The 57,671-nt window shown below is 40.9% G+C and carries 50 protein-coding genes, 8 tRNA genes, 3 rRNA genes, 1 pseudogene and 1 other annotated feature (2 of these 63 only partly in view); of the genes and pseudogenes, 16 read left to right on the top strand and 46 right to left on the bottom strand.

The window, feature by feature from the left end; genetic code table 11:
• On the top strand, nt 1-392 hold the 3' portion of the coding sequence (locus CCK98_RS01870; RefSeq protein ID WP_088085047.1) for a DedA family protein. The gene continues 202 nt to the left of window position 1, outside the view; only the last 392 of its 594 coding nucleotides appear in the window; its start codon lies off the left edge, out of view; it ends in the stop codon at nt 390-392.
• Here the strand turns inward: CCK98_RS01870 and CCK98_RS01865 are convergent.
• The 4 genes from CCK98_RS01865 to argS all read right to left on the bottom strand — a co-directional run bounded on the left by CCK98_RS01865 (nt 389) and on the right by argS (nt 5,067).
• Nucleotides 389-718 carry a hypothetical protein gene (locus CCK98_RS01865; RefSeq protein ID WP_088085046.1) on the bottom strand — a complete coding sequence of 110 codons (330 nt, stop codon included), beginning with the start codon at nt 716-718 and terminating at the stop codon, nt 389-391. The two genes, CCK98_RS01870 and CCK98_RS01865, sit on opposite strands and share 4 nt — an antisense overlap.
• Nucleotides 719-733: 15 nt before the next feature.
• Nucleotides 734-2,560: an APC family permease gene (locus tag CCK98_RS01860; RefSeq protein ID WP_088085045.1), complete on the bottom strand. Its 1,827-nt coding sequence runs from the start codon at nt 2,558-2,560 to the stop codon at nt 734-736.
• Nucleotides 2,561-2,835: 275 nt separating this feature from the next.
• Nucleotides 2,836-3,300 (bottom strand): DinB family protein, encoded by a 465-nt coding sequence (locus CCK98_RS01855; protein WP_088085044.1) that lies wholly within the window; start codon nt 3,298-3,300, stop codon nt 2,836-2,838.
• A gap of 72 nt (nt 3,301-3,372) precedes the next feature.
• The gene (gene argS, locus CCK98_RS01850; protein ID WP_088085043.1) at nt 3,373-5,067 is read right to left on the bottom strand and encodes an arginine--tRNA ligase; all 1,695 of its coding nucleotides are present in this window, start codon (nt 5,065-5,067) and stop codon (nt 3,373-3,375) included.
• A gap of 51 nt (nt 5,068-5,118) precedes the next feature.
• Nucleotides 5,119-5,330: a binding site (T-box leader), on the bottom strand.
• A 104-nt stretch (nt 5,331-5,434) separates the two neighbouring features.
• On the opposite strand from argS, the gene CCK98_RS01845 reads away from it, so the two are divergent.
• Nucleotides 5,435-5,692 carry an alpha/beta-type small acid-soluble spore protein gene (locus tag CCK98_RS01845; RefSeq protein ID WP_088085042.1) on the top strand — a complete coding sequence of 86 codons (258 nt, stop codon included), beginning with the start codon at nt 5,435-5,437 and terminating at the stop codon, nt 5,690-5,692.
• A gap of 253 nt (nt 5,693-5,945) precedes the next feature.
• The gene (locus tag CCK98_RS01840) at nt 5,946-6,221 is read left to right on the top strand and encodes a hypothetical protein (RefSeq protein ID WP_088085041.1); all 276 of its coding nucleotides are present in this window, start codon (nt 5,946-5,948) and stop codon (nt 6,219-6,221) included.
• A gap of 73 nt (nt 6,222-6,294) precedes the next feature.
• Here CCK98_RS01840 and CCK98_RS01835 read toward each other — a convergent pair whose 3' ends face one another.
• The 4 genes from CCK98_RS01835 to CCK98_RS01820 form a co-directional block, all read right to left on the bottom strand.
• Entirely contained in the window at nt 6,295-6,867 is a 573-nt protein-coding gene (locus CCK98_RS01835; protein WP_088085040.1) for a TetR/AcrR family transcriptional regulator, read from the bottom strand.
• 128 nt (nt 6,868-6,995) lie between these two features.
• Nucleotides 6,996-7,778: an ABC transporter permease gene (locus CCK98_RS01830; protein WP_088085039.1), complete on the bottom strand. Its 783-nt coding sequence runs from the start codon at nt 7,776-7,778 to the stop codon at nt 6,996-6,998.
• A gap of 6 nt (nt 7,779-7,784) precedes the next feature.
• Nucleotides 7,785-8,588: an ABC transporter permease gene (locus tag CCK98_RS01825; protein WP_088085038.1), complete on the bottom strand. Its 804-nt coding sequence runs from the start codon at nt 8,586-8,588 to the stop codon at nt 7,785-7,787.
• Nucleotides 8,585-9,562 carry an ATP-binding cassette domain-containing protein gene (locus CCK98_RS01820; protein WP_088085037.1) on the bottom strand — a complete coding sequence of 326 codons (978 nt, stop codon included), beginning with the start codon at nt 9,560-9,562 and terminating at the stop codon, nt 8,585-8,587. The genes CCK98_RS01825 and CCK98_RS01820 overlap by 4 nt, the downstream gene beginning before the upstream one ends.
• Nucleotides 9,563-9,934: 372 nt before the next feature.
• Here CCK98_RS01820 and CCK98_RS01815 point away from each other — a divergent pair, with 372 nt between their 5' ends.
• Nucleotides 9,935-10,441: a CcdC protein domain-containing protein gene (locus CCK98_RS01815; protein WP_373408476.1), complete on the top strand. Its 507-nt coding sequence runs from the start codon at nt 9,935-9,937 to the stop codon at nt 10,439-10,441.
• Nucleotides 10,442-10,645: 204 nt separating this feature from the next.
• Nucleotides 10,646-11,896, top strand: a complete 1,251-nt coding sequence (locus CCK98_RS01810; RefSeq protein ID WP_088085036.1) for an ATP-binding protein — start codon at nt 10,646-10,648, stop codon at nt 11,894-11,896.
• 106 nt (nt 11,897-12,002) lie between these two features.
• Here the strand turns inward: CCK98_RS01810 and CCK98_RS01805 are convergent, their stop codons facing one another.
• From CCK98_RS01805 to rocF, 11 genes are all read right to left on the bottom strand, one after another.
• Complete coding sequence (locus CCK98_RS01805; protein ID WP_088085035.1) at nt 12,003-13,160, bottom strand: mannitol-1-phosphate 5-dehydrogenase; 1,158 nt, start codon at nt 13,158-13,160, stop codon at nt 12,003-12,005.
• A gap of 1 nt (nt 13,161) precedes the next feature.
• Entirely contained in the window at nt 13,162-13,599 is a 438-nt protein-coding gene (locus CCK98_RS01800; protein WP_088085034.1) for a PTS sugar transporter subunit IIA, read from the bottom strand.
• A gap of 2 nt (nt 13,600-13,601) precedes the next feature.
• Nucleotides 13,602-15,725, bottom strand: a complete 2,124-nt coding sequence (locus CCK98_RS01795; RefSeq protein WP_088085033.1) for a BglG family transcription antiterminator — start codon at nt 15,723-15,725, stop codon at nt 13,602-13,604.
• 239 nt (nt 15,726-15,964) lie between these two features.
• The gene (locus CCK98_RS01790) at nt 15,965-17,380 is read right to left on the bottom strand and encodes a PTS mannitol transporter subunit IICB (protein ID WP_088085032.1); all 1,416 of its coding nucleotides are present in this window, start codon (nt 17,378-17,380) and stop codon (nt 15,965-15,967) included.
• A gap of 209 nt (nt 17,381-17,589) precedes the next feature.
• Nucleotides 17,590-19,392 (bottom strand): glutamine--fructose-6-phosphate transaminase (isomerizing), encoded by a 1,803-nt coding sequence (glmS, locus tag CCK98_RS01785; protein WP_088085031.1) that lies wholly within the window; start codon nt 19,390-19,392, stop codon nt 17,590-17,592.
• Between the two features lie 465 nt (nt 19,393-19,857).
• Nucleotides 19,858-21,210, bottom strand: a complete 1,353-nt coding sequence (glmM, locus tag CCK98_RS01780) for a phosphoglucosamine mutase (RefSeq protein ID WP_088085030.1) — start codon at nt 21,208-21,210, stop codon at nt 19,858-19,860.
• A gap of 38 nt (nt 21,211-21,248) precedes the next feature.
• Entirely contained in the window at nt 21,249-22,478 is a 1,230-nt protein-coding gene (locus CCK98_RS01775; protein ID WP_088085029.1) for a YbbR-like domain-containing protein, read from the bottom strand.
• On the bottom strand, nt 22,471-23,298 hold the full coding sequence (gene cdaA / locus CCK98_RS01770) for a diadenylate cyclase CdaA (RefSeq protein WP_088085028.1): 828 nt from the start codon (nt 23,296-23,298) through the stop codon (nt 22,471-22,473). The genes CCK98_RS01775 and cdaA overlap by 8 nt, the downstream gene beginning before the upstream one ends.
• 130 nt (nt 23,299-23,428) lie before the next feature.
• Nucleotides 23,429-24,055, bottom strand: a complete 627-nt coding sequence (locus CCK98_RS01765) for a zf-HC2 domain-containing protein (protein ID WP_373408475.1) — start codon at nt 24,053-24,055, stop codon at nt 23,429-23,431.
• An 18-nt stretch (nt 24,056-24,073) separates the two neighbouring features.
• Nucleotides 24,074-24,637: an RNA polymerase sigma factor SigW gene (gene sigW / locus CCK98_RS01760; RefSeq protein ID WP_088085027.1), complete on the bottom strand. Its 564-nt coding sequence runs from the start codon at nt 24,635-24,637 to the stop codon at nt 24,074-24,076.
• A 264-nt stretch (nt 24,638-24,901) separates the two neighbouring features.
• Nucleotides 24,902-25,798: an arginase gene (rocF, locus tag CCK98_RS01755; protein ID WP_088085026.1), complete on the bottom strand. Its 897-nt coding sequence runs from the start codon at nt 25,796-25,798 to the stop codon at nt 24,902-24,904.
• A gap of 445 nt (nt 25,799-26,243) precedes the next feature.
• On the opposite strand from rocF, the pseudogene CCK98_RS01750 reads away from it, so the two are divergent.
• Together CCK98_RS01750 and CCK98_RS01745 are read left to right on the top strand one after the other, a co-directional pair.
• Nucleotides 26,244-27,120: pseudogene (locus CCK98_RS01750) on the top strand (IS1595 family transposase).
• 86 nt (nt 27,121-27,206) lie between these two features.
• On the top strand, nt 27,207-27,644 hold the full coding sequence (locus tag CCK98_RS01745) for a VOC family protein (protein ID WP_088085025.1): 438 nt from the start codon (nt 27,207-27,209) through the stop codon (nt 27,642-27,644).
• A 268-nt stretch (nt 27,645-27,912) separates the two neighbouring features.
• On the opposite strand, the gene CCK98_RS01740 is transcribed toward CCK98_RS01745, so the two are convergent.
• The 12 genes from CCK98_RS01740 to CCK98_RS01685 all read right to left on the bottom strand — a co-directional run bounded on the left by CCK98_RS01740 (nt 27,913) and on the right by CCK98_RS01685 (nt 34,323).
• Nucleotides 27,913-27,985, bottom strand: a tRNA-Lys gene (locus CCK98_RS01740).
• Between the two features lie 2 nt (nt 27,986-27,987).
• A tRNA-Gln gene (locus tag CCK98_RS01735) sits at nt 27,988-28,062 on the bottom strand.
• A gap of 49 nt (nt 28,063-28,111) precedes the next feature.
• Nucleotides 28,112-28,196 (bottom strand) — tRNA-Tyr (locus CCK98_RS01730).
• A 22-nt stretch (nt 28,197-28,218) separates the two neighbouring features.
• Nucleotides 28,219-28,291 (bottom strand) — tRNA-Thr (locus CCK98_RS01725).
• 176 nt (nt 28,292-28,467) lie between these two features.
• Nucleotides 28,468-28,543: transfer RNA gene (locus CCK98_RS01720), tRNA-Val, on the bottom strand.
• Nucleotides 28,544-28,584: 41 nt separating this feature from the next.
• Nucleotides 28,585-28,659 (bottom strand) — tRNA-Glu (locus tag CCK98_RS01715).
• Between the two features lie 21 nt (nt 28,660-28,680).
• Nucleotides 28,681-28,753, bottom strand: a tRNA-Thr gene (locus CCK98_RS01710).
• 27 nt (nt 28,754-28,780) lie between these two features.
• Nucleotides 28,781-28,855, bottom strand: a tRNA-Asn gene (locus CCK98_RS01705).
• 14 nt (nt 28,856-28,869) lie between these two features.
• Nucleotides 28,870-28,986, bottom strand: a 5S ribosomal RNA gene (gene rrf / locus CCK98_RS01700).
• A gap of 126 nt (nt 28,987-29,112) precedes the next feature.
• Nucleotides 29,113-32,047: ribosomal RNA gene (locus CCK98_RS01695) — 23S ribosomal RNA — on the bottom strand.
• A gap of 231 nt (nt 32,048-32,278) precedes the next feature.
• A 16S ribosomal RNA gene (locus CCK98_RS01690) occupies nt 32,279-33,828 on the bottom strand.
• The 16S, 23S and 5S rRNA genes sit together here with 8 tRNA genes alongside, the layout of an rRNA operon.
• A 264-nt stretch (nt 33,829-34,092) precedes the next feature.
• Nucleotides 34,093-34,323 (bottom strand): hypothetical protein, encoded by a 231-nt coding sequence (locus CCK98_RS01685; RefSeq protein WP_026565703.1) that lies wholly within the window; start codon nt 34,321-34,323, stop codon nt 34,093-34,095.
• Nucleotides 34,324-34,461: 138 nt separating this feature from the next.
• Between CCK98_RS01685 and pdaB the strand changes: the two genes are divergently transcribed.
• The gene (pdaB, locus tag CCK98_RS01680) at nt 34,462-35,214 is read left to right on the top strand and encodes a polysaccharide deacetylase family sporulation protein PdaB (RefSeq protein WP_088085024.1); all 753 of its coding nucleotides are present in this window, start codon (nt 34,462-34,464) and stop codon (nt 35,212-35,214) included.
• 27 nt (nt 35,215-35,241) lie between these two features.
• Here the strand turns inward: pdaB and CCK98_RS01675 are convergent, their stop codons facing one another.
• On the bottom strand, nt 35,242-35,934 hold the full coding sequence (locus CCK98_RS01675; RefSeq protein WP_088085023.1) for a KinB-signaling pathway activation protein: 693 nt from the start codon (nt 35,932-35,934) through the stop codon (nt 35,242-35,244).
• A 151-nt stretch (nt 35,935-36,085) separates the two neighbouring features.
• Between CCK98_RS01675 and gerD the strand changes: the two genes are divergently transcribed.
• Complete coding sequence (gene gerD, locus CCK98_RS01670) at nt 36,086-36,700, top strand: spore germination lipoprotein GerD (RefSeq protein ID WP_179195685.1); 615 nt, start codon at nt 36,086-36,088, stop codon at nt 36,698-36,700.
• Between the two features lie 74 nt (nt 36,701-36,774).
• On the opposite strand, the gene CCK98_RS01665 is transcribed toward gerD, so the two are convergent.
• From CCK98_RS01665 to CCK98_RS01655, 3 genes are all read right to left on the bottom strand, one after another.
• A complete protein-coding gene (locus CCK98_RS01665; protein WP_088085022.1) occupies nt 36,775-37,830 on the bottom strand; it encodes an Mrp/NBP35 family ATP-binding protein in 1,056 nt (351 codons plus the stop codon).
• 139 nt (nt 37,831-37,969) lie between these two features.
• Nucleotides 37,970-38,695: an N-acetylmuramoyl-L-alanine amidase CwlD gene (gene cwlD / locus CCK98_RS01660; protein WP_306298912.1), complete on the bottom strand. Its 726-nt coding sequence runs from the start codon at nt 38,693-38,695 to the stop codon at nt 37,970-37,972.
• An 84-nt stretch (nt 38,696-38,779) separates the two neighbouring features.
• A complete protein-coding gene (locus CCK98_RS01655; protein WP_088085020.1) occupies nt 38,780-39,223 on the bottom strand; it encodes a YbaK family protein in 444 nt (147 codons plus the stop codon).
• Nucleotides 39,224-39,421: 198 nt separating this feature from the next.
• Between CCK98_RS01655 and CCK98_RS01650 the strand changes: the two genes are divergently transcribed.
• The 6 genes from CCK98_RS01650 to CCK98_RS01625 all read left to right on the top strand — a co-directional run bounded on the left by CCK98_RS01650 (nt 39,422) and on the right by CCK98_RS01625 (nt 44,700).
• Entirely contained in the window at nt 39,422-40,192 is a 771-nt protein-coding gene (locus CCK98_RS01650; RefSeq protein WP_256942223.1) for a nuclease-related domain-containing protein, read from the top strand.
• A gap of 523 nt (nt 40,193-40,715) precedes the next feature.
• The gene (locus CCK98_RS01645) at nt 40,716-41,432 is read left to right on the top strand and encodes an SDR family NAD(P)-dependent oxidoreductase (protein ID WP_088085019.1); all 717 of its coding nucleotides are present in this window, start codon (nt 40,716-40,718) and stop codon (nt 41,430-41,432) included.
• A complete protein-coding gene (locus CCK98_RS01640; RefSeq protein WP_088085018.1) occupies nt 41,432-42,460 on the top strand; it encodes an S-adenosylmethionine:tRNA ribosyltransferase-isomerase in 1,029 nt (342 codons plus the stop codon). Before CCK98_RS01645 ends, CCK98_RS01640 begins: the two co-directional genes overlap by 1 nt.
• Before the next feature lie 16 nt (nt 42,461-42,476).
• Nucleotides 42,477-42,824 (top strand): VOC family protein, encoded by a 348-nt coding sequence (locus tag CCK98_RS01635; protein ID WP_088085017.1) that lies wholly within the window; start codon nt 42,477-42,479, stop codon nt 42,822-42,824.
• A gap of 108 nt (nt 42,825-42,932) precedes the next feature.
• On the top strand, nt 42,933-44,045 hold the full coding sequence (locus tag CCK98_RS01630) for a GAF domain-containing sensor histidine kinase (RefSeq protein WP_088085016.1): 1,113 nt from the start codon (nt 42,933-42,935) through the stop codon (nt 44,043-44,045).
• A gap of 13 nt (nt 44,046-44,058) precedes the next feature.
• Nucleotides 44,059-44,700 carry a response regulator transcription factor gene (locus CCK98_RS01625; protein ID WP_088085015.1) on the top strand — a complete coding sequence of 214 codons (642 nt, stop codon included), beginning with the start codon at nt 44,059-44,061 and terminating at the stop codon, nt 44,698-44,700.
• Nucleotides 44,701-45,364: 664 nt separating this feature from the next.
• Here the strand turns inward: CCK98_RS01625 and CCK98_RS36005 are convergent.
• The 6 genes from CCK98_RS36005 to CCK98_RS01595 form a co-directional block, all read right to left on the bottom strand.
• On the bottom strand, nt 45,365-45,559 hold the full coding sequence (locus CCK98_RS36005; RefSeq protein WP_256942222.1) for a hypothetical protein: 195 nt from the start codon (nt 45,557-45,559) through the stop codon (nt 45,365-45,367).
• Between the two features lie 420 nt (nt 45,560-45,979).
• Nucleotides 45,980-46,912, bottom strand: coding sequence for a response regulator (locus tag CCK98_RS01615; RefSeq protein WP_088085014.1), 933 nt, complete (start codon nt 46,910-46,912; stop codon nt 45,980-45,982).
• Between the two features lie 4 nt (nt 46,913-46,916).
• Nucleotides 46,917-48,224, bottom strand: coding sequence for a sensor histidine kinase (locus CCK98_RS01610; protein WP_088090247.1), 1,308 nt, complete (start codon nt 48,222-48,224; stop codon nt 46,917-46,919).
• Nucleotides 48,225-48,352: 128 nt separating this feature from the next.
• Nucleotides 48,353-50,047 (bottom strand): NAD-dependent malic enzyme, encoded by a 1,695-nt coding sequence (locus tag CCK98_RS01605; protein WP_306298911.1) that lies wholly within the window; start codon nt 50,045-50,047, stop codon nt 48,353-48,355.
• Between the two features lie 219 nt (nt 50,048-50,266).
• Nucleotides 50,267-51,703: an aspartate ammonia-lyase gene (gene aspA / locus CCK98_RS01600; protein ID WP_088085012.1), complete on the bottom strand. Its 1,437-nt coding sequence runs from the start codon at nt 51,701-51,703 to the stop codon at nt 50,267-50,269.
• A gap of 20 nt (nt 51,704-51,723) precedes the next feature.
• Nucleotides 51,724-52,995: a cation:dicarboxylate symporter family transporter gene (locus tag CCK98_RS01595; RefSeq protein WP_088085011.1), complete on the bottom strand. Its 1,272-nt coding sequence runs from the start codon at nt 52,993-52,995 to the stop codon at nt 51,724-51,726.
• Nucleotides 52,996-53,416: 421 nt separating this feature from the next.
• On the opposite strand from CCK98_RS01595, the gene CCK98_RS01590 reads away from it, so the two are divergent.
• On the top strand, nt 53,417-53,851 hold the full coding sequence (locus tag CCK98_RS01590) for a CBS domain-containing protein (protein WP_088085010.1): 435 nt from the start codon (nt 53,417-53,419) through the stop codon (nt 53,849-53,851).
• A 267-nt stretch (nt 53,852-54,118) separates the two neighbouring features.
• On the opposite strand, the gene rpsI is transcribed toward CCK98_RS01590, so the two are convergent.
• The 5 genes from rpsI to CCK98_RS01565 all read right to left on the bottom strand — a co-directional run.
• The gene (gene rpsI / locus CCK98_RS01585; RefSeq protein WP_088085009.1) at nt 54,119-54,511 is read right to left on the bottom strand and encodes a 30S ribosomal protein S9; all 393 of its coding nucleotides are present in this window, start codon (nt 54,509-54,511) and stop codon (nt 54,119-54,121) included.
• A gap of 20 nt (nt 54,512-54,531) precedes the next feature.
• Nucleotides 54,532-54,969 (bottom strand): 50S ribosomal protein L13, encoded by a 438-nt coding sequence (gene rplM / locus CCK98_RS01580; protein WP_088085008.1) that lies wholly within the window; start codon nt 54,967-54,969, stop codon nt 54,532-54,534.
• A 380-nt stretch (nt 54,970-55,349) separates the two neighbouring features.
• Entirely contained in the window at nt 55,350-56,090 is a 741-nt protein-coding gene (truA, locus tag CCK98_RS01575) for a tRNA pseudouridine(38-40) synthase TruA (RefSeq protein WP_088085007.1), read from the bottom strand.
• A 12-nt stretch (nt 56,091-56,102) separates the two neighbouring features.
• Complete coding sequence (locus tag CCK98_RS01570) at nt 56,103-56,900, bottom strand: energy-coupling factor transporter transmembrane protein EcfT (protein ID WP_088085006.1); 798 nt, start codon at nt 56,898-56,900, stop codon at nt 56,103-56,105.
• Nucleotides 56,897-57,671, bottom strand: partial view of an energy-coupling factor ABC transporter ATP-binding protein gene (locus CCK98_RS01565; RefSeq protein ID WP_088085005.1) — the 3' portion only. Its footprint extends 95 nt past the window's final position; only the last 775 of its 870 coding nucleotides appear in the window; the start codon falls outside the window, past its right edge; it ends in the stop codon at nt 56,897-56,899. The genes CCK98_RS01570 and CCK98_RS01565 overlap by 4 nt, the downstream gene beginning before the upstream one ends.

Raw genomic sequence — 57,671 nt, 5'->3', positions numbered from 1 at the left:
ATTGGGCGGGTTACTACGGGGGCAGACCTTTCTTAGAAAAATACGGAAAATATGTCCTTATTAAAAAGAATCATATTGACATTGCTGAGCAATGGTTTGAAAAATATGGCGCAGGAGTGATTTTTTCGGCAAGATTCATTCCAGTTGTCAGACACGCGATTTCCATTCCGGCGGGTATTGCCAAAATGTCAGCAACTAAATTTACTCTCTACACCGTGGCAGCCATTATCCCCTGGACCATTCTGTTTCTATACCTAGGTAAAGTCTTAGGCAGTAACTGGGCACATATTAAAGAATACGCACAACCCTATGTGATGCCAGCCATCATCGGAGCCATTGTTCTAGGGGCGATCTATTTTTTAATCAAAAAAACAAAGAAAACCACCGATTAATCCCGGTGGTTTTTCCTTGCTGAGAATTTCCTTTGTGCCCATGTATCAAGCCTTTTAACATGGTTTCTCCCAAGCGTAAATCCATATAAAATGAGTAAAACAATGATTAACGTGAAGAGATCGACTTTCTTGGTTGCTATAAAGTTTACGAGCCCCATTAACACCTGTGGAATTACCCCTGTTAGCGCAAATAATACCGTTGCTATCTTAAACCAGAAGCTTGATTTCAAACCATACCTGGCATATAACATAAAGAATGTCGATGACCACGCTAATACTTCAAGACTGACTAGTATGATCCATTTATTTTCGACCAAAAAATCCATATCCCACCCCACCTTTTACTTTTTAAAATGAAATGGCAGTGTGGACACAATAACCCTCTTTTTAAAAATAAGATAGGTACGAATTAATAAACTTGATTGATTGTGCAGGATATTATGCCAACTCTTTTTGGTAATAAACTGCGGAATCAAAACCGTTACACGATAATTATTTTCCTCTGCCTTATGTTCTACAGTATCAATAAATTTCGATAAGGGAATAAGCACACTTCGATAATGTGACTGTAAGGTAACGAGCCTAACATCCGGCTGCCATTGCTGCCATTTTTCTTCAAACCGCTTTTCATCCTCACGGTCAAACGACACATAAACAGCAAAGATTTGATCAGTTAATGATTTCGCATAATTAATTGAGTTTTCAACCACTTTCGTAATCCCTGCAACAGGTACAATAATGACATTTCCCTCAATTGGCAGCGCTGGATGGTCGGGATGAATCCTCAATTGTTCACCCACCGCTTCATAATGATAATTAATTCGTTTGAAGGCAAAAACGATTATTGGTAAGAAGATCACCACAAACCATACTTGACTAAATTTCGTCAGGAAGAAAATGATTAACACGGCTAAGGTGATGAGCGCGCCAATTAAATTGGCACTAAGTTTAGCAACCCATCCGGCTGGTTTTTCACGTAACCATTTAATAATCATTCCCGTTTGAGATAAGGTGAATGGAATAAATACACCAACCGCATAAAGCGGGATTAAATGCTCTGTTTGACCTTTAAAGAAGATAATAAGCAAGATGGAGCCTACTCCTAAGGATACAATCCCGTTCGAATACCCGAGCCTGTCCCCTCTAATCGTAAACATTCTTGGCATATACTTATCCTTGGCAAGTGCATAAGCTAATAAAGGAAAAGCAGAATATCCGGTATTAGCTGCCAGAACTAAAATGAGGGCGGTCGTTCCTTGGACAAAAAAGTAAAGATAATTACGCCCGAAGGTTTCTTTGGCAATTTGCGAGACGACCGTTTCGTCATGCCTTGGCGATATACCGTAATAATAAGCTAGGAAAGTAATACCCGTAAATAACAACGCAAGAAGCGTCCCCATTAATACTAATGTTTTGGCCGCATTTTTTGGTGCCGGATCTTTTAAACTTGGGATCGCATTCGATATGGCTTCTACCCCAGTTAATGCCGAGCATCCCGACGCAAAGGCGCGAAGAAGCAAGAAAAGCGTAATCCCTTGAACAGGCGCCCCAATTGGTGCATGCTGAACAGTCGGTGATACATGGCCAGTCATGATTTTAAAGAGACCCACACCAATTAAAATGAACAGAGCAACAACAAACAAATAGACCGGATAAGCTAAGATCGACGCTGATTCTGTTAAACCGCGTAGATTGAGGATTGTAATCAGAACTACCAGAACACACGCAATCCCGACGGTATGTGCATGTAAGGTTGGAAAGGCTGACGTTATCGCATCCGTACCAGCAGAAATACTTACTGCCACTGTTAATATGTAATCGACTAAAAGGGATCCCCCGGCAATTAATCCTGCTTTCTCACCGATGTTCTCTTTCGAAACAATATAGGCCCCACCGCCATGAGGGTACGAATAGATAATTTGTCGATAGGAAAGGATTAGCGCCGCTAATAGAAATAATACTCCAACTGCAATCGGAACCGAATACCAATAGGCAATGACGCTTACAGTTGCTAACACAATTAGAATTTGTTCAGTTCCATAAGCTACAGATGATAAGGCATCGGAAGAGAGAATCGCTAAAGCCTTCAAAATATTTAATTTTTGTTCGCCTAGTGCCGTTGATTTTAACGGCCGGCCGATTAAGAATCTCTTAAAAGAAGAGAGCACCTGATTCACCCACCACATTAGAAGTAGAATTACCGATTGATTTTAACACAAGACTGTAGTTAATATGAAGTGTTTTCTTTTGACGAAGTACCAAATTTTTCATGTAATGTCGATTATAATTAATATTACTACTTAGTCTTATCCTAAATAGCATGATTATGAAGAAAATTATTAGTTAAGGCATATAATGTTTATTATTACCACTATTCGTCAAACAAAAAAGCATGGAGACATTATTTAGTCTCCATGCCAATCACAACAATTTTCAAATAAACTTATTTTGCCGCTGCATTAATGACACGTTTCATTGCCTGGATTTGTCCTAAATGAATACTCTCATGGAAAATCGCAAAATTTGTTAGTTCACCAAACGTTTCCTGACCTAGGAATGCTGTTTTTAGCCTTTGGTTAAAACTCTCCGCTGGAAATTCTTTAATCCGTGCCACTTGCTCTTGCAGCTGCACGACCAAATCCTGCAGCTGAGGAACTTCTCCGTCCCAAGCAGCTGGACTAGTCCCCGAGGCAAATAGCGCCATATAGTTTGCTGGCAGCTGGGTAGATTTTTTCGGGAAGCCAAACAACAATTGCTCGGCAACAGTTAAGACATGACCAACATGCCAGTGGATGGTATTGTTAAACCCTTCCGGCTGAACATCAGCAATCCCCTCTTCTAGTGCATCCACACTTTTAACAAACCTATCCCTTGCTAACTCATAATGCTTAAATAATAATTCACTCATCCCACTTTGCCTCCCTTTCCACTGTATAGCAATATTTTATACGATAGCACCAGATTACTAAACTAATACCTTTTACATTTCAGCTGGAGCTTGTAACCCTAATAAACGTAATCCTTCTTTCAAAACTTCCGTTACAGCATAGACAAGCGCTAACCGTTCCTGCTGTTCTGGAGTGTCTTCAAGGATTTTAACCTCTGCATAATATTTATTGAAGGCTTGTGCTAAGTCAATAATATATTTAGCCACTTGGGATGGGTCGAAGTTAATGCAGGCTCTTTTAATGGCTGGCGAAAATTCCATTAAGAGGCTGGTTACCTTCCACTCCTTCTCCCAAGTATTTTCGTAGGATAAGGCACCCAACTCCGCATTTACATTCGCCTTTCGTAAAATAGAACAGGCACGAGCATAGGTGTATTGTACATAAGGACCTGTCTCTCCTTCGAAGCGGAGCATCTCTTCTAAAGAAAATTCAATATCATTCATTCGATTGTTCTTTAAGTCATGGAAAATTACCGCTCCAACACCGACCTGTTTAGCGACATCCTCTTTGTTTGTGAGATTTGGATTTTTCACTTCAATATTATGCCTCGCCATCGCAATTGATTCATTTAAGACCTCTTCTAATAAAACTACCTTGCCTTTTCGTGTGGACATTTTCTTTCCATCTTTTAGCATCAATCCGAATGGTATATGATGCATTTGTTTCGACCAATCGTAGCCCATCTTTGCTAACACAGCCATTAACTGTTTGAAGTGGAGGCTTTGTTCATGGCCAACCACATATAGGGATTGGACAAATTGGTATTCCTCCTGGCGATAAAGAGCCGCCGCTAAATCTCGGGTCGCATACAGCGTTGCCCCATCAGATTTTTTGATCAGGCATGGCGGCAGCTGTTCTTCAGTGAGCTCGACCACCTGCGCCTGCTCGGATTCGACCAATAGCTGTTTTTCTTCAAGAAGCTTGACGACGCGATCCATTTTGTCATTATAAAAGGCTTCACCGGCATAAGAGTCAAATTCGACATTCATTAACTGATATATTCGCGAGAATTCTTTTAATGACTCATCACGAAACCATTTCCAGAGTTTTAATGCTTGTTCGTCTCCGTCTTCTAGCCTTTTAAACCAGCTGCGCCCTTGGTCTTCAAGGCTTGGATTCGCCTCCGCTTCTTTGTGAAATTTTATATACAGGGTTAATAGCTCTTTAATCGGATTCTGCTTGACCTTTTCGGCATCTCCCCACAATTGATAGGCAGTGATCAGCTTCCCGAACTGTGTTCCCCAGTCACCGAGATGATTGATTTTAATCGGCTTGTAACCACATTTCTCGACAATTAATGCGAGCGAGTTGCCAATCACCGTTGACCGCAAATGCCCCATTGAAAAGGGTTTAGCAATATTAGGGGAGGACATGTCTATGGTGACAGCACCGCCATTCCCAAACGTAAGCGCACCATACTTCCCTTTTTGCGAGATGATTTCATTCACTACTTTTTCAGAAGCAGTCTTTTTGTTTAGGAAGAAATTAAGATAGGCTCCAACCACTTCTACTTTTTCAAAAATGGGAGAGTTAATCTTCTTACTTAACTCCTCAGCAATTAGATTGGGGGATTTTCTCTTTAGCTTCGCTAGTGTAAAACAAGGAAAGGCTAAATCTCCGAGCTCCTGATTCTTAGGTTTTTCAATCATCAGTTCCAGATTGGTTTGTGAAATCTCTTGGTCCAGTAATTCATGTAAAATGGCAGCAAGCTCCTGCTTAAAATTCATCTTTAATACCTCCTTTTATCTCTAAAAAAACAAAAAACTCCCGTCTCTACTAAAAGAGACGAGAGTTTTTTATCCCGCGGTACCACTCTAATTGTTCAAAAGAACCAGCTTTCCTTTGTAACGGAGGATCCTCCGGCATACCTTACTCGAGTTCAGGTACACATCTCAAAAGTGCGCTTCATTATCTGTTCTGTTTCAGGCTCCCACCACCCCTGAATCGCTGGTACATCATAGATAACTACTCTCTTTATCATTGATTTTATCCAAATTTATTACCCGTATTATACTGGATTAAAATGGATTTTTCCAGTGATTGTTGATTATTTTTTACATTCAGGTAATCCTACAACTAAAGGAGGGATTTTTTATGGCGAGAAGAAGAAATAAAATCCTTGTCCCCGAGGCGCGCAATGGCTTGGATGTGTTGAAAGCGAAGGTCGCGAATACTGAGAACCCTGAGGATGCGAAATTTGAAGCAGCAGAAGAAGTGGGTGTTCCATTGAAGAAGGGCTATAATGGTCAGCTCACGTCTGAACAGGCCGGTAAGGTTGGCGGCAGGCTGGGCGGCAGCATGGTCCGTGAGTTGGTCAAAATGGCACAAGAAAACTTAGCGAAGAAAAAGTAATACCTGGGGCCTAATTTGTTAGGTCTCCATTTTTATTTATAGGCTGTGTTTAAGGGCATTGTTGATTTTAAAGCCTACGTTGATTGGAGCGGAAGGCGCGAAGACTCCTGCGGGAAGCTCCCCGGACCGCCCGCGCGTTACAGCTCTCCTGGAGAGGAAATCAACAGATAAGTTTAAAAGAGCAAAATTTTTAAAAAAAGTTTGACAATTTTGTGACAATTGATAGAATATTCTTACAAGGGAGTTGATGGTGATGCAGGAAAAACACTTAAAGAGTATTTTTACATTTAAGAAAACAGCTATCTTTGGAAGCATTCTAGGGCTCATTCTTATTTTGTTAGGTCAATTTGTAAACGGTTACAATACTACTTATTTCTTAACTGCACTAGGATTTGGAATACTTGCCGGTTCCGTGGTTAATTACCTTTTTGGAACATTTTTAAGTTTAATGGAAGAACTCACTGGAAGCAGTAATAAGAATAGGCAAAAAATTGCCACTGCTTCAAAAAATATTTATCTTTTAAAATAAGAAATCGGTAGCGCCACTTAGTGACGCACCGATTAGTTAAAAGACTTGTATAGAGGTACGCACAAGTCTTTTTTTATTTGGATAGACCTTTTACTAAAAATACTTTCATGATTTCCGCAATTTTTTCCGAGCTCAGCGGCTGATGATTTCTTTCCCAGTCTGAAACTAGGGCAATATACATTTTTAAAAGAAGAAAGCTGGTAATTTCGGTGTCGTTCGGTGGGATTGCCCCTTTCGTGATAGCCGTGTCAATTTTCTGCTTTAAATAGGCAATGATTTCATCCTCAACGTGCTGCAGCATTTCCGAAACCGCTAGAGTCCCCATTTCCGCTTCCTCTTGCACCAGTTTAATCATCAGTTGGTGCTGAGCGCGAAACTCTAATAAACGATAAAGTGCCCGGTGCACGTTTTCTGTGAAGAGTAACTCTGGTTCGATGACGAATTCTGCCTCAGCAATCATTTCTTTGACCAAAGTGGAAATAATCTCTTCGAATAATTCTTCTTTGTTTTTAAAAAAGGTATAAATCGTCCCTTTGCCTACATTGGCCAGTTTTGCGACTTGATCCATTGTTGTTGCTTTATAGCCAAATAATGAAAAAGACTTTGTTGCCGCTTCTACAATCATCTTTCTTCTATCTGTTGCCATGTCCACACCTCTACTGACCATTTCAGTTTTTCAGTCATTTACTTAAATATACCATAAGATAGGTTTAGTTTCCAAATAGGTCAAAAGTATAGCCGAGTTCCGGATTAGGTAAGAACTTAGCTTTTGATTTAGGAACCTGTGGAGCGATAATGTTTTACACCAAACTGCCAGACAAGGAGACACGGGAGGATAAACAAGCTGCCAGCTACAGGAATCAGCATATATAGGAGGTCGTTCCCACTGTTCTTTCCAAGAATATAAAGAAGCGGCAAGTAATTCACGGTCCCAAACGGGATCACAAAGGTAAAAAAGCGGGCGACCCACTTTTGATAAATATTTAATGGGTATTGCGCCATTTCTCTCCCGCCATCGGTAAAAATGTTAACCACCTCGAGTCCTTCAATCGTCCAAAAACACAGGGTGGCCGCCAAGATGTAGATGCCTGTAAAAATAAACACACCGCTAACAATCATCAGCATTAGTGTGACTGCTTTTACCATACTCCATTCTATGTTGAGATGGATTAGGGCCCAGACCAATACAATCGTACTTTGAAGGAGCCGGCCGACTCTCGTAAACTCGAATTTGGACCCGAGTACTTGAATAAACGTACTGCGAGGGCGAACGAGTAATCGATCAAATTCACCATTCCGAACCAAGCTGGAAAAAGCATCAAAACCGCGGGCAAAGCATTCACTCAACGCAAACGCCATATGAATGATCCCGAAGCAAAGTGCTACCTCAAAGAATTGCCATCCTTTTATTTGCCCAAACCGTTCGAATAAGAAGTATAGACCTGCAAAGATCGAAAAAGGAATAAAAAATTGGCCCAGCGATAATAGCCAAAACGATGTCCGGTATTGCATTTGTGATTTAAAGAGAATCAATAAGTATTTAAAATATATTCTCATTTTTGGTTAACCTCCTTGGACGACAACTTTCTTCAATACTCTATTTAGTGCCGACCTCCCTAGCCAGACAAGACCCACAATATAAATCAATTGGATGATGATACCGATGATAGCGTCATGCGGTGGGATATGTTCTGAGTAAACCCTGAACGGGAAATCCGCCGTCCAGCGAAACGGCAGGACATTAGCTATTTTTTGAAGCCAGTCCGGCATAAGCGGTACAGGAATGATTAATCCAGCAAAAAATTCGCCGAGGACACCAAATATTAATAGCGATCCCATTGGGGACAAGGTCACAAATACGGATATATATAAGAACATCGAGATCGCTACTAAGAGAAGTAATCCTAGTAGTAATGAGCATGTGAATAATAGAAATGCAGGTAAACTTGGCGGCAGTGTCATCTTGTATGGTTTTGGCAAGAAGAATGAAACAATTAGAATCGGAAAGCAGCGCAAGAAGGCACTGGACAGCCGCTGCGCCAGAAGCTTGGCATACCAATAACCATAGAGCTCACATGGCCGGCATAGTTCGTAAGCAATATTACCACTTGTTATCAAATCAAATAGCTCGTTATCGCGAAACCAGACGGTAACGAACACAAGAAAGGCCTGTTGCAGCCAAATGTAGGTGATTAATTCCTTTAAGGAAATAGGAGGAGTTTTCGTTGCAAATTCGTAAAATGCTTCAAATACCATAATTGAGATAAAACCCCAGAAAAATTGAGTAGCTACTCCTGCCAATGCGGCAGTCCGGTACTGCATGCCAATGTTTAACCGCAGCTTCAAAACAGATAGATACACTCTCATATTCGGTACTCCTTATAAAGCTGGAGTATCGTTTCCTCAATCGGTTGGGATTCAATCGAAACATCAATCAACTCAAGCTTATCGGACAACTGAGTAATGATTTCCGATGTTTTAACCTGCTCCGTATTAATGCTGAGGATGACCCGTTCCGGCGACCATGAAAGCACGTTTGCATGTGGGATCTCGATGGGATTTACATTTTTGCGGAAATCAGCAGTGATTGTTTTCTGGGAACCAAATTGTTTTCTTAATTCCTCTAAACTGCCGTCGTACAATAAGCTCCCCTTTCCGATTAAAAGAACCCTGCCAGCCAACGCTTCGATATCATTCATATCGTGCGTGGTCAGGATGACGGTGACTCCCTTTTCCTTGTTGATCGTTTTGATGAATTGGCGGACAGCTATTTTAGAAGCAGCATCAAGGCCGATGGTTGGTTCGTCTAAAAATAAGATGTTCGGATTATGTAGGAGAGAAGCTGCTATTTCACAGCGCATTCGCTGCCCTAAGCTTAATTGTCGGACGGGTGAATTGATTATGTTTTTCAGTTCTAGCGTTTCGATGAGTAGATTAATCGTAGTTTGATATTCTTTCTGGGGAACCTTGTAGATGTCTTTTAAGAGTTCGAAGGAATCCATTACCGGAACATCCCACCATAGCTGTGAGCGCTGACCGAAAACAACTCCAATATTTTGGACATAATGCACCCGGTCTTTCCATGGTGTATAACCCATGATCGTGCAATTCCCGGTGTCAGGCACCAAGATCCCGCTCATAATTTTTATTGTGGTGGACTTCCCCGCTCCATTCGGACCTATGTAACCGACTATTTCTCCTGGTTTAATAGAAAAAGAGAGATCCTTTAGAGCGTCAACAACCGTATGTTTTCGATAAAAAAGAGACTTCGCAGCCTGACGAAAGCCTGTCTGTCTCTGGGCTACCTTGAAAGATTTGCTAATCCCTTGTAGATGAATCAACCGTTATCCCCTCCTGATCTATCCTGAGTCACAGAGGAAAATAATAACATTTTATATTAATTGTTGTCAATAATTTTCTGAATAATAAAATAACCATTTTTTTGTAATGTTAACAAAATATACATTCAATGAAATTCTCAATCCTCTCGACCAACTAAAACGAGCTGAATCTTTGTTCCACCAATTGCTCCTTAAACATGGTTTTCATTTCCCCACTGAAGCAAAGGTTGTTTTTATCAACCCCGAGGATCATGAACAATCTCATACTAAAAAGCATGAAATTTCCCACTACCTTACATAGGTTATTTTCCCTTATGATAACAATACAATAAATATATTATTTATATGTCTTCCGAAAGGGATTGAAGCAAATTGAAAATAATCATGATTATGGTAATTGTCCTCGTCATTTTTGGTCTTGTACTTTTTTTCAAAATGAAGGGAAGAAAGGGTCCAATCAAAAGGGGCGGTTTCGGTATTATCTCTCCTGTTTTATTTGTATTGGTCATGTTTTCGTTTAGTATCAGTCAGTTGTTGCACATTCCAGGTGAGCCCTTTCATCTGCCCGCCTTTTGGGAAATGCTGATTGCCGGTCTACTCGGCACATTGTTTGGAGCGATTATGCTAACTCAAACATCATATGAGATCCGCGAAGATGGATTGATTTATTCAAAGCCAAATAAAACGTTTAAGTATGTAATCATCGCCATCATTGTCATTCGCATCGCGTTAAGTCAGTATTTCAAAAGTATGGATTACATCGAGTTTACAGTGCTAACGATGACAATGGCATTTCTGTATATCTGCGTTTGGCGAATTGGAAGCTATATTAAATTTCGCAAATTACATGCAGGCAATCGACCAGCGGAAACTAGATGATCGTAATATAAAAGCTCTTCTTTCTACTTTTTACAGAGAGAGGGGCTTTTTTTGTACGAACACTTCATTTTCGGTTAGAGTGGGTTACATGCCTTACAGATTTGAGGTATTATTCATAGTAGATGTTTTTGTGCGTAAAGTTTATCGGCCCGCAGGGAAGGATAAATGTGGAAGCATATCATTTATGATTTTGGAGGATGTTTCTTGATTACTCTAATCAAACCACTGTTAGTTAACATCACGATCTTATTATCTTTTACATTTAATGCTAACTTATTTTTTCCCTTTCAAACGAAAGTTCCTAATGCTTTAAAACAAAAAGTGATTTATGGTTTGATTGGTTCCTTAGGAACGCTTTTTTGTATGTTTTATCCAATTGAAACCTTGGGGGCAACCCATTTTGATTTAAGGATGAGCTCCATTCTGATCCTCACTCTGTATGGGGGTTGGTTACCTGGGGGCATCGTTTTAGTAAGTGCATGCCTTGTCCGCTATTTTTTCGGTGGAAAATTCCTAGCGATTGGCATCTTGGTATCCATTGTCGCCTTCTTATGCGGTCTTGCTTTCCGGAGATTTTTTCATAAATCACCTTCTAAGCTTGTGGCAGGAACAATGGTCGTTGTTTGCTATTTTATTATTTATATTACGATTCTATATTATAGTATCAATTTTTTAAGTCTATCTTTTTATTTGATTTACTTTATTGCCTTATATATTACGGTTATGGCCCTGATCTTTGTGATTGAAAACTTGATAAAAATTAATAAGCAATTTGAGGAAATGGTTTATCTTGATAAGTTAACGATGATTGGCCAGCTCACAGCTTCGATTGCGCATGAAATTAGAAATCCTCTCGCAACCATTAGAGGATTTATCCAATTTTTAAGTAAAGATACAAAAGATGAGCAATTTAAAAAATTCTCGCCTTTAATAATGGAAGAACTAGATCGAACCAACAGTATTATTACAAACTATTTGAAAGTCGCAAAGCCTGAACCTTTTCAATTGGCAATTGTTTCAATCGATGATGTGATGAATGATTGTGTTCAATTAATGAGGCCTCTTGCCTCCTACTCAAATGTCATTATTGATTATGAAAATAAAGAACCATTTTATGTAAATGGGGATGAAGCCCATTTAAAGCAAGCGATCATGAATGTGATCAAAAATGGGATTGAGTCCATATCAAATCAAGGGACCATTAAGATTGATTTAAATGCTGACCATTTCAAAAATGCTGTTGAAATTAGTATTAAAGACAACGGGAAAGGAATGACGCCCGAGCAGTTAAAACAGATAGGCTTGCCCTTTTATACTACAAAAACGAAAGGGACAGGACTTGGCAGTATGGTAACCAACAAAATCATCCGTGAATTGAACGGGTCAATTGAGTATGAAAGTGAAATTAATAAAGGGACCACTGTGAAAATTGTTTTCCCTTTAAGAAATAAATAATATTTGAGCCGAAGTAAAAAGACACCGTTCATATCAAATGAACGGTGTCAAAAGATCCCTGATTATTTATCACAAACAGTGTCTGGCGCTGTTCGTGTTTTTACTATTATTTTCCCGCATTCAATTGTTGGTATTGTTCAACAATCCCTGTAAACAAAATGGATGTTGCATCAAGTTCGGTATACTTCCCAATCGCGGCATCGATCCCTTGTTCACGAATCGTCGTTTGGACTTGTACGGCTTCCTCATCACTTTGAACGTCGTAAGAAAGCGCAGCTGCAATTCCTTTCAGAAGAAATGTCGGTTCGGTTCCGAACACTTCTGCATATTGCCTAGCAGGGCTAACGAGTCGATCATTTGGCCCTAGCTTGCGAATCGGCGAACGTCCGACTCTTGTTACTTCATCTACAATATAATCATTTGAGAAGCGCCCAATTATCTTTTGAATGTATTTGTTGTGCTCTTCTTCGTTGAAGCCGTATTTCTTTACTAAAAACGCTCCGCTTTCTTTCAGCGCACCTTCTACTAATTCACTTATTTCCTTATTCCCCATCGCACTATTAATTGTTTCCATTCCATAATGATAACCAAAATAAGCAGCCAAGGCATGACCTGTATTCACGGTGAATAACTTCCGTTCAATAAAAGGGATTAATTCCTGAACATATGTTATTCCCTTAACAGGCGGCTTTTCGCCAATAATCTTTGGCTCTTCGACCACCCACTCATAAAAAGGCTCAACTTTAACCATTAACTTATCTTCATTAACTTGATTCGGAACAATACGGTCAACTGCAGAATCTGGAAATCCAAAGCGCTCATCAAATAGGGAAATTTCATCCACAGTTAGTTTTTCATAAATCTTTTCTTTTAAAAAAGAAGTGCCGCCGATCATGTTTTCACACGCGATAATATTAAGAGGCTTATCTGTTCGTTCCATCCGCTTCCGTAAACCATCTGCCAGCAAATTCGCAATAAACGGTAAAATATTGGGACCGATTGCCGTCGTTACAAGATCCGCTTTAGCAATTGCCTCGATTACTTGTTCCGGGTTTAGCGCACTATTAATCGCCCTCACGTTTTTGATAACGACTTCCGCTTGCGTCGGTTCTGCAAGAACGACACGGTATTCATTCTTTTCATTAAGTAAGTCGACGATTTCACGATTTACGTCGACAAAACAAGTTTCGTATCCTGAATGATATAATAGATTCCCAATAAAGCCGCGGCCAATATTCCCGGCACCAAAGTGAATTGCGAGCATCTTAGTTCACCTCTTCAAAAATGGCTAAAATCTCATCAGCTGATTTTGCGGAAACTAATTTTTCAATATTTTCTTCTTCGGAGCAGACAATTGCAATACTAGATAGAATATCTAGGTGTTCATTATCTTTACCGGCGATTCCAATTAGCAGCTTGACGATATTCCCATTTCCAAAGTCAACTCCTTGAGGAACCTGAATGAAGGAAATACCTGATTCCATCACATACGCCTTCGAATCCTCCGTACCATGCGGAATGGCCACAAAATTCCCCATATACGTAGAAGTGAGTTCTTCTCTTTCAAGCATTTTTTCGATATAATCTGCAGCAACATATCCTTTGTCCACAAGAATGCTTCCCGTTAGCCTAATGGCTTCTTCCTTTGACCCCAATGATGCATTTAATAGAATATTTTCTTTTGCTAAAATTGCTTTTGACATATTTATACACTCCTTATTTTGTTTAATTTCTCCGTAAAAAATTGATTAAATCTTGCAGTTAGATAGGTTACTATTTCTTCCTTATCGTCCGATTGAAAGACGGAAATACTTTCTTCACTTTCTATTAGTAAGGAGCTAAGGTAGCTCAGGACTTCTAATGAACTCTCAGCTGTTTCCTCAGGAGATAACATTAATATGATTGACTTTATTTCCATTTCCTTCTGATCCATCCCTACAACCTCAATTGGATTTTGAGTGACATAGATTGTGAATGTTTGTGTGATTACATGTGCTGACCGCGCATGGAATAAAGCCATAGTCGTACCCGGAATACCTAAACCCCCGAGCTTTTCTCTTTCGAATATCGCATCGACAACCGCTTCAGTATTATTAATCTTTTTATTAGCTAATAATTCTTTGCATGCTCGTTTAATAATTGCTGTTACGTTCTCTTCGTCATTAATTTTTGTTAACTCAAATCCTTCCAAGATCGCAGCGATTGTCTGGGCATATCCCTGAATGCTTTGCATCTCTTCGATGAGCATCTTTGTATTTTTCTTACTAATTTTATCAATGAAAGGAACAGAAAATTTCATTTCCGACCCATTGATGATGATTTGTTCATTGATAAACGAGCGAATCTTCTCGATTTCATCTTTATATAAGATTGGACTAACTAAGATATAATCCAAGTGATAATCAGGAATCGGGATCGTAGAAATAATTAATTGATAGTTATCCGCTTTCATTTTTTTAAATTCCATGACTGATACATTTTGAATTTCCTTTAGCTCCGGGAACTCTTGTTGTAATCTCGTTGCCAGCATCTTTGATGTACCAATTCCACTAGAACAAATAACCAATGTTTTTAACTGAACGATATCCTTGTTCGCTAAGATGGCCGCACCAAAGTGCATGACGAGATAACCAATCTCCTCATCAGGAACATAAAACTCATGAAACACCTGTTCAACTGCTTGTTTGACAGTAGAAAATAACTCACCATAATCCCGCCTGATTTTTTCCAACAGTGGATTACTTATCCCCATCTTTTGTTTAATTCGATAGATGGCAGGCTTTAGATGCACAACCAGTCCTTCAAATAGGGAACGATTAGTTGTTAAGTCTAATCCCACTCGTTTTCCAACCATGTCGATTAAATTCCTCGATTTAATAGCTATTTGTAAACTGGAATCCTCGATTAAATATTCATTATCATGTCTGAGCTTTGCACCCTTTAAGTGCATGGTAATGTAAGCAATCTCTGCCTCTGGAATTTCAATTTGAAAAACTTGCTCCAATTGAGAAACAATTTTTCCAGCAAATTTATATTCCTTGGATGATTGTTGATTCTCCAGGTAAGACTGGTTGATCTTGATCCCTTCCCCTTTTTGGATCCGTTCCACCGCCAAGGCCAAATGAACAACCAAACCAATATAGGCACTATCAGCCATATTAAAAGGTAAATCCTGAATAGTTGATTCAACAATTTTTTCAACGGTGAGCAGTTTTTTCTTTTCTACTAGACCTAGAAGCCTTTCAGAAATCGTATTGATTTGCTGTGTTGACCGCTTTTGAATATTTTCTCTTGCAAGGGAAAGAATTTCTGATTCATCGAGGTACTCAGAAATTAGATTACTCATCGCTCTTCTTTTTGCACCTTCATCGCCTTCAATTTCAACCCCATAGCCTCTTCTTCTAATCAGAGCTAATCCAAACGTTTGTAATCTCTCTTCTAATTTCGTTAAATCAGCACTTACCGTTGCAATGGTGACATTTAAATCATTAGCAAGACCTAAAAGCTTTACCGGTCCATTCGATTCCAATAATGCACACAAAATGATCGTTTGTCTTTCATCAGGTGTATATTCGGTATGAAAAAGGTTAAACAAAAATAGTTCAAGTTCGCCTATTTTGTCCTTGCTTCCTGTAATTTGAACACCCACACCTGACTTTTTTTGTAAGGAAAGTTCATATTCTGTTAATATATCTTCAATATTCTTTAAATCTCGATGAACGGTCCTACCGCTCACCCCAATTTGATCTGCGAGGTCTTTAACGGTCATCTCGTCTGTTTCAGTTAACAAGATTTCAAGAATTTGTCTTTCTCTTGCGGAAATATACATGATCTCACTCCGTGTAAAGTATTTAAATCCTCGTCCCCCCATCATAGGATGTTGCCAATATTATAATGAATACTCACAATTCAATTTTAATCCTGCAATATCCTTTATACAACAAGAGGATAATCCGACTTAGTCATATGAATTGTTGACATGATTATAAAAGCGCAAGCACACGACAGGACTGGAGCACTTTGACACAATAAACAAAAACCTAGCACATTGGCTAGGCATTTGTTCTTTTATTTCTTTAGAGCTTCAACTAATTCATCATAGCGAGGACTATTTAAGAAATTTTCAACTGAAATATGGTTTGCATTTGGAAGCTTTGCTTTTGCACGATCGGTTAAATCCTTATGGGTTACGACTACATCTGCATCACTTGGTAAATTATTTATCGCTGTATTGATTACAGTGACATCGACACCAGCTTTTTTCATTTTATTTCTTAAAATGGATGCACCCATTGCACTAGACCCCATACCAGCATCACAAGCAAAGACAACTTTATTAACAGATTCTGAATTAATAGGTTTTTGACTAGCTAGAACTGAAGAAACAGAGCTTTTCTTGCCTTTCATTTCTTCCATCTTTACTGTTGCAGAAGTTAAATCCTCATCTGTTGCCTTACTAGTTTTCAAGATTAAGGCTGCAACCGCGAAGGAAACGGCTGTTGCTACTAACACCCCTGCCAATACTCCAAGGTAGTTTCCTTTCGGCGTCATCGCCATAAGAGCGAAGATACTACCTGGTGATGGAGCTGCGACTAGACCTGCATTGAAAAGATTAAATGTAAATACTCCACTCACACCACCAGCCATAGCAGCTAGAAGAAGCATAGGCTTCATTAAAATATATGGGAAGTAAATTTCATGAATACCACCTAAGAAGTGGATAATAACCGCACCTGGAGCCGTTTGTTTCGCTGCACCTTTGCCAAATAGCATAAAAGCTAGTAAGATCCCTAAACCAGGACCAGGGTTAGGTTCAAGTAAGAAAAGAATGGATTTTCCTGCTTTTGCTGCTTGTTCAATCCCTAATGGGCTTAAAATACCATGGTTGATCGCATTATTTAAAAATAGGACTTTTGCTGGTTCAATAAAGATGCTTGCTAATGGCAACATATTATGGTTGATAATAAATTGAACACCTGAAGCTAAAACCTTACTCAATGCTTCAACAACTGGTCCAACACCTTTATAGGCGATTAGCGTTAACACACCGCCAAGGATTCCGGCAGAAAAGTTATTCACAAGCATTTCAAATCCAGATTTGATTTTTCCATGAAGCATTTCATCAAATTTCTTAATGAGATATCCCCCGATAGGACCCATAATCATAGCTCCTAAAAACATCGGGATATCTGTTCCGACGATGACACCCATTGTTGCAGTCGCACCAACGACTCCACCACGGATGTCATAAATCATTTTACCACCGGTAAAACCAATTAATAGTGGCAGTAAGAACGTGATCATTGGCCCAACTAATTTAGCCAAATCTTCATTTGGTAACCAGCCAGTTGGAATAAATAACGCGGTTATTAGCCCCCATGCAATAAAGGCCCCGATATTTGGCATGACCATACCACTTAAATAACTACCGAATTTTTGTATTTTTACTTTTACATCTGATTTATCATTAACTTTTTCATTCATTATCTTTTTGTCCCCCTCTTTATCTAATATTGTTGAACTTTCTATCTTAAGAATAAAGCGTTTACAGAAACATTTCTATTTTTACAAAAATACAATTTGTCATTGTGATTGTTGACAACATTGATAATCCTTTAAAAGACAAAAAAAATCGAAGAAGAACCAGGGCCAGTTGCCTGATCTCTCTTCGATTTTGAAATCCTTATTTACGATTACTCAACCGTTACTGATTTAGCTAGATTACGCGGTTTATCAACGTCGCAATCACGGTGCAGAGCTGCGTAATAAGCAATTAATTGCATAGGTATGACAGAGATAAGTGGTGTTAATAATTCATGTACTTCCGGGATGACGAAGCTATCGTCGTCCATTTCTAATCCCTTCATTGAAATGATGCAAGTGTTTGCTCCACGAGCAGCAACCTCTTTCACATTTCCACGGATACTTAAGTTTACACTTTCTTGGGTGGCAAGTGCGAATACTGGTGTTCCTTCTTCAATTAATGCAATTGTGCCGTGCTTTAATTCCCCACCAGCAAAACCTTCTGCTTGAATATAAGAAATTTCCTTCAGCTTCAAGGCACCTTCTAAGACAACATAATAGTCAACACCACGGCCAATAAAGAAAGCATTACGTGTAACTGCTAAAAATTCTCTTGAAATGTGCTCAATTAATTCTTTTGAGTCACAAAGAACTTCCATCGCGTTTGCAATAATTCCAAGTTCATGGATTAGATCAAAATCTACACTGATATTTTGGCTCTTTGCTGTAACTTCAGCTAAAATGGCTAACACAGCAAGTTGTGCTGTATATGCTTTGGATGAAGCAACAGCAATTTCAGGACCCGCATGCAGCAAGAGTGTATAATCCGCTTCACGAGAAAGTGTTGAACCGGGAACATTGGTGATCGTTAACGTTGGATATCCCATTTCTTTTACTTTTACGAGAACTGCACGACTGTCAGCCGTTTCCCCACTTTGAGAAATGAAGATGAACAATGGATTCTTTGTTAGAAGCGGCATATTGTAGACAAATTCACTAGCAATATGGACTTCCACAGGAACTTTTGCAATCGTTTCAATGAACTGCTTTCCAACTAGACCGGCATGATAAGAAGTTCCAGCTGCAATAATATAGACACGATCAGAAGCATTCATCGCAGAAATGATTTCAGGGTCAATTGTTAATTCCCCTTGCTCATTTTGATAGGTTTGAATAATCTTCCGTAATACAAGCGGCTGTTCATCGATTTCTTTTAACATATAGTAAGGGTATGTGCCCTTTTCAATGTCACTTGCATCAAGTTCCGCTGTATATGGCTTACGGCTGATGATTTCCCCGTTAAGATTTTGTATAATGACTTCATCCTTTGAAACAAGAACGATTTCTTTGTCCACTAATTCTAGGTACTGATTCGTTACTTGAAGCATGGCCATCGCATCACTGGCAACTACATTAAAGTCGTCACCCAATCCAACTAAAAGAGGGCTTTTGTTTTTCGCAACATAAATGGTTTCATTGTCTTGTGCATCTAATAATGCAAGAGCATATGACCCATGTAATAACGTTAGTGTTTTACGGAATGCCTCTAAAACCACTAATCCTTCATTGACAAACAACTCAATCATCTGAACAATGACTTCCGTGTCAGTTTCACTTGTGAATTTGACATCTGCTAAATATTCACGCTTTAAAAGGTCATAGTTCTCGATTACCCCATTATGAACAAGTGTGAAACGTCCTGATGTACTTTGATGAGGATGGGAATTTATCTTGCTTGGTACCCCGTGTGTCGCCCAACGAGTATGGCCAATTCCGATATTTGCAGCAACATTTTCATCCACGATCTTACGTAAATCAGCAATCCGGCCTTTTTCTTTAAAAACATGAACTCCGTTCTCATTCTTTACAGCAATTCCGGCTGAATCATAGCCTCTATATTCGAGCTTTTCTAAGCCTTTTAATAAAATTTCTTTTGTATCATTATTTCCAATATATCCAACAATTCCACACATTTTCTTTTCCTCCCTGATATAGGGGGCAAGAATGCTTTGGAGGCTTATGCTTGCCCCCTTATCTCTGTTTTTTTAGGTATCTGTCTATACCTTTTGAACATTACTGTTAGTATGTGCATTTTCTTCTCTTTGTGCACAGAGTTGCCTCTGTGTTTTAAAGAAGAAATTTTCGGTTGTACACGTTCAACCGGGAGGTATCCGCCGAACATTCGATAAACCTCCTCCTCGTCAACTAACCCAACCACTTTGGGCAGTTCAGGCGCTTTTTAAAAAAAGTAACTCTCTCTTCAGCCCACCTTTCTAGATAAAATTGGTAAAAAAGTGCTTTATGAAGCAAAGCAACTTTATACTACACGATAAGGTTTGTTACGTCAACTGATACCTGAAATATATACATAACTAAACAATACATAATAAAATATGCATAAAGGAAGCAGTTCGTTCCTTTATGCATATATATGGGTTTTATTCTTCCTTTAATTCCATTTCTTCTTTTACTACTGCGACAATCCTGTTCACATAAGATTCACAAAGTTCTTCTGTCGGTGCCTCTGCCATGACGCGAACAAGCGGTTCCGTTCCTGATGGTCGGACAAGAATTCTTCCGTTTCCTGCCATTTCAGCTTCAACTTGCTCAATAACCTCTTTTACCTTTGCATTATCGGTTACATGATGTTTATCGGTTACTCTCACATTGACAAGCTTTTGTGGGAATTTTTTCATTTCACCAGCCAACTCAGAAAGAGGCTTCCCAGTTGCCTTCATAATATTGACTAATTGCAGGCCTGATAATAAACCGTCACCTGTGGTGTTATAGTCTAAGAAAATAATATGGCCTGATTGTTCGCCGCCCAGATTAAACCCATTTTTCTTCATTTCTTCGACAACATAACGGTCACCTACCGCTGTCGGTACACTATGGATCCCATGTGCCTCAAGTGCTTTATAGAAGCCTAAATTACTCATAACGGTTGATACAATCGTCCCATGCTTTAAGCGGCCTTGTTCTTTCAAATATTTGCCGCAAATGTACATGATTTGGTCCCCATCAACAATTGCTCCATTTTCATCAATCGCAATCAAACGGTCGCCATCACCGTCAAAGGAAAGACCTACATCAGCACCCTTTTCTTTGACTAAGGCTGCTAGTGCTTCAGGATGTGTTGAGCCCACTCCTGCATTGATATTTAAGCCATTGGGAGAGGCGCCCATTGTTGATAGGTCCGCATCTAAATCGGCAAATAAATGTGCCGCTAGAGACGACGTTGCCCCGTGTGCACAATCTAAGGCAATATGGATTCCTGTAAAATCTTCATCCACACTATTTTTCAAATATTGGAGATACTTTTGACCGCCCTCGAAATAATCCATGACTTGACCAAGTTCCGAACCCACTGGTCGAGGCAGTTGATCTTCTGGTAAATCGATGAGCGTCTCAATTTCTAATTCCTGCTCATCGGAGAGCTTAAAGCCGTCGGGACCAAAAAATTTAATGCCGTTATCAGCCACTGGATTATGAGAAGCAGAAATCATGACTCCTGCTTGGGCACCTAAAGCTTTGGTTAAATATGAAACACCTGGAGTAGATATAACTCCTAAACGCATAACTTCGGCTCCAATGGATAATAACCCCGCCACAAGGGCTCCTTCTAACATATGGCCAGATATACGCGTATCCCGTCCGATGAGTACTTTGGGACGGTCTTTATCCTTTGTTAAAACATATCCGCCATAGCGACCTAATTTAAAGGCCAACTCAGGTGTTAATTCGCTATTTGCTACTCCACGTACCCCGTCGGTCCCGAAATATTTTCCCATTTTAAAAATCTCTCCTTCAACATGTGTATTGCTAGATATTAGGCATTATTTTTTTCGATCGTAATTTTCGCTGATGATTTAGTAGGTTTCCACTTTACAGCCGAAGGTCCTTCCACGTGAATGTCGACTATATGATCTCCTTCTACAAGGCCAGACAAATCAATAAAGACTTTGAAATCCTCAGGCCTAACGCTGCTAACTGCCGAAGAGGGACCATTAATAAGTATATTAATCATTTGATTTCCTGGATCGTTAATCGTGGCCTTATATTCTTCGGATAATCCTTGAATGTTTAACGGTACATCCGGAACTGTTTTTTCTTCTTGTTTTTTGACCACAACGGTTGCTTTTACGATTTGCGGGGTAACCTTTGTAATTCCATTAGAGATGATAACAGGCAATGTAAGGGTGGTGTTATCGGTAATTTTACTGAGATCGACCTCAACACGGACACTATCCGTATTTTTAAGAACATCTTCATCCCCTGTGATTGTTGCCTCTTTTTCATCGATATCAATCGATTCAATCGTCACACCTTCTGGGGCAGTACCATTTCTAACAATTTTTATCGGTACAGTCTTACTGTTGCTTTTTATTGGTATCGTGATTTCTACCGTTTCCGGATCCACCACTACATTTAACTTATTTAGATCTTTGTCAAGAACCTGGACATGAGCCTCGTCTGAAATGGTTTCTTTCAGTTGATCTTTTTCCGCAAGGGCAGCCTTTACATAAGTAATCCGGTCGATGATACTTTTGGCACCGGTAATCTTCACTTTATTTGGCTCGACAACGGGTTGTCCTGCAGAATAACCCGCTTCTATTTGGCTCGCATTAAATTCTGCCTCAACTTTAAATTCCTTTGTGATTTTTTCCTGAACATATACATTTACACTCGCTGGTTTCACAGTCGCACTCAACTTATCCGACAGGTCTCTTACTTTTAATTTTACTTTCTGTTTCCCAATTTTAGCTTTTGATAAATCTACGTAAACCTCAAAGTTCTTCAACGCTTTGGCAGACTGAATGTGGGTTATTGGTCCTTTTAAAGTGATATCAACCGTGGCTGGAATTCCTGACACCACTAGATTTTCCGTATCATAATAAACCTTTACAGGAATATTGGTAATGGTTTCTGTTGATTGCTCTCCTGGCACATTCACATCCGTTATTTTTTTACCTGTATGTGGTACAGAAGAATATAAAAGTACCGCTAACAACAAGGCAAGAATTTTAATAAACCAAGGATTATCCATCAATTTATCCATTATTTTTCCCCCTCCAGTTCCAACGAGCTGAAGAAGCTTGTTTTGTTTTCAAATGAATTAACAATTCACTCGTAAGTAATTCTTTTAGTTGCTCTGTATTAATCGCTCGGTGAAGCTCCCCGTTCTTTGTAAGGGAAATATGACCTGTCTCTTCAGAAACAATGACAGTGACACTATCAGTCACTTCACTTATTCCTAATGCAGCCCGATGTCTGGTTCCCAGCTCCTTAGAAATAAACGGGCTTTCGGATAACGGCAGATAGCATGCGGCTGCTGCGACATTATTTTTTTGGATGATTACCGCACCATCATGGAGCGGTGTATTTGGGATAAAAATATTAATCAGCAATTCAGAAGAAATATTGGAATTCAACTGGATCCCCGTTTCTATGTAATCGCCCATTCCCGTTTCTCTTTCGATCGAGATTAACGCCCCAATACGGCGCTTTGCCATATAATCAGTTGCCTTAACAATCGCCTCAACCGTTTTTTCCGGATCTTCATCATCCAGATTACTGCTTCTTGAAAAGAACTTCCCCCTGCCTAATTGCTCAAGGGCCCTTCTAAGTTCTGGCTGAAATATAATAATAATCGCAAGAAACCCGTATGTTATCACCTGTTCCATCATCCAGCTTAATGTTTGGAAGCCTAGAAACTCACTGACAACTCTGACTAGAAGAATAACGATAATGCCTTTTAGCAATTGAACGGCCTTCGTTCCTCTAATCACATTGATCAGCTTGTAAATGACATACCATACGAGGACAATATCAACAATACTAGCTAAATACTTCCATAGTTCGAAATCAGCAAACGGCATTGTTCTTCCTCCGTAATTTTCTTTAACACAAATAAATTACAACCTATTTATTATACCATAAATACCTCTTGTACCTATTATATGTATCTAGGTAAAAAAACAAATCACCCGGTCAGAGTGATTTGTTTTTTTATTTGGTTTCCGGTTGGTCTTCAAATATTTGAACCACATCTTGTGCGGTTCTTTTAATATGATACCAAATCCAATCGAACACTTCATTTACCTCTTCAATCTGCCCTGTTACATGTCCTGCAGAGGCCAAATATTTTTCACCATTGATAACTGTCACATCACCTTGGACTTCACCTTCAATTTCTAATGTCCCATTTCGAACAATGACATCGCCCTTGACCGTCTCACCTTTAGGTACAATAACCGTATTATTTTTAACTACTAAGTTTTTTTGCTTCGAGACAGAAAACTCTCGTTCTTGATTCCAAGTAGAAAATACACTTCCCATCATTAATATGAGAAATAAAGAGGCAGCTGCCAGCATAGGATGGTTTTTCAACCAACGCTGCATCCAAATCTTTCGTTTCTCTTTTGGTAAACGAGACAACACATTCGCTGTAAAGTCATCAGGTACCTGCATATGTGACACACTCTTTACAAAAGCGATCGTCTTATTTAGCTCATTAAATATAGCTTCGCATTCTTTACAGTTTTGGAGGTGTTCTCTTAATATTCGTTCTTGATCAGGTGTAATTTCTTCATCTAAGTATTCATGCATTAGTTCGATGATTTGTTCTGGACACATTATCAGTTTCACCTCTTATCACACATATCGTAATTGTTGTCTTAACGCTTCCCGGCCACGGTGAATCCTTGTTTTAACCGTTCCAAGTGGTAAATCAAGAATTTCGCTAATTTCATTTAAGGACAACTCTTCAATATATTTTAATACGATGGCTGTCCGATATTTATCGGGCAGTTTTAATATCTCTTTCTGGACCGTATCCTGCAGCTCTAAGCTTTCTACTTCTGACTCTGGCAGCGGTGTGTTCGAAGGGATCTGCGAATACATTGTTAATCCTTCTGTCCCTGCAACCTCTGCATCTAAATAATGATCCGGTTTCTTTTTTCGCATTCGGTCAATACACAGATTGGTTGCAATCCGAAAAAGCCAGGTTGAAAATTTCAAGTCTTGATTAAAGGTTTTGATATTCACATAAGCACGGATAAAAGCTTCCTGTGCCATATCCTCAGCTTCATGACGATTTCCAAGCATCCGGAAACATAGTTGATAAATACTGTTTTTATATATTTCAACGATTTCACCAAAGGCATCTTGATCCCCTTTGATTACTTGTTTTATTCTCTTTTTTACAATTGCGTCCATTACGTTACCTCAGCTCCATTGCTGCTATCCGATAATACGAATCGTTAGCAAAAAAGTTTCGTTTTACACGAAAAAACTTCTCAATACCTTTAATATTAACAAAAATTTACTAAAAGGGCTTACTAATTAGTTTAAAGATTTTATGAAGGGAGGTAAATTGACACGGTTTTTAATTTTTTGACAAGAAGAAAATAGAAAAAAGCTGCATCACGCTAGAAGAACAGGTTGGCCCGTTTTCTTACGAAATGCAGCTTTACTTATTTATTATAATAATTTTTCTCCGAATAATGAGCCCATCAATTCAACTGCCACTTTAGCAGTTTTATTTTTTTCATCTAAAATGGGATTTACTTCTACAAATTCTGCTGAGGTAATGATTTTTGCTTCTTCTAACATCTCCATAGCAAGATGACTTTCTCGGTAGCTGATTCCACCCATAACTGGTGTTCCAACGCCTGGAGCATCATTTGGGTCTAGGCCATCTAAATCAAGTGAAAGGTGGACACCATCCGTCTTCTCTTTCAGGTAAGCGATGGCTTCTTCCATTACTTTGGCCATCCCCATCCGGTCAATTTCATGCATTGTATAAACTCTGATTCCTATTTCCTTTATTAAATCTTTTTCACCATCATCCAGCGCTCTTGCACCAATAATGACTACATTTTCAGGTTTTACTTTAGGACCATATCCTCCAATCTCGGTTAACAGGCTGTGCCCTAACCCGATACTTACGGCTAGTGGCATTCCATGGATATTACCAGATGGGCTTGTCTCAGCCGTATTTAGATCCCCATGTGCGTCATACCAAATGACACCAAGATTTTTATAATGTTTAGAGACACCTGCTAAAGTACCAATAGCAATACTATGATCCCCGCCAAGCACAAGCGGAAACGCACCTGACTCGACAGCAGCATCTACTTTTTCTGCCAACAAAGCACTTTTCTCAGCAACTAAATCAAGATTCCGCAAATTGGATTCTTTATCCACTACAACTTCAGGTCTGCCAATTGGAATATCACCTAGATCATGTATTTCATCAAATAGCGGCTTAAGTCGTTCAACCATCCCGGCATAACGGATGGCACTTGGCCCCATATCTACCCCTCGTCGCATTTGACCTAAATCCATCGGCATTCCAATAATTGAAAGCTTACTCATATTAATTCCTCCTACCCCTTTATGTATCTATTTTAACCGCTTTCATACCGATGACTCAACTCGACAAAATTATGTATATATATACGAAAAAACCTTAAACCAATAATTGATTTAAGGCAGGGATGTAAATTTAAGAAAAAACTAACGCTGATCCCTTTTGGACTAATGAATTTCAATATTCTCTGATTTGATTAGCGACACTTTGATGCTTGTCCCATGAATTTTTATCGCCAAAAGCCCTTATTGACGACACTTTGATCCTTTTTTTATAAACTTTTGTTGTCAATAGCCCCTATTGACGATACTTTGTTTCTTTTTCATAGGCTGTGTTAAAGGTAAATGTTGATAATTGAAACCTCCCTGATTCCCTTATATAATTAATATAGGAACAAGTATTCGGGGAGGTTATAAGGATGGACAAAGCGTTTAGCAATTATTAAATCACATTGATAAATTAACCCTTACAAAAAAAGAACAAGTCTATCAATGGGTAAAACGTTATGTTGATCCTTCTTCCTCTGTCGGTAGACGTTTAATCAATGAAATGAGGGAGACTCGCTTTAAAGATGGGTTTGAGTGCCTTCACTGTAATTCTGTGCACGTTGTTCGATTCGGGAAATACAATGGTCGTCAACGTTATCGTTGTAAATCTTGCAGGAAGACTTTTACAGACACAACAAATACCTTGGAGACACAAGCTCTTGAACGCTCTTAAACAAATCGATTTTGAACAATTTGAGGGTATTGTCGAGGTCGATGAGACCTATTTCTTATACTCTCAAAAAGGTCAACGTGACATTACTGGTAGAAAACCCCGTAAACGTGGCAGCAGCTCCAAACACAGAGGAATCAGCCACGAGCAGGTTTGTGTTCTTGTTGCTAGAGATCGTACAAAAGCGACTGTTTCAAAAGTAGCTTGTATGGGGCGTATTGTTAAGACTAAAGTTGAAAAAATGATTGGTTCAAAGTTGACACCCGAAAATGTACTTGTAACAGATGCTTGGAGAGCCTATAAAACGTATGCAAAAGAAAAAGGCATTGAGCATTACAGAATTAAATCAAACGATGGTAAACACGTTATTAAGGGCTTATATCATATTCAAAACGTTAATGGTCTCCATTCCCGATTGAAACAATTCATAAACCGATTTAAAGGTGTCGCAACGAAGTACCTTGATAACTACCTAGCCTGGTTTTTGTTTGTCGATAGCCGCAGTAACGAAAACACAAAGCACAATATTAAAGATTTTCTATTATCATCATTTGTCTTTGAAATGACAGATACTTACGATAGTTTACGCTTATCAAAATTCGCTGTATAGTGCTTATTTAACAATCGTGACAGGAATTTGCAATAAGTTGTTGAATAATTCTGCGATGAGCAATTAATCTCAAGGAGGTATGAGATATGAAGATCAATAGAATAGATCATGTGAGTATAAACGTAAATGATCTTTCAGAGGCTAAAGCGTTTTTTCTTGATTTAGGACTTGAAGTGCAAGCGGAATGGGAATTGGATGGAGAACAGTTGGACCGAATAGTTGGGCTTAATGATGTTAAAACGGCATGTGTAGGATTGGGGATGCCAGATGGTCAGGCATGGATAGAGCTAGTCAAATTTTATACGCCGTCAGATGAAAAAGATATTCAGCAACCTTTTGCAAATACGCTGGGTATCCGACATATTTGCTTTGCTGTTGAAGATATTGAAGCTATTGTTGCAAAATTGAAAAAGAAGGGCACGGAAATCTTTAGTGAAATACAGCAATATGAAGAAAGTTATAAGTTATGCTACGTTCGTGGTCCAGAGGGAATTATTTTAGAGTTGGCGGAGAAAATCAAATAAACAGACGATATGCTGACATATATATAGAAACACTTTCGCTTAACTAAACACACTGATATTTCAGACTGGACGGCTGTCTTTTTTATGGGCAGTCGTTCTTTCCCCTTGTTGGACAAACGGGGGCATTAGCTAAAAAAAAAATGGGGAACCTTGACAAATGAAGGTTCCCCTAATTTATTATATAAAAAATCAACATTTAAATTTAACAGAGCCTTTTCATAAAAAAAGAACCTTGGAAATTTCTCCAAAGTTCCTGACTGTTACTATATGAGCCATGAAGGACTCGAACCTTCGACCCTCTGATTAAAAGTCAGATGCTCTACCAACTGAGCTAATGGCTCTCTGGCTGGGCTAGCTGGATTTGAACCAACGCATGTCGCAGTCAAAGTGCGATGCCTTACCGCTTGGCTATAGCCCAATAGAGATGTAATATTATTTAGTATGTCCAACTTTTTTAAAAATATAAATGGTGGAGGGGGACGGATTCGAACCGCCGAACCCGGAGGGAGCGGATTTACAGTCCGCCGCGTTTAGCCACTTCGCTACCCCTCCATATTTAACTTTAAAAAAGCAGTGCCGGCGAGAGGACTTGAACCCCCAACCTACTGATTACAAGTCAGTTGCTCTACCAATTGAGCTACCCCGGCATGTAGTTTGGAAAAATATTAAGTTTGAACACGCTGACTTCGTTGCCGTCATCCTGACCTCAGAAAGCTTATGCAAGCAGCAGCTCGGTCAGTATGCTGAAGTTTATTCAAGGAGCTTATTCGTTCGTGCTCTACCAATTGAGCTACCCCGGCATGTAGTTAACATAATTATATTATGGTGGAGGATGACGGGCTCGAACCGCCGACCCTCTGCTTGTAAGGCAGATGCTCTCCCAGCTGAGCTAATCCTCCACAGCAATGAAAGTTTTTTTACGTTATTGAGTAAAAAACTTTGGTGACCCCTACGGGACTCGAACCCGTGTTACCTCCGTGAAAGGGAGGTGTCTTAACCGCTTGACCAAGGGGCCATACTATTATAAAAATAGGAAAGCTTCCAAGCGGGCTCGAACCGCTGACCTCTTCCTTACCATGGAAGTGCTCTACCTACTGAGCTATGGAAGCATAGCTAAATATAAGTTTACATAAAAATGGCTCCGCAGGTAGGACTCGAACCTACGACCGATCGGTTAACAGCCGATAGCTCTACCACTGAGCTACTGCGGAACAATAATATTTCAGCCTGGCAGCGTCCTACTCTCACAGGGACGCGTGTCCCAACTACCATCGGCGCTGAGAAGCTTAACTTCCGTGTTCGGTATGGGAACGGGTGTGACCTTCTCGCCATTGCTGCCAGACTATTTTCAAGACATTATTTATTATAATATCTTTTTGAAATTTTTCAAGAGGAAAATTTTTTTTTTTCATTCCCTCAAAACTAGATAATACAGAAGAAGTTTGTAAAAACGAGTATGCCTTAAAAATTGGTTAAGTCCTCGAACGATTAGTATCAGTCAGCTCCACATGTTACCACGCTTCCACCTCTGACCTATCAACCTGATCATCTTTCAGGGTTCTTACTAGCTTGCGCTATGGGAAATCTCATCTTGAGGGGGGCTTCATGCTTAGATGCTTTCAGCACTTATCCCGTCCGCACATAGCTACCCAGCGATGCCCTTGGCAGAACAACTGGTACACCAGCGGTGCGTCCATCCCGGTCCTCTCGTACTAAGGACAGCTCCTCTCAAATTTCCTGCGCCCACGACGGATAGGGACCGAACTGTCTCACGACGTTCTGAACCCAGCTCGCGTACCGCTTTAATGGGCGAACAGCCCAACCCTTGGGACCGACTACAGCCCCAGGATGCGATGAGCCGACATCGAGGTGCCAAACCTCCCCGTCGATGTGGACTCTTGGGGGAGATAAGCCTGTTATCCCCGGGGTAGCTTTTATCCGTTGAGCGATGGCCCTTCCATGCGGAACCACCGGATCACTAAGCCCGACTTTCGTCCCTGCTCGACTTGTAGGTCTTGCAGTCAAGCTCCCTTGTGCCTTTACACTCTGCGAATGATTTCCAACCATTCTGAGGGAACCTTTGGGCGCCTCCGTTACTCTTTAGGAGGCGACCGCCCCAGTCAAACTGCCCACCTGACACTGTCTCCCACCCCGATCAGGGGTGCGGGTTAGAATTTCAATACAGCCAGGGTAGTATCCCACCGACGCCTCCACCGAAGCTAGCGCTCCGGCTTCTCAGGCTCCTACCTATCCTGTACAAGCTGTACCAAAATTCAATATCAGGCTACAGTAAAGCTCCACGGGGTCTTTCCGTCCTGTCGCGGGTAACCTGCATCTTCACAGGTACTATAATTTCACCGAGTCTCTCGTTGAGACAGTGCCCAGATCGTTACGCCTTTCGTGCGGGTCGGAACTTACCCGACAAGGAATTTCGCTACCTTAGGACCGTTATAGTTACGGCCGCCGTTTACTGGGGCTTCGATTCAGAGCTTCGCGTGAGCTAACCCCTCCTCTTAACCTTCCAGCACCGGGCAGGCGTCAGCCCCTATACTTCGCCTTGCGGCTTCGCAGAGACCTGTGTTTTTGCTAAACAGTCGCCTGGGCCTATTCACTGCGGCTCTTCGAGGCTATTCACCTCAAAAAGCACCCCTTCTCCCGAAGTTACGGGGTCATTTTGCCGAGTTCCTTAACGAGAGTTCTCTCGCTCACCTTAGGATTCTCTCCTCGCCTACCTGTGTCGGTTTGCGGTACGGGCACCTTTTATCTCGCTAGAGGCTTTTCTTGGCAGTGTGGAATCAGGAACTTCGGTACTAAATTTCCCTCGCTATCACAGCTCAGCCTTCGCGAGAAGCGGATTTGCCTACTTCTCAGCCTAACTGCTTAGACGCGCATATCCAACAGCGCGCTTACCCTATCCTCCTGCGTCCCCCCATTGCTCAAACGATAAAGAGGTGGTACAGGAATATCAACCTGTTGTCCATCGCCTACGCCTTTCGGCCTCGGCTTAGGTCCCGACTAACCCTGAGCGGACGAGCCTTCCTCAGGAAACCTTAGGCATTCGGTGGATGAGATTCTCACTCATCTTTCGCTACTCATACCGGCATTCTCACTTCTAAGCGCTCCACCAGTCCTTACGGTCTAGCTTCAACGCCCTTAGAACGCTCTCCTACCACTGACATCTACGATGTCAATCCACAGCTTCGGTGATACGTTTAGCCCCGGTACATTTTCGGCGCAGAGTCATTCGACCAGTGAGCTATTACGCACTCTTTAAATGGTGGCTGCTTCTAAGCCAACATCCTGGTTGTCTAAACAACTCCACATCCTTTTCCACTTAACGTATACTTTGGGACCTTAGCTGGTGGTCTGGGCTGTTTCCCTTTTGACTACGGATCTTATCACTCGCAGTCTGACTCCCACGGATAAGTCTTTGGCATTCGGAGTTTGTCTGAATTCGGTAACCCGATGAGGGCCCCTAGTCCAAACAGTGCTCTACCTCCAAGACTCTTACTACGTGAGGCTAGCCCTAAAGCTATTTCGGAGAGAACCAGCTATCTCCAAGTTCGATTGGAATTTCTCCGCTACCCACACCTCATCCCCGCACTTTTCAACGTGCGTGGGTTCGGGCCTCCATCCAGTGTTACCTGGACTTCACCCTGGACATGGGTAGATCACCTGGTTTCGGGTCTACGACCACATACTCATACGCCCTATTCAGACTCGCTTTCGCTGCGGCTCCGTCTCTTCAACTTAACCTTGCATGGGATCGTAACTCGCCGGTTCATTCTACAAAAGGCACGCTATCACCCATTAACGGGCTCTAACTACTTGTAGGCACACGGTTTCAGGAACTATTTCACTCCCCTTCCGGGGTGCTTTTCACCTTTCCCTCACGGTACTGGTTCACTATCGGTCACTAGGGAGTATTTAGCCTTGGGAGATGGTCCTCCCTGCTTCCGACCGGATTTCTCGTGTCCGGCCGTACTCAGGATCCACTCAGGAGGGAACGAAGTTTCGACTACAGGGTTTTTACCTTCTATGACGGACCTTTCCAGGTCGCTTCATCTACCCCGTTCCTTTGTAACTCCATGTTGAGTGTCCTACAACCCCAAGAGGCAAGCCTCTTGGTTTGGGCTATGTCCCGTTTCGCTCGCCGCTACTCAGGGAATCGCGTTTGCTTTCTCTTCCTCCGGGTACTTAGATGTTTCAGTTCCCCGGGTATGCCTTCCATACCCTATGTATTCAGGTAAAGATACTGTTCCATTACGAACAGTGGGTTCCCCCATTCGGAAATCTCCGGATCACAGCTTACTTACAGCTCCCCGAAGCATATCGGTGTTAGTCCCGTCCTTCATCGGCTCCTAGTGCCAAGGCATTCACCGTGCGCCCTTTCTAACTTAACCTAAAAGGTTATTCTCTTACTTACATAAGAGAGAAAACTAAAATGGCAGGGAAAAATTGAACTTCATTTTTCCTATTGACTCGGTTCTTACATTGACTTCTTCATTACGATTATCTAGTTTTCAAAGAACGATTAAAAAAAGCTTTGAGAGAATTGTACTCTCAAAACTAAACAAACAAAGGTCGTGTCACAAACTGTTTTGTCTGGCTCACAGGTCCAGCTTTATCCTTAGAAAGGAGGTGATCCAGCCGCACCTTCCGATACGGCTACCTTGTTACGACTTCACCCCAATCATCTGTCCCACCTTAGGCGGCTGGCTCCTTGCGGTTACCCCACCGACTTCGGGTGTTACAAACTCTCGTGGTGTGACGGGCGGTGTGTACAAGGCCCGGGAACGTATTCACCGCGGCATGCTGATCCGCGATTACTAGCGATTCCGGCTTCATGCAGGCGAGTTGCAGCCTGCAATCCGAACTGAGAATGGTTTTATGGGATTGGCTAAACCTCGCGGTCTTGCAGCCCTTTGTACCATCCATTGTAGCACGTGTGTAGCCCAGGTCATAAGGGGCATGATGATTTGACGTCATCCCCACCTTCCTCCGGTTTGTCACCGGCAGTCACCTTAGAGTGCCCAACTGAATGCTGGCAACTAAGATCAAGGGTTGCGCTCGTTGCGGGACTTAACCCAACATCTCACGACACGAGCTGACGACAACCATGCACCACCTGTCACTCTGTCCCCCGAAGGGGAACGTCCTATCTCTAGGAGTGTCAGAGGATGTCAAGACCTGGTAAGGTTCTTCGCGTTGCTTCGAATTAAACCACATGCTCCACCGCTTGTGCGGGCCCCCGTCAATTCCTTTGAGTTTCAGCCTTGCGGCCGTACTCCCCAGGCGGAGTGCTTAATGCGTTAGCTGCAGCACTAAGGGGCGGAAACCCCCTAACACTTAGCACTCATCGTTTACGGCGTGGACTACCAGGGTATCTAATCCTGTTTGCTCCCCACGCTTTCGCGCCTCAGCGTCAGTTACAGACCAGAAAGCCGCCTTCGCCACTGGTGTTCCTCCACATCTCTACGCATTTCACCGCTACACGTGGAATTCCGCTTTCCTCTTCTGCACTCAAGTCCCCCAGTTTCCAATGACCCTCCACGGTTGAGCCGTGGGCTTTCACATCAGACTTAAAGGACCGCCTGCGCGCGCTTTACGCCCAATAATTCCGGACAACGCTTGCCACCTACGTATTACCGCGGCTGCTGGCACGTAGTTAGCCGTGGCTTTCTGGTTAGGTACCGTCAAGGTACCGGCAGTTACTCCGGTACTTGTTCTTCCCTAACAACAGAGCTTTACGACCCGAAGGCCTTCATCGCTCACGCGGCGTTGCTCCATCAGACTTTCGTCCATTGTGGAAGATTCCCTACTGCTGCCTCCCGTAGGAGTCTGGGCCGTGTCTCAGTCCCAGTGTGGCCGATCACCCTCTCAGGTCGGCTACGCATCGTCGCCTTGGTGAGCCGTTACCTCACCAACTAGCTAATGCGCCGCGGGCCCATCTGTAAGTGTCAGCCGAAACCGACTTTCAGCTTTTCCTCATGAGAGGAAAAGGATTATCCGGTATTAGCACCGGTTTCCCGGTGTTATCCCAGTCTTACAGGCAGGTTGCCCACGTGTTACTCACCCGTCCGCCGCTAACCAACAGGAGCAAGCTCCTATTGATTCGCTCGACTTGCATGTATTAGGCACGCCGCCAGCGTTCGTCCTGAGCCAGGATCAAACTCTCCAAGAAAGTTGATTAGCTCATTTTGTTACGTTGGCTTAGTTTCTTAGTTGAAACTAAAAATTTTTGTTTGTTTGCACGATTTTGTTTGTTTAGTTTTCAAAGAACAATTTATTCATTCGCTCAAAAGCGACTTTATTAATATATCACCCACAAAACGTAATGTCAACAACTTTTTTTAAGTGTTTTTTACGTCAGCAGCGACGTTTATTAATATACCAAGATACTATATAATTGTCAACGAACTTTGCACAAAAAATATGAAGTTTTTTCTTACCCCTTTTTCCTATCCTTCTTTCCCCTCCTCATATACTTTAAACAATCATGGGGAGAAGCAACCCGTCTAAATAATGTAAATAAAACTTTATATCGTTCTTCCATTGCACGTTTAACAATATGATCAATTCGATCATCTCTTAAATCAAATAATATTTCATCCATTTCTCTTTTAATAAGGTATTCCATTTCTTTTACTTCTTTATCGTTTATTAGAAGTCCAAACATTGAATAACCTCCAGCGAAATATCTAGTTATAGTAGTCTTTTCCAATTATTGAAATTTTATGATTAAATTTTTCTAATCATATTTTTAAAATTACGGTCATAGGTTGAGACAAGGACAGTATTGGACGAGGTGGGGACGATGAAATTCTTTTTTGTATTTAACGGGAAGACTTTGAAGAATATTTCACTCATATTAATTGCTGCATTTTTTACTGCTTGGTTTCTCTACATAGAGAATCTTGCACAAATTCCTGTCTTTTCAACAAAAGATGGACCGAAAGCCGTTTATAGAGGGGAAAAGGATCTTGCTCTTACTTTCAATATCGGCTGGGGTGACGAAAAGGCAGAGCCGATTTTAGATACGCTAAATAAGGAGGGCGTGAAGGCAGCCACTTTTTTCTTAGCAGGTTCATGGGCTGAAAGACATCCAGATCTTGTCAGTCGGATTGTAAAGGATGGTTATGAAATCGGCATTCTTGGTTACGAATACAAAGACTATCGGGATTTGGAAGATGTAAAAATCGGCCAAGATATCTCAAAAGCACAAGTGGCCTTCAGGAAGTTAAATGTAAAGAATATTAAATTACTCCGTGCTCCAACTGGCCATTTTGATGAGAGAACCTTGAAAATAGCCAACAGATATGGATATACGGTTGTCCATTGGAGTGTGGATTCAAAGGATTGGAATAATCCTGGCGTACCAACCATTGTTAAAAATGTTAATAAGGCTGAAAAAGGTGATATTATTCTGCTCCATGCTTCGGACTCGGCAAAGCAAACAGCAAAAGCACTGCCGCTGATTTTGAAGAATATTCAGCAAAAAGGGTTAAAACTTATTTCAGTATCAGAATTAATCGCAAATGGAGAGGCAAGTTCCAGAGAAATCAAATAGTTATACGCTAAAAAACCGTCCAATATATTAAATGGACGGTTTTTTTGTCTTTTTCATATTTGCTTGGTTATTATTTTTTGATTTACCAGGCGATTGACTCGCTCTTTTTTGTCTTTCCTGCTCAGATTGTAGGTTTAATTTATGAAGAATTAATAATTGATAGGCATTACACGCAAGCAACGCCAACATCATCAGGTAAAGCCAGCTCTTTTCATTGACACGCAGAACTGGAACCCACTCAACTAATGTAACCACGATCATAAAGAACATGGCAGGTATAAACGCCTCTTGATTTGTCTGTTTCGTTTTGTACCACGCAACGATTAGACCAACGACTAAAAGAATGATAGCTGGAACAAAATAAGGCAGGAGCACATCCTTTGATCCAGCAAAATTTTCGTATCGTAAATAAACTAAATCAAATAAACCAAATAGAATCAGGACAATTTGAACAGCATTCCAAAGTGAGACAGATTTAAAGATTCCTAAACCAAAACGGTGAACCGTTAAATATGCAAAAAAGCCCATTTGGCTGATGACACTAAACAGAAAGCCCATGACAATTAACCAAATTAATGTTGATAAAATATCAAAGAGTTTAAATTCAGTAAAATAGGGCTGAAACTCATTCCAGCGAACAATAAAGCCCACAATAGCCGTTGTGAGTCCGCCAACTAATAATGTGTTTAAAAATAGTTTTACCCAATTACGGCTCGTCACACTACAAACCTCCATACTAAGAAAAATAAATAACATTATGATTGTACCAAGCCGAATTTGAAAAATCCATATTTTATGATTCCTTACGAATAATCTTTCAGCAGTTACTACATGCTAAACTTAAGGATTTTTATGTGAAAGGGGCTAAATAATGAAAGCAAAAAGCATGTTGCTCCTCCTGCCCATCATGGTGTTCCTGACAAGTTGTTCTTCCAATGACGCCAGCAGCGGAGGACAAATTGATTACGAAGAAACGAAGAAAATGGTCGTTGATATTCTCAAAACCGATGATGGTAAGAAAGCAATCCAAGATGTGATGTCAAGTGATAGTATGAAGGAAAAGCTTGTGATGGATCAAAAAGTTGTCTCTGACACCATCCAGCAAACACTAACCTCAGATAAAGCCAAACAATACTGGAAAGAAACATTTAGTGATCCTAAATTTGCACAAAGCATTTCTAAAAATTTGAAATCTGAAAATAAAACGTTACTAAAGGAATTAATGAATGACCCTGAATATAGAGGAATGATGATTGAAGTTTTTAAAGAGCCTGAAATACAAAAGGAATTGGCAGATGCTCTAAAAAGCAAAGAATACCGCGAGCATCTCCAGAAAGTAATTACGGAAACGGTCGATAGTCCTTTATTTAAGGCAAAAATACAAGAATTACTCTTAAAGGCAGCTGAAGAAGCAAATAGCAAATCATCCGGAGGAAAGAGCAGCAGCGATCAATCGGGCGGCAGCAAAAGCGACCAAGGTAGCTGAAGCTAGACCTTGATACATTCCTATCAAAAAATAGAAGCCTCTCCACATCGGAAGAGGCTTCTATTTTCATTAATTTACTTTTTTAACAAGCCAGTTACTTTTTCAGCTATTTCTAGATAAACTTTTCCAATCTGATGGTCTACTTGATAGACCGATGGGGCAAAGTCTTCCTCGTTCCAATCAGGCTGATTTAGCGGCAGACGGCCAAGAACTTCTGTATTTAATTCTTCCGCTAATTTATCGCCGCCGCCTTGGCCGAATACATATTCTTTTTCCCCGGTCAGCTTGCTTTCAAAATAAGCCATGTTTTCAATGACACCAAGAACTTCATGGTCAGTTTTCAGAGCCATTGCCCCAGCACGCGCTGCGACAAAAGCGGCCGTTGGATGCGGTGTTGTTACAATAACTTCTTTACATGCCGGAAGCATCGTATGAACGTCTAATGCGACATCCCCAGTTCCAGGTGGTAAATCTAAAAGTAAATACTCAATGTCGCCCCATTCTACTTCATTAAAGAAGCTGTTTAACATTTTCCCTAACATCGGCCCGCGCCAGATAATAGGTGAATTATCCTCAACAAAGAAGCCCATTGAAATGACTTGTACTCCAAACCGTTCAACAGGAATTATTTTTTCTCCTCTAACAACCGGTCTTTCTGTTATTCCCATCATATCTGGAACACTAAATCCATAGATATCCGCGTCAATTAGTCCAACCTTTTTGCCTAGACGTGCTAGTGCAACGGCGAGGTTAACCGAAACCGTTGATTTACCAACTCCGCCTTTTCCACTTGCGATCGCAATGAAGGTGGTATTATTTGAATGAAGCAGGTTGGTATCATTACTTTCTGGTTGTGCATGACGGTTTGCTGCTAACACTTCTTCAGGAAGTTCACTAAAACGGATTCCAACCGATGCCGCTCCTGCTTCTTTTAACAAATTGACAATTTGTGTTTGCAGTTGGAGCTGTTCAGCTGTACCTGTCTTTGCGATGGCTACCTTTACACTGACATGATTTTTTTCTTCTTTTACTTTTATTTCAACAATAGCATTTAATTCAGCTAATGTTTTATGTAAAAATGGTTCTTTGAGGCTGCCTAGAACCTCATGGACTCTTTCTTCTGTTAACATAAAAAAGCACCTCACATTTTGAATTCGTTTCCATCTCTTAGTATATCATAACCACACCCGGAAACAGTTAATTGAATCACACGTACTTTATAGGTTGAATCCAACTTTTCGCAAAAAAATAGAAGGGGTTTTCCCGCCTTCAATAATCTGGTTCAACTAATTCTTTTTCATTCGTGTAATAACGAGTAATTCCTTGATAGATGGATATCGCAATTTTTTCCTGGTAAGAATCCTTCTTTAAATTTTCCTTTTCTGCTGGATTGGACAAAAAGCCCACCTCAACTAAAATACCCGGCTTCTTTGCATTCTTTAATATATACACATTATTGATTGGTTTGGCTCTACGAGTGGTGTTCTCTAAGTTTTTCCGAAGTTCTTCCTGAACAAATTTTGCTGCCTTAGCATTTTCCTTAAAATGTGGAGCATAAAAGGTCTGTGCTCCGCTCCACCTGGCAGAAGGAATCGCATTTAAATGAATGCTGACAAAAAAATCGTTATCACCGTTATTGATCATTTTTAGTCTATTTTTTAAATCTTCAACTTTTCTCCTACTATAACCCCTTGTATCCGAAGCGGCTAAGTCTGTATCTGTTTCTCTCGTCATAATCACAAGGGCACCTTGCATTTGCAGGTAATCCTTGACCTTCTTTGTAATCTTTAAGGCAATGTCTTTTTCCAATGTTTGACCCGTTCCAGCACCGCCATCTGGACCGCCATGGCCCGGGTCAAGTAAGATGATTTTTCCCGACAATGGAAGATTCCACGCATTTAACGAGTCATCTTCAGCAAAATCGTATTGTAAAACGAAAAATAAGACAAATAGCCCCACAATAAAACTTATGATTTTTAATCTTCGTTTTGACACCCAGATCATTCCTTCCCGCTCGTCCCGATTCACTAAACTATATGGGACAAAGGGGGGATTTAGAACAGGAAGAAATGATGGACATTAGTGGAGACGGAGCTTGTGGCGCCTTTGCCCCTTTTCATAGCCTTCTCTCCACCAGATACGGATATATTGCTCACACAGGTAATAAAGTGATTCACTCATGGTGCCCTCTTCACCGCTTCCCCAATAAAGGAAAAAATTATATAGGGTATCAATTAAATGTTTTTCTTCTCGATAGCAGCGTTTGCGAACCTCATCTAAGTCTTCTCCATAATAACCAAACTTGCTGAATTTTGCCCCCAATAAAAAGGCTTCAAGGGCAATGTCATAGCATGCTTCTTCTATGCCTGTATTCATTATTAGGCTGGAGGCAATTTTTGTAGAGCCAAAGTATTGTTGGACTCGTTCTTTTAATGTATTGATCGATAACTCCCGAAGGACGGAACGCTCATATTTTATTTGTTTTTCCCGTTTTTTTTCTTTAAAGGTCGTAATTACTGTCACTACTTTTCACCTCTTAGAACTATTCTTTATCTGGGGTTCAGAAGAAATGCAAAGTTCTGACCGTTATAAGTTGCCAATTTTTATCCGATGGATTTTGCTGATAAAAACATAATTGTTAACAAAGTATTCAAACAATATTTATGTTACTTTTTGTAAAATTAAGGTGAGTTTCTTTAAAAGTTGGGAGAGGAAGAGAATATGATCGTAAAGCCCCGTACGATGTCAAAAGAGTATAGAACACTGTTATCTTTAAACGCACGTATGGATTTATCGCCAAAAGATAAGAAACATTTAGTGTACCTAGAAAAGGGCTACCAGGGAGAGTTGAAATTTGACCGGTTAACAATGAAATTGGAAAATGAACTTTATATAATAAATGATTTGTGCCTCGAGCAGAATAAATCATTTATTCAAATTGATACATTAATCATTTCTCAGCATACCGTCTACCCGTACGAAGTAAAAAACTATGAGGGAGATTATAGGTATGAATTAGGAAATTTCTATCCTAAATTATCTAAGGATGAAATAAGAAATCCATTACACCAATTAAATCGCAGTAAATCACTCCTCCGCCCTTTACTTAAAAATCTCGGCTTTTATTTACCTATTGAAGGTGACGTGGCCTTTGTCAACAAAAATTTCACCTTATATCAAGCCCCATTAAACGAACCCATTATACATCCCACTCAGCTTAATAGCCTGATGAAAAAATTAAACGGAATCCCATCAAAACTAACGAACCGCCACAAAATGCTTACTGACCAATTAATCTCACTGTATCAAACCGACTCTCCGTATACTCGTTTTCCGCCTTATAGCTATGGTCAATTGCAAAAGGGGCCTCTTTGCGCAGATTGTCACTCGTTAATATTTTCAGTTGAGGATAAAAGATCATTTTGGTGTGTGATAAATGCGGGCACGAGGAGTTGGTCGATTCAGTTGTCTTACGGTGCGCGGAAGAGTTAGTGCTGCTTTTCCCTGATTTAAAAATTACAACGAATCTGGTTCATGACTGGTGTAGGGTGGTTGGGTCTAGAAAAACGATACGAAGAATTCTAATGCAAAACTATAAGTCAGTTGGAGAAAGGCAGCATAGATATTTTGAATAATAATTGATTAAAGCCATCTCCTACTTCATTTTTGTCCAACTATACGCCCTTCCATTTGTCGTGGAGTGGCCTTGTTTTTTATTAAGGATGGAACCCTCTTTCATTTACCGGCGAGGCGCTTTTCCCCTTTCCTCGGTAAATGGAGACCTTTTTCATTTACCGATGGAACCCCTTTTTTCCCTTTCTCCGGTAAATGGAACCTCCCCCTCTTTAAAAGAGGTTAATACCACTTTTCCTGGTTGTTTCGATAACTCCTCGAACAAGTAAATTCGTCTTTTCTCATCCTAAAGTTGTAGATAAACTTCAAGCTTTTTTCCGAAGGATGATTTTCCAGAACCCTGTATGATTAAAACATCAAGGAACAAAGGGGAGAGACAAATATGAAAAATAAAGTAGTAATGATCACTGGAGCCTCAAAAGGATTGGGTAGAGCGTTAACACTATCTTTTGCTAAGGAAGGAGCTAAACTTGCGATTTGCTCCAGGTCAGCAAAAGTCCTGCTAACAGTGAAAGAGGAAGCTGAAAATTTAGGTGCTGAGGTACTGGCGGTTACCGCTGATATTTCCAAATCACGGGATGTGGAAAGGCTCGTTGCGATGACAGAGGAAGCCTATGGCCATATTGATGTCCTGATTAATAATGCATCTATCCTAGGGCCTAGTCCAATGCCCATGCTGCTCGATTATCCGGAAGAAGATTTTGCTGAGGTGCTAAGGGTGAATGCAGTTTCGCCATTTCTGGTTACCAGAAGAGTGATTCCAGGGATGCTTGAGCGGAATGTAGGATCGATTATTAATGTTACATCTGAAGCTGGCCATACCGGTTATGCGGGCTGGGGTGCATACGGGATTTCAAAATTTGCAGTTGAGGGTCTTACCCAAACCTGGGCTGATGAATTAAGTGAAACAAATGTACGGGTAAACATGGTTGATCCCGGCGAAATGGACACAGAAATGCACCAGTTAGCTGTTCCCAATTGCGATTACCCATTGGCTAAACCGGAGGATGTGGTCGACATCTTTTTATATCTAGCATCCGATAAGTCTGCAGGAATTAATGGCCAGCGGTTTGAGGCCCAATCAGAGGAGGAATTGTGATGGCGACGAAAGCGTTGGATTTTTATCTGCCAGATGAATTAAATGCTTCCCATCCTCCTGAAAAACGCGGCTTAAGGCGGGATCATGTCCGGATGATGGTACTGGACCGGTCAACGGGAGAAGTCCGGCATGACCAGTTCTTCCACTTGGCAGATTACCTTCAGCCTGGGGATCTGGTCATAGCCAATAATAGCCGAACCATACCCGCGGTATTACATGGTAAATGGTCAAGAAACAACGTAACAATCGCACCCAAAGTGGAAGTCAGGTTGGCAAGGCGCCGTTGCGAAGAATTGTGGGATGCGCTAATTGTAGCTAACCCTGTTAAAACAGGTGATCGACTAGACTTTTCCCTGGAATTGTCAGCAATCGTAATCGGCGAGAAAGAGAATTCGCCACTTAAGACCATAAAATTTACGAAAAAAGGCACAGAGTTATTTAATAGCATCTATGACCTGGGTGAACCGATCCGATATGAATATATTGAACAGCCATGGGACTTGGATTACTATCAAACCGTTTTTGCCTCCCATCCCGGTTCCGTCGAGATGCCCTCGGCAGGCAGAGCCTTTAGCTGGGAGCTCATCTTTAAAATGAAGCACAAAGGCATCCATGTTGATTTTATCCAATTGCATACCGGGTTAAGCTATTTACTTGATGATAGGTGGCATCAGTCACCCGAAGAGAATGAAGAGGAGTATCAAATCTCTAAACGAATTATGGAACGGATCCTCCAAACGAAAGCATCTGGCAAAAGAGTCATTGCCGTTGGTACAACAGTAGTTCGGGCGCTCGAGACGGCCGCTAAAAACGGGGTCCTTTCAGGAGTGACAAATCTCTATATCGATCCACACTATCCTTTACAAATAACCGACGGAATCATTACGGGGCTTCATGAGCCACAAGCAAGTCACCTCGATATGTTGTCCGCCTTTGTATCAGAGCACCATTTACTACAGGCATATGATTATGCAATTAAAGCCGGCTATTTATGGCATGAGTTTGGGGATATGAATCTTATTTTATAAGCGGGGAGGTACTTATATGCGGTTCCACCATTATGGCCTAGTAGTAGATCGTCTCGAGGAGTCCGTAGCTTTTTACAAAAAGCACTTTCGACTTCAGGAAGAAAGCCACTTCTCTTTCATGGAGGAAGATATTGTGTTCCTGGCTGCCAAGGAGTTCAGGCTTGAGCTAATTTCTAGTCAATCCGCGGAAAATAATACACATTTATGCTTTGAGGTAGATGACCACTATGAATTGATGAAACGGTTTGATTCCAACCGAAGAATAGAAGGGCCATACAAGCTTGAAAACGGCTGGGAAACAATTTTTTATGAAGGACCCAATAAAGAGGTCATTGAGTTTTTGCAGATTAAACCTATGTTATGATACTCAAAAATAAGCCGTCAGAAGTGCAGCTTTTTGACATCAAATGAAGAGAAACCATCCACCAATAAGCTATAATAACAGTAAATGCAGGACGCTGGAGGAGAATGTATGTCGGAAGAGAATAAAGATATCGGCATTTTAAAGGAAATCGCTGAACTATTAAATGAAGGAACAGATACAAATGACGTATTGTCCGGAGTGTTGAAAAGGCTTCTTCAAGTGACGGGACTTCAAACAGGATGGATATTTTTAATGGATGAACATGGAACGCATCATCTTGCAGCCGACGAAGCCCTGCCGCCTGCTTTGGCGAATAACGATAAGCAGAGGATGTGTCAGGGTGGATGCTGGTGCGTCAATAAATATAACAATAAAAAATTAACGAAAGCAACCAATATTATGGAATGTAAACGGATTGAAGATGCGATCGACGAAAATGCAGGGGAAACATGCGGTCTCACCCATCACGCTACCGTCCCGCTCGGAGCTGGAAATGAACGATTCGGGATCTTAAATGTAGGTTCCCCCTACAAAACACATTTTCAAAAAAATGAGCTCGCCTTACTCGAAGCCGTTGCCTATCAAATCGGCACAGCGCTGAAACGGATCAAACTTACCCAGAGGGAACAGGAGACTGCGCTGGTCGCTGAGCGGAATCGGCTTGCAAGAGATCTTCATGATTCTGTTAATCAGCTGTTATTTTCCTTAAGCCTTACAGCGAGGGCCGGAGTGGAAATGACAGAGCAAGATGAAGTGAAACAAACGTTTGGCTATATACAGGATTTAGCGCAGGAAGCACTTGGCGAAATGAGAGCATTAATCTGGCAGCTCCGACCGCTAGGATTGGAGAATGGAGTAGTAAGTGCCCTTAAAAGTTATGCGGAAATGCTTGGACTGTCCATTGAAGCAAACATCACAGGAGCTGCTAGCATTCCAGTAACGGTCGAGGAAGCATTGTGGCGCATCGGCCAAGAGGCTCTGGCCAATTGTAAAAAGCACTCCCAGACCACAGAAACCAGCCTCACCTTTCATACTGCCAAAGATGAGGTTGTCATGTCCATCAAGGATCGTGGCTGCGGCTTCCACTCCGGAGAAAATCTAGAAATCCCCTCATTGGGATTAAAAAGTATGAAAACACGGACAGAAGCATTAAATGGCCAATTTCATTTAAAAAGTAAACCAGGAAGCGGGACAGAAATAGAAATTCATATTCCGTATTAAGGAGGAGAACTCAGTGAGTATCCGCGTACTAATCGCCGATGACCATCACGTCGTCAGAAGAGGTCTAGTCTTTTTTCTTCGGACCCAAAAAGACCTTGAAATTATCGGGGAAGCCGCCAACGGCAAGGAAGCGGTTGAACAGGCAAAATTACTGAAACCAGATATTATTTTAATGGATCTGGTGATGCCGGAAATGGACGGAATCCAAGCCACAAAGATTATTAAACAAGAACAGCCAGACATTAAAATCATGATGTTAACGAGCTTTTCCGACCAGGATCATGTCATTCCAGCGCTCAAAGCCGGTGCTTCAGGGTTCCAGTTAAAAGATATCCAGCCCGATGAACTAGTCACATCCATTAAAAAAATAATTGGCGGGGAAAACCAGCTCCACCCAAAGGCTACCTCTCATTTACTAGCCAATTTGTCCAATAAAAACAAGCAAGAAAAGAATTTACTAGCGGAATTAACGAAAAGAGAGTTGGATGTTTTAAAAGAAATAGCCAACGGAAAAAGCAATAAAGAAATTGCCGCCTCGTTATTCATCACCGAAAAAACAGTAAAAACCCATGTATCAAACCTTTTGTCGAAACTCGAATTGGCTGACCGGACACAAGCCGCCTTGTATGCAGTAAGAAATCAATTAGTAGACTAAAACGGATTTGAGCTGAGCTTACATCCGTTTCATTTTTAAACAAATAAAAAACACAACCAATTGGTTGTGAGCTTAATTTTGTCGAAATCTATTCAGAATATGTAGATATTTCCCGGGAATTTGTTGAAGTTTGAAAAATATTGAATTCGAATAGTCGAAACAAAGGAATTTCTACTTTTGATTCGGTGCCTGGGTTTAAATGGTGATTTATGCAAATTTGATCCTTCCTTGGAGGAGAGGATGCTCTTCTATTCTCCTGTATATCATGTAGCATAACGACCTCTTTTCCCTTTCTATGGTTCTGGGTATATATATTTGCGTTATATCGCCCAGCGATACGAAACAAAAAAAGAGCAAAAAAAAGCCTTAAAAAGGCACCTTATTTTCGGAATAAGGAGAGGAGTCCTCCCCATTTTTCTTTAGGGTTTTGTATCGCTTCTTCTAACCGTTTATTAAAATCATTTTGTGAAAGCCATTCATTTTTCTGTTCTTCCCACATATTTTGTATTTCTTTTTGTAAGAATTGGCTTTTTTGTTTTTCTAGTTGCAGCAATGTTTCGTAATTGATATTTTGTTGTTCAGTTAATTTATCAATTTTAGCATTAGTTTTTTGCGCCGAATTTCCAATACTAGAACTTATTACATGATGAACTTGCTGGAGTCTTTAAACAGCTGTTTTAAGTTGTGTCATATCGTTTGTAAGTTGGACATTCATTTCACGTGTGGCCGCGAGTTCATTGACGAGAAACTTTAAGACCTCTTTTAATTGATTGGGGTCATGGGGTAAATTTTCATATGTATCGGATATCGTAATCTCAGTTTCATTGGATCCTTCTATTCTTTCCTTTTGTTGATACACAAGGTCTTTAGCCGTATCATCTAAGGGCTTGTCCGTATCGCGTAACGCTATAAGCGTTTCGATGTCCGATTGAACAAAGATACGCCGATCGCCATCTTTGAAAAACTCATATCCATTCCGCTCTAAGATTTGGCCATGCTATCGAACAGTGGGTGTTGCAATCCCCACTTCTTCTGCCGCTTCCTTGGAAGAGAATGCCCTTTCATTCGGTTGTATATCACGACACATATCGGACCTCCTTTTCTATTAAATAATAGGTTTTTAGATGAATTCCCAAGTTATATCGCCAAGCGATACATACTTTCACACGTGTGGGAGAGCTATTAGCTCTTCATGAGATATATTTATTTTGATACTTATCGATACACCTAGAGAAAATACTTGGAATCACTCTTTCTATCCCAGGCTCCTATTCACATTCTAATATTCCTCATCTACCAGCTGTTTTGCTTCAAAATACAAAACCTGAATAAACTTCTTGGCATTAATCCGCGTATGCGTTGATGAAGTTAAAGATGCTTGTTTCAATTCCGTCATTCGTTGACGCACTGTTGTAAAATCAAAAAACATCGACGCGTAATTCTCAAATTTCTGATTCGCAAAATCAGCGAGGCCAAGAGATGCCAAATGGTTCAATGATTGGTAAATTGCTCGGCGAACACGCTGTTCTGACGCTTTTCTCTCCCTGTCAACCTCATCTTGCGAAGCAACCGTTCCTAATTTTTTCAAGCTGATATGGGTGAAGATATCCTTTAAAATAGGAAATCCCGTCTCAGATGCTAGTCTTGTCTCATAATGGTATAAATAATCGATGATTTCTAGCAAGTCCTTGCTTCCATTTTCACCGGCTATGCCGAGTTCGGATAAAAGAACTTGCCCCCAGTCTGTAATTTTCTTTTCCCCGGAGGAAGACTTTTGTTCCTTGGCGGAATTCCAATCAAATACATTGCTGAGTGATTTTTGAATGTCTTGTATAGATCGCTCCAAACGAATGCGTTCCATGACCTTCTGTATAACCGATAATACTTCATTTCTGTTCAGCGGCTTTGTGATGTAATATTCGATTCCAAGTGAATAAGCTTCTCCGATCAGTTCTTTTGATTCCACTTGGGAAATCATAATGATTTTCCCTTTAAATGACGGCGCAATGTGACGAATGGTTTCAATTCCGTCCCGGATCGGCATCAGTAAATCAATGAATAAAATATCGACATGCTTCTTTGCCAGCGTATGTGCATCTAGGAAAGAACCATCTTCCACTTCCCCTACAACGTCACCCAATTCTTCATCCTCTATAATTTGTGACAGCATAGATCGAAAGACTTCATCATCATCCGTAATATAAAAAAACATAAACTCACCCTTTCTCGGCAAGACAGAGGATCGGCAGCCGGATAATGAAAATGCATCCTTTCCCACTCGTTTGGAGTGTTACCTCGCCTCCCAATTCCTCTGACATTTCTTTTATATAAGATAGCCCGATTCCCGTGGACGGTGTTCCATCTTCTCCATATTTAGAGGTAAACCCCGGTTTAAAAATGAGATGATTATATTTTGAAGCAACGCCTGGACCGTCGTCAATCACTTTACACTCGATCCAATTATCCTCTTTATCTATTGAAACGGTGATTGTGCCTGTATTTTCAATCGCTTCTACTGCGTTCGCGACTAAATTGTTGATAAAAGACAGCATAAGGTAAATGTGATATTTCGGATGCTCTCCCCTAATCTGCGAAACAAATTCAATTTTCTTCCCTAACAGCGCTGCATATTTCTGATTGATTCGAACTATTATGTACGCTAATTCATGTACATTCATATATTCCGGCAGACTTTCGCTTGAAATGAGCTTTGAAAGGCCCGCAAAGATTCTTTGGTTATCCTTTTTTATTTCATGCACCTCTCCGGCTATCCGTAAAGCTTTTTTTCCCCAATTTTCAATTGGAAGTCCTTGGTCTTTTTTAAAATCAATCATGTTTCGATATAAATTGTAGGATTCTTTTGTGATGGTTTCTGCATTTTGCAGCGTCTTTTTCAAATAAACAGACTCTACATACAAATTGGAAAGGTGCATGAGCATATTCTCATTCTCCCTCCGGGTTTGCGATTCTTTCAGTCGTAGTTCGTACAGCTTCATCATATTGATGAAGGCCAAAACAAAAAAGCTTCGAAACACCGCGATAATAATGATTTTATTCAATGCCCCTATCGTCACAGCCGTTCCCAATACAAAAAGATGAAAAAGCATTAACTCAATAAGACTGGATGTGATTTCAATTGTAATACCGAAACATCCAATCAGCAAAGGATGTTGAAAACGATTCACCCTCATCAAATAAAACAGGAAGGCATATGTAAAATAGTAGAAGAACGTCGGATACCGTTCGGTAAGAGATACTGCCAGGCTAAAGTCTGCCGACACCATCCAATCCAATAAAACACGGAACCCCGAAACTGACGTTCCTACTAACAGCCCCATGACAACAGGTGAAATTTTACGAAAGAACAATAAAGAAAAGAAGAAAATAGGAGTTCCGAAACTTACACGAAATACATTATCGAATGGATGAAAGTTCAATTCACCCGCGATTGGTACTATAACCATAAGAGCAATAACGATCCAGAAATCTTTGCTTTGCAGTTGATCCGCTCTCAAATCCGCCACTTCCTGATTTTTGCTACTAACAAACCGCCGCCTTGTAGTTATAAACACAATTGCCCCCCATACACTACTAGTTATATATATATATGAAGATACAGCTTGTTTATCAAAACAAGCTGGATTTTCGCCCATTATACCAGAACAGTTTCCTTTGCCGCTTTTATAGGCCGATACACCGGTTCCCACATTGCGTTTCGAACTGCTTGCTTAATATCGTCATGTTTTATTCGTGCCACACCATCGGCAACAGCCGCCTTTGCCACTTCTATCGCGACAATTTCTGAAATGGCACGTAGATTCTCAATCTGCGGAAGTAAAGGCGCACCTGGATTGCTTACATCAATCATTCCCGCCACAGCTTCTGCTGCCGCAGCAAACATGCCGTCAGTGATGATACTTGCACGGGACACGTTCGTTCCAAGTCCAAGCCCCGGAAAAATAAGAGCGTTATTGGATTGTCCGATTACATATACTGTTTTGTTATATGTTACAGGAGAAAACGGACTTCCTGTTGCTACTAGGGCTCTTCCCTCTGTCCAATGGATTAGATCAGCAGGCTTTGCTTCCGCAAGGGGAGTGGGATTGGACATAGGCAAAATTACCGGTCTTTCAACGTGAGCTGCCATGTCTTTCACAATATCCTCGGTGAATGCCCCCGCCACAGTTGAAGTTCCGATCAAAATAGTTGGATGTACTTGACGAACGACTTCAGCTAATCCCAATCCTGCATTGTTTTCTTCAGCAGGACGCGCATATGGGCGCTGGAAGTCGTACAATTCGTCCATATCATCTTCCAGTAAACCATTCCGGTCAATGCACCAAAATCTGCGGTTCGCCGATTCCCATGAAAGCCCCTCGCGTACCATGGCATCACGCACCTGATCAGCAATTCCAATACCCGCTGTACCCGCCCCGAATATGACAACACGATGCTCACTGAGCGGAATATCGGAAGCGCGCACTGCCGCCAGCACAGCAGCAAGCGATACAGCTCCTGTACCTTGTATATCGTCATTAAATGTACACACTTTATCTCGATACTTGTCTAAAATGCTCCGCGCATTATGGGAGCTGAAATCCTCCCAATGGAGCAAGGCATTAGGAAACATTCTCGCCGCCGTACTTACAAACTGCTCAATGAATGCATCATACTGTCCATACCGAACACGGGGATGGCAATTTCCGATGTAGAACGGGTTGTTCAGAAGCTCATCACGATCTGTGCCTACATCTAAAATTACAGGCATGACGCGGGCGGGATCGATTCCAGCTGCGGCTGTATAAACGGCTAATTTGCCAATCGCGATATTAATACCGCCAACACCCCAGTCACCGATTCCTAAAATGCCTTCCCCATCGGTAATAACGATTAAATCGATATCTTCCGCACTCGCCCCAAAGTTTTCAAATGCTTGTTCAATGCCGTTTGCATCATTAATAGATAAATACACCCCGCGCGGTCGGCGGTATTCGAGACTGTAACGCTGGATTGCTAACCCGACTGTTGGTGTATATATGATTGGAAGCATTTCTGGTAAATGGTCCGTCAGAACCCGGTAAAACAATACCTCGTTTCGGTCACGCAATGCCGATAACGCTACATTTTTATGCAAATCATTCGGCTGCGAGGAGAATTGTTCATAAGCGCGGCGTGCCTGCTCATCAAGCGTCAGTACTGCCGGCGGCAATAATCCTGTTAAATCCAGCTCCTGTCTCTCCTCCTCCGTGAATGCAACCCCCTTATTCAACAACGGTATAGCCATTAATTCCGAACCTCGTAAGTCAGTTTCCACATCCCCATTCGGACCAACCTTGAATTTATACATATAATCCCTTCCTTTTCCAATCGACTTCTGCTATTGATTCTCAATAGAAATAGTGCACCCGGCTCGTTTAGGCGCAGAACCAGAGGTTCTCCCCCTAAAAAGCGCTTTTGCTTTTTTGTGGTGAAGGCTCTCTGGTAGAGCGCCTTGCCGGCGGAGTTTTACCCCTTATGTCAAGCAAAAAAGGGCCTCTCCGCCCTCCTTTGCTTGACATGTACAAGTTTACTGTCTATCTAAAAGAACTGCACCTGCGATACCTGGGTGAGTCATTTCATAAGGGTCCAAAATTAGATCGAGCTCTTCTTCTGATAATACGTCATATTTCAAGCATAATTCGCGAATCGGCTGACCGGTTAAAATCGCTTCTCTCGCTATACGTGCAGCAACCTCATAGCCGATATGCGGATTTACCGCCGTAATAATGCCGGCACTCTTTTCTACATATTCCTTCATTCTTTCTTCATTTGCTTCAATTCCCTTTAAACAATAGTCTGTAAATGCACGAAATGCATTATTCATAATACTGATGGATTGAAGTAAATTAAATACGAGAACAGGCTCCATAACATTCAGTTCCAGCTGCCCTGCTTCAGAAGCAAGACAAATGGTATGGTCGTTTCCAATAACTTGAAACGCCACCTGATTAATGACCTCAGCCATTACAGGGTTCACTTTCCCCGGCATAATGGAAGAACCAGGCTGACGTGCAGGTAATATTATCTCACCGAGTCCCGTGCGAGGACCGGAAGCCATCAATCTCAAATCATTGGCAATTTTGGACATGTTCATCATGCATACTTTAAGTGCTGCCGATACTTCCGTGTAAACATCTGTGTTTTGGGTTGCATCCACAAGGTGCTCAGCGCCCACAAGCGATAAGCCGCTAATATCGGCAAGATGCTCGACTACACGCTCAATATAGCGAGGGTCTGCGTTCAAGCCAGTTCCCACAGCTGTCGCGCCCATGTTCACCTCATATAAATGCTGCCGTGATTGTTTGATGCGCTTGATATCGCGGGCAATTACGCGGGAGTATGCTTCAAACTCTTGACCTAATCGAATCGGTACAGCATCCTGCAGATGAGTACGGCCCATTTTAATGACCCGGTCAAATTCCTTTGCTTTTTGCTCGAATACGCAATGCATATATTCCATTGTGTCTAATAATTTTTCTAACATATTCAATGTTGCGATGTGAATCGCAGTCGGAAAAGCATCATTTGTAGACTGTGCCATATTCACATGGCTGTTCGGACTAATATGAAAGTAGTCTCCTCTTTCTTTTCCGATTAATTCAAGCGCACGATTGGCAATGACCTCATTCGCATTCATGTTCATTGATGTACCTGCGCCGCCTTGAATCGGGTCGACAATGAAATGATCGTGCCACTTGCCGTCGATGATTTCTTCAGCAGCTTCTATTATGGCTTTGCCTGCCCCTTCATAAAGGCGCTTTGTTTCCATATTGGCAAGAGCAGCCGCTTTCTTGACAATGGCCAAAGCTTTAATTAGTTCTTCATGAATTATATATCCTGTAATAGGAAAGTTCTCGACAGCGCGCAATGTTTGTATGCCGTAATAGGCATTTACAGGCACCTCTTTTTCCCCTAAAAAATCCTTTTCAATCCGAACATTTGCTTTTATTTTAGTTACTGTCATTACATTCTCCTCCTATCCCTTTATGCAGCCTTTGTTTCTTTAACAGAATCCAAATAGTCCTGCGCTTTTTCTTTATCAAATTCGCCCTCCCATTTCGCCATTGAGATGGCAGCCAATGAGTTTCCTAAAACGTTTACAGCCGAGCGAATCATATCTAAAATACGATCGATGCCAGCAATCAAAGCAATTCCCTCTAACGGTAATCCCATAGAGCCAAGTGTCGCCAGCACAACGACAAACGATGCACCTGGGACGCCTGCCATACCTTTTGAAGTCATCATAAGTACAAATAACAATGTAATTTGCTGCATCAACGACATGTGTACATTATACATTTGCGCAACAAACAGCGAAGCAAGCGCCTGATAAATTGCTGATCCTGTCAGATTGAATGTGTATCCTGTCGGAATGACGAAAGAAACAATCGCCTTCGGACAACCGAATTGCTCCATCTTTTTCATGATGTTCGGGAGCACTGCCTCAGAACTCGCTGTTGTAAAAGAAATGATAAGTTCTTCCTTTAAAATCTTAATAAGTGTAAAAATATTTGTTCCTGTCATTTTCGCGTTTATACCTAAAATCACAATAGCGAAAAACAATACAGTTACATACACAGCCAATACAAGCTTTCCAAGCGGAAGCAATGTGCTCACTCCGAAATGGGCCACCGTCACCGCAATAAGAGCGAATACTCCAAACGGAGCAGCCTTCATTACTTGATTTGTTACCCAAAACATTGCTTCTAAAACACCTTCAAAGAAATGAAGCACCGGCTTTCCTTTGTCCCCGATTGCTGCGACCCCTAGGCCGAATAGAACACTGAAGAAAATAATCGGCAATAGATCCCCTTGCGCCATTGATTCAAACACATTTTTTGGAACGATGTGAACGATTGTTTCCGCAAAGCCTTTGTTTTGTGTAGCGCTTGCAGTTTGTTCGTATGCTGAGATATCTCCTTTTGCCAGATGGCTCATATCTACACCAGAACCTGGATGGATTACGTTTGCAGCCAGCAAGCCAATCCCCAGCGCAATCGTTGTAATGATTTCAAAATAAAGAATCGTCTTGCCGCCAAGCTTACCTAATTTTTTTATATCACCTACACCCGCCACAGCAACAACAAGTGCGGCTATTACAATCGGCATAACGATCATTTTAATTAAATGAATGAAAATATCACCGATTGGCGCAATGTAGGAAATTGCTGTATTGTTCCCATAAGTAGCAGCCCCAACCACTATACCTAAAATAAGTGCAATAAAAATTTGCGTAGCTAATCCAAATTTTTTCATGTCCATCCTCCTTGTTAACGCTTTCAATTTATTTGAATACTTAAGTAATTTTAAAAGCAAAACAACAAAACCCTACAAAAACCTACAAAACGAATAAAAAAATTTTTAAATGAACAAACCGCTACGAGGATCCAGGTACCATGAACTATGATTTGTGGAAGGAAAATATTTTCGTGGTCAAAAGCTTTTTGTGGACAGAAAAAAGACCCTCAACCAAAATGGTTGAGAGCCTTGGAAATGTTGATAATTAACGTTTTGAAAACTGAGGTTTGATTTGGTAAAAACCAGATTTAAATGTCCTCTTCTAATGAGTTAATTACACCACGTTCATGTGAAGCTGATATATAGAAAAAAGTTACCATTAATAATACCGCCAATGTTACCCATCCTATAAAGGAATAACATATTTGGAGGTAATTTCATGGCACAATTAAGAGATATCATGACATCAAATGTTCTTACAGTTAACGAAACACAGACCGTACAGGAAGCTGCAGCGTTAATGAGCGAATATAATATTGGAGCTATCCCAGTAATAAATAACAACAGACAAATGGTTGGAATTGTAACGGATCGTGATATTACCCTTCGTACGACAGCACAAGGAGAAGATCCACAAACACCAGTATCTCAAGTAATGACTGCACAGCAGATCGTACAAGGTACACCTGATATGGATGTCCATCAAGCAGCAAATTTGATGGCACAGCAGCAAATTCGCCGATTGCCGGTAATCGAAAATGGACAAATAGTAGGAATGGTTGCTTTAGGTGATCTAGCAGTAGAAAATCAATATGCAAACGAGGCAGAACAGGCATTACAAAGTATCTCAACTCCTTCCGCACCTCAACAATAGTAAGGGGTTACCTTTATTGTCATAAGATAATTATTAGCACAGATCAGCCCTTGGTCTGTGCTAGCATTTTTTATAATAGAAGTGAATAAATAAGTGGAAAAAAACGAAGATTTACCTCTTCGTTTTTTTATTTGTTATTCACCGCTCAAAAGTTTCAAAATGAGCTATGATATGTGGTCAAAAAAACTTTTCGTGATCAAAAGCCTTTTTTCTATATAAAAAAGACCCCCAACCAAATTGGTTGAGAGCCTTTGAAACGCCATAAAATTAACGTTTTGAGAACTGAGGCGCACGACGAGCACCTTTAAGACCGTATTTTTTACGTTCTTTCATACGTGCATCACGAGTTAATAATCCAGCGCGCTTTAATGTTGGACGGAATTCAGGGTCAGCTTGAAGTAATGCGCGAGCAATACCGTGGCGGATTGCGCCAGCTTGACCAGTGTATCCACCGCCGCTTACGTTTACAAGAACATCATAGCTTCCAACTGTTTCAGTAGCTACTAATGGTTGTCTTACAACAACACGTAATGCTTCAAATGGGATATAATCTTCAATTTCACGACTATTTACAATAATTTTACCTGTGCCTGGTACTAAACGTACACGTGCAACAGAACTTTTACGGCGACCTGTACCGATATATTGAACTTGTGCCAAGTTAATTCCCTCCCTCTTTATTAACCGCGAAGTTCGTAAACTTCAGGTTGTTGTGCTTGGTGCGGATGTTCGCTGCCAGCATATACATGTAATTTTTTAAACATTTGACGGCCAAGAGAATTCTTTGGAAGCATACCTTTAACAGCAAGCTCGATCATTTTCTCAGCATAGTTAGTACGCATTTCTAAAGCAGTTCTTGTTTTTAAACCACCTGGATGCATTGTGTGACGGTAGTAAATCTTGTCAGTTAATTTCTTTCCAGTAAGTTCTACCTTTGAAGCATTAAGAATAATTACATTATCACCAGTGTCAACATGTGGTGTAAAAGTTGGTTTGTTTTTACCACGTAAAATTGATGCTACTTCAGAAGCAAGACGTCCAAGAGTTTTGCCCTCTGCATCAATTACGTACCATTTACGCTCGATAGTGTTGGCATTTGCCATAAACGTTGTACGCATGAGTTTCCCTCCTAAATTAAATCCATAAAAGATTATTGTTTTCGCACTTTTAAAGTAATTAGAGTCCGATTCTGTTCCGGGAATCAACATCTAATACCCTTGTGCGGTTAAGTTTGTATTCATATATTTTCAATCACGATGAAGACTTTCCGGGGCTTTATCGTGGGATTAAAAACACGCACATCTAATATAATAAAACCTACAGGTCAATATGTCAAGAAAATGTTACACCAGGTTAGGTTGTTTTCAGAAAAGCGGAAGCGACTTGCACAGGGGCGACAGGCATAAGACGAACCGGCGAGAAGGTTGCTCTTTAACCTTTTTGACGGATTGGCTTATGACCCGAGCCCCTAGGCGCTGCAGCTAGACATTATCACATTTTAATCATAAAAGACTTCCCAAAGATACAATCCATGACCTGGAGCTGTCTTTCCTGATAGCCTCCGGTCTTTATGGGCTAATATTATCGGAATATCCTCAGGGCTGCGTTCACCCGATCCGACCTCTAATAAAGTTCCAACTAAAATACGAACCATATTATACAAAAAGCCATTTCCAACAAAACGGATCGTCAGTAACTCATCCATACGTGTAAAGTCAATCGATTCAATCGTTCGAACTTTATCAACTACTTCCGTCTTTGCCGCACAAAAACTAGTAAAGTCATGTGTACCAAGGACAAGTTTACTTGCCTGCTCCATCGCCTGTAAATTTAAACGGTATGGATATTGATAAGCAAATTTCCGCTGAAAGGGATCTCTTTTTTGAGATAAATGAAGAACATAGCGATATTCCTTCCCTTTCGCGTCGAAGCGGGCATGAAAGGACTCGGTGACAGGAACAACCTTTAGAACGGAAATATCTTCAGGCAGCATGGAATTCAATGCTTTCTCCCACTTGTCAGCTGGAATCAGTAGTGGTGAATCAAAATGAATGACTTGTCCTTTTGCGTGGACACCGGCATCCGTTCGTCCTGAGCCGACGACTTTGACCGTATCACCCTTATGCATTTTTGATAAAACAGCTTCTAATACAGACTGTACGGTTCGCTTATTTGGTTGGACTTGATAGCCGGAAAAGCCCGACCCGTCATAGGAAATAATACATTTATACCTTGCCATGGTTTCGCTCCATTATGATCGTAATAAAAGTAGTAGGATCGATAGAAGGACTAATACCCCCATCTGTAAGGAATCAGCTATTTTCCAGGATAATTCCCGGTATTTTGTTCTTCCTTCCCCACCTTGATACCCTCTAGCCTCCATCGCGATCGCCAATTCCTCCGCTCGTTTAAAGGAACTGACAAACAATGGGATAAGCAGTGGAATGACGGCTTTGATGCGTTCCTTAAAAGGACCGCTTGCAAACTCAACGCCACGGGCTATTTGCGCCTTCATTATTTTATCCGTTTCCTGCATAAGTGTTGGAATGAACCTTAAGGAAATAGACATCATTAATGCCATTTCGTGGACAGGGAAACGGACCTTATTTAAAGGATGTAACAACGTTTCAAGGCCATCGGTAATCTCAATTGGGGTGGTGGTTAACGTCAACAGTGACGTCATTAAAATTAAGAAAAAGAATCGTAAGGAAATAAAAATCCCCTGCCTGACTCCTTCCTCATAAATTTTTACAGGACCTAGTTCAAATAAAAGGGTACCCTCTTTTGTGAAAAACAGTTGCAGCACTAGGGTAAAAAGAACGAGCCAGATGACTGGTTTAAGACCCCCATATAAAAAGCGCACCGGGACCCGCGACAATCCAAGCATTAAAAAAGTATAAATTCCAATAAGTGCATAGGTTACGACATTGTTTGCTAAAAAAATAACACAAACAAAAAGAAAGATAATCATTAATTTTGAACGAGGGTCCATTTTATGAATAATAGAATCTGACGGGACATAGCGCCCAAAAATCATTTTTTCCATCATGAGTGAACACCTCTACTTAATACCTTAGTAACAGCAGTAGACAACTCATCAATGGTTAGAAAAATTTTCTCAAATTTCATGCCAAGTTTCTCCTCAAGCTTCAGTTGAAACCGAACGACTTCAGGAACATCAAGTCCCATTTCAACCAGCTCAGTCGGTGCGGAGAAAATCTCTTCTGCTGTCCCTTTTTTGGCAACTTTCCCTTGCTGCATAATCACAATTTGGTCTGCGTATCTAGCAGCATCCTCCATACTATGTGTAACAAGAATGGTAGAGAGCTTTCTTTCCTTATGGAGAGAAAAGAACATGTCCATAACTTCTTTTCGGCCTCTTGGGTCTAAACCCGCAGTAGGCTCGTCCAGGACAATAACATCGGGCTCCATTGCAAGTACTCCTGCAATTGCGACGCGGCGCATTTGTCCACCAGAGAGCTCAAACGGTGATTTATTTAGAATATCTTCCTCTAGACCCACTTGTTTTAAAGCAATCCGTGCCCTTTCCTTTGCTTCTGTTTCAGAAACCCCAAAATTCATAGGCCCAAAAATAATATCTTTTTCGACCGTCTCTTCAAATAATTGGTGTTCAGGAAATTGAAAGACGATGCCAACTTTTTGCCGGACTTTTTTTAAGTTCTTATTTTTTTGCAAAGCTTTAATTTCATGTTCACCAATTGCTACTGTTCCTTTTGTTGGTTGAAGGAGAGCGTTTAAATGCTGCAGGACTGTTGATTTCCCTGAACCGGTATGACCAATAATCGCCATATACACACCT

The sequence above is a fragment of the Bacillus sp. OV166 genome (assembly GCF_900177675.1).
Taxonomy (GTDB): domain Bacteria; phylum Bacillota; class Bacilli; order Bacillales; family Cytobacillaceae; genus Neobacillus.
This window is presented reverse-complemented; position numbering and strand designations above follow the sequence as displayed.

Coding starts and splice junctions, on each gene's coding strand:
- glmM (WP_088085030.1), bottom strand. CDS start 21,210: ATGGGAAAATATTTCGGGACCGACGGGGTACGTGGAGTAGCAAATAGC.
- CCK98_RS01800 (WP_088085034.1), bottom strand. CDS start 13,599: ATGTCAAAAGCAATTTTAGCAAAAGAAAATATTCTATTAAATGCATCA.
- rplM (WP_088085008.1), bottom strand. CDS start 54,969: ATGCGTACAACGTTTATGGCAAATGCCAACACTATCGAGCGTAAATGG.
- CCK98_RS01765 (WP_373408475.1), bottom strand. CDS start 24,055: ATGTGTCCAGAACAAATCATCGAACTAATGCATGAATACTTAGATGAA.
- CCK98_RS01845 (WP_088085042.1), top strand. CDS start 5,435: ATGGCGAGAAGAAGAAATAAAATCCTTGTCCCCGAGGCGCGCAATGGC.
- CCK98_RS01645 (WP_088085019.1), top strand. CDS start 40,716: ATGAAAAATAAAGTAGTAATGATCACTGGAGCCTCAAAAGGATTGGGT.
- CCK98_RS01615 (WP_088085014.1), bottom strand. CDS start 46,912: ATGTTTTTTTATATTACGGATGATGATGAAGTCTTTCGATCTATGCTG.
- glmS (WP_088085031.1), bottom strand. CDS start 19,392: ATGTGTGGAATTGTTGGATATATTGGAAATAATGATACAAAAGAAATT.
- CCK98_RS01640 (WP_088085018.1), top strand. CDS start 41,432: ATGGCGACGAAAGCGTTGGATTTTTATCTGCCAGATGAATTAAATGCT.
- CCK98_RS01805 (WP_088085035.1), bottom strand. CDS start 13,160: ATGCTCGCAATTCACTTTGGTGCCGGGAATATTGGCCGCGGCTTTATT.
- CCK98_RS01745 (WP_088085025.1), top strand. CDS start 27,207: ATGAAGATCAATAGAATAGATCATGTGAGTATAAACGTAAATGATCTT.
- pdaB (WP_088085024.1), top strand. CDS start 34,462: ATGAAATTCTTTTTTGTATTTAACGGGAAGACTTTGAAGAATATTTCA.
- CCK98_RS01630 (WP_088085016.1), top strand. CDS start 42,933: ATGTCGGAAGAGAATAAAGATATCGGCATTTTAAAGGAAATCGCTGAA.
- CCK98_RS01590 (WP_088085010.1), top strand. CDS start 53,417: ATGGCACAATTAAGAGATATCATGACATCAAATGTTCTTACAGTTAAC.
- truA (WP_088085007.1), bottom strand. CDS start 56,090: ATGGCAAGGTATAAATGTATTATTTCCTATGACGGGTCGGGCTTTTCC.
- CCK98_RS01650 (WP_256942223.1), top strand. CDS start 39,422: ATGATCGTAAAGCCCCGTACGATGTCAAAAGAGTATAGAACACTGTTA.
- CCK98_RS01795 (WP_088085033.1), bottom strand. CDS start 15,725: ATGTATATTTCCGCAAGAGAAAGACAAATTCTTGAAATCTTGTTAACT.
- CCK98_RS01830 (WP_088085039.1), bottom strand. CDS start 7,778: ATGAGAATATATTTTAAATACTTATTGATTCTCTTTAAATCACAAATG.
- gerD (WP_179195685.1), top strand. CDS start 36,086: ATGAAAGCAAAAAGCATGTTGCTCCTCCTGCCCATCATGGTGTTCCTG.
- CCK98_RS01835 (WP_088085040.1), bottom strand. CDS start 6,867: ATGGCAACAGATAGAAGAAAGATGATTGTAGAAGCGGCAACAAAGTCT.
- CCK98_RS01665 (WP_088085022.1), bottom strand. CDS start 37,830: ATGTTAACAGAAGAAAGAGTCCATGAGGTTCTAGGCAGCCTCAAAGAA.
- CCK98_RS01865 (WP_088085046.1), bottom strand. CDS start 718: ATGGATTTTTTGGTCGAAAATAAATGGATCATACTAGTCAGTCTTGAA.
- CCK98_RS01775 (WP_088085029.1), bottom strand. CDS start 22,478: ATGGATAAATTGATGGATAATCCTTGGTTTATTAAAATTCTTGCCTTG.
- CCK98_RS01790 (WP_088085032.1), bottom strand. CDS start 17,380: ATGAATGAAAAAGTTAATGATAAATCAGATGTAAAAGTAAAAATACAA.
- rocF (WP_088085026.1), bottom strand. CDS start 25,798: ATGAGTAAGCTTTCAATTATTGGAATGCCGATGGATTTAGGTCAAATG.
- CCK98_RS01840 (WP_088085041.1), top strand. CDS start 5,946: ATGCAGGAAAAACACTTAAAGAGTATTTTTACATTTAAGAAAACAGCT.
- argS (WP_088085043.1), bottom strand. CDS start 5,067: ATGAATTTTAAGCAGGAGCTTGCTGCCATTTTACATGAATTACTGGAC.
- CCK98_RS01855 (WP_088085044.1), bottom strand. CDS start 3,300: ATGAGTGAATTATTATTTAAGCATTATGAGTTAGCAAGGGATAGGTTT.
- cdaA (WP_088085028.1), bottom strand. CDS start 23,298: ATGCCGTTTGCTGATTTCGAACTATGGAAGTATTTAGCTAGTATTGTT.
- CCK98_RS01570 (WP_088085006.1), bottom strand. CDS start 56,900: ATGATGGAAAAAATGATTTTTGGGCGCTATGTCCCGTCAGATTCTATT.
- sigW (WP_088085027.1), bottom strand. CDS start 24,637: ATGGACGCAATTGTAAAAAAGAGAATAAAACAAGTAATCAAAGGGGAT.
- CCK98_RS01685 (WP_026565703.1), bottom strand. CDS start 34,323: ATGTTTGGACTTCTAATAAACGATAAAGAAGTAAAAGAAATGGAATAC.
- CCK98_RS01825 (WP_088085038.1), bottom strand. CDS start 8,588: ATGAGAGTGTATCTATCTGTTTTGAAGCTGCGGTTAAACATTGGCATG.
- CCK98_RS01635 (WP_088085017.1), top strand. CDS start 42,477: ATGCGGTTCCACCATTATGGCCTAGTAGTAGATCGTCTCGAGGAGTCC.
- CCK98_RS01595 (WP_088085011.1), bottom strand. CDS start 52,995: ATGAAAAAATTTGGATTAGCTACGCAAATTTTTATTGCACTTATTTTA.
- aspA (WP_088085012.1), bottom strand. CDS start 51,703: ATGACAGTAACTAAAATAAAAGCAAATGTTCGGATTGAAAAGGATTTT.
- CCK98_RS01605 (WP_306298911.1), bottom strand. CDS start 50,047: ATGTATAAATTCAAGGTTGGTCCGAATGGGGATGTGGAAACTGACTTA.